The sequence below is a fragment of the Cyanobacterium sp. genome, assembly GCF_054166785.1.
In genome coordinates this window covers 1-57,671 of sequence record NZ_JBSZCP010000043.1, presented here as the reverse complement: position 1 = coordinate 57,671, position 57,671 = coordinate 1, and the positions used below count along the sequence as shown (strand labels likewise).

Below are 57,671 nucleotides of genomic sequence, written 5' to 3'. Positions count from 1 at the left end.
GTGGGTTTTTTACGTCCTAAAGTTCGTTAATTTTTAACCTTTTTTTATGAATATTGAAGTATTACAACAGCCTGACAGTGCGATCGCCAAGGTAACCATGGATGCCCAAGAAGAATTACTTGCTGAAGCGGGAAGCATGATTGCCATGAGTGATTTTATCAACGTTAGCACCACCCTAAGACAGGGCAAAGGGGGCGGAATCCTCGGTGGTTTAAAAAGGATGATGGCAGGGGAATCTCTATTTTTGAGCGTTTTTCGTTGCTACCAACCCCATGGGGAAATTTATCTGGCCCCCCATCTGATGGGAGATATATTGGTTTATGAAATGACAGGAAATGAATTAGTGGTGCAGTCTGGCTCTTATTTAGCCTGTGCCTCTGGGGTTGACCTTGATTTGGGGTTTCAGGGTTTTAAATCACTGTTTTCAGGGGAGTCTTTATTTTGGCTAAGAATTAGCGGTTATGGGCCAGTTATCCTCACCTCTTTTGGGGGAATTTATGAAATTGATGTGGATGGAGAATATGTTGTGGATACGGGGCATATCGTTGCCTTTGAGAAAACTTTAGATTTTAAAATCACCAAAGCTAGTTCTAGTTTACTCGGTTCATTTTTAGGGGGAGAGGGGTTAGTTTGTCGTTTCTATGGCAAGGGAAAGCTATATTGTCAAACCCATAGCCCTCTTACTTTAGGAAAAACCATTGGCACTCAATTACCCCCAAGATAGGTAATTATTTATTAGGTTGCAGTACAGCAAAAACATTCACCAAAAATAAGAAAAATATGTTGAATAAATCGGAAATAAATTATCGCATTGAACATAATCCTGCCTATGCTTTTTTAATTCTCACCCTACAGGCAAATCAGATGGTAATGGTAGAAGCAGGGGCGATGGCGGCGATGGATTCTTGCATAAAAATGCAGTCAAAAATGAGGGGGGGATTAGGTAAAAGTTTTAGTCGCATGTTGGGGGGTGAGTCTTTATTTTTAAGTGAATTTACCGCCCAAAATAAACAAGGGGAATTATATTTGTCTCCGGGAGTGCCGGGGGATATTGGGCATTATTTATTGACAGGAAATAATGCTTTAATGATACAGTCATCGGATTTTGTGGCTTGTGCTTCTACGGTGGAAATTGATTCTCAGTTTCAGGGTTTTAAGGGTTTTTTTAGTGGAGAATCTTTATTTTTGTTACGGGCGACAGGACAGGGGGATGTGTGGTTTAGTTCCTATGGTGCTATTTTGGAGATAGATGTGAGGGGAAGTTATGTGGTGGATACGGGCTACATTGTGGCTTTTGAAGATACCCTTAATTATAGTGTGGAGATGATAGGAGGTTTATCTTTTAAGGGTTTACGGACGGGAATATTAGGGGGTGAGGGATTGGTATGTCGTTTTAGTGGCAGTGGTAAGTTATGGATACAGTCTCGTAATCTTTATCCTTTGATGAATTTTCTTAATCCTTTCCGCCCTGTAAAGAGTGATTAATTAATATACTTTGTTATGCCTTATTATTCTCCCATAAGCGATCGCACCGTAGAACCAAAAAAAAGACAATTACTTATTTTATTAATAGTTTTTGGGAGTATTATTACTCTAGTTCTATATAGTTTATTTGCCATAACTAATAATTTAGTTAATTTTATTCCTATTTCTGTAGAAGAAAGAATAGGCTCATTAATAGTTCCTAATTTTGAGAAAAAAAGCTCATCAAATAATACCCAAAAACAGCTAAATTTGTTGTTAGATAATATAGAAAAAAAACTACCTAAAGATAGCCCCGAAAACAGAGATTATCAAATTCTTTACATTGCAGAGGATGTGGTAAATGCGATCGCCCTTCCGGGCAATACCATCGTTATTTATCAAGGACTATTAGAACAAGTCGAATCAGAAAATGAATTAGTAATGATTCTTAGCCACGAAATCGGACATTTTGCTAATCGAGATCATCTCAGAAGTATTGGTAATATTATCTTAATAAAACTAACTATAAATTATTTTCTAGGAGGATTTGAAATTGTGCAATCAGGGGCAGATTTAACTAACTTAGTAGTCAATGCTCAATATAGTCAAACCCAAGAAAAAAAAGCTGACATATTTGGCATTAATTTACTATATCAATATTATGGTCACGTAAATGGAGCAACAGACTTTTTTAAACGTTTAAGCAAAGAAGAAAACGCTCCTAAATTTACACAATTTTTATCTAGTCATCCTTTACCAAAAAAAAGAATTAAAAATTTAGAACAATTAATAAAAAAAAATAATTATCCCCTCAAAGAGAAAAAAGTCCTCGCTATTGATGTTGACTAAAATATAATACAAAAAATAAATTAAGGCAAGGGGTTTAAATTCTTTATTCAATAAAAGTTAAAATAGAATCCGCTAATAATTACTACTATTACGCACCTATTAAAATGAATAAAATAAAAAAATCCTTTCAGTGGTTAGCCATCGGACTTGTCACCATTACCCTAACAATTATTAGTCGTAATGTAGTCATGGCACAACCCGTCAGTCATTATGCAGACTTAGAATATCCCCCCCTAGCCGAAGTTGAACTACCAAAATACGATCGCCTAGAATTAGATAATGGCATGGTAGTATATTTAATGGAAGATCATCGCCTTCCCCTCATTACAGGTAGTGCTATTCTAAGGACAGGGGATAGATTCGAGCCTAAAGATAAAGTAGGATTAGCTACCCTCACAGGGGATTTACTGCGCACAGGAGGCACCGGCAACCATAGCAAAAATGAAATTGATAGTATCCTCGAGCAAAAAGCTGCCTCCATCGAGACATCCATCAGCACCAACTCAGGCAGTGCAAGTTTCAACACCCTTAGTTATGATTTGGAGGAAGTTTTTCCTCTATTTGCAGAGATACTAAGAAATCCCGCCTTTGAGCAAAACTTTTTAGACTTCGAGAAAAACAATTTTAGAGGTGCTATCTCTCGCCGTAATGATAACCCGGGGAATATAGTACAAAGGGAGTTTCGGAAACTGATTTATGGGGATGATAGTCCTTTTGCCCGTACCATAGAGTATAGTACCTTGGAAAACATCTCTAGGGAGGACGTAGTTAATTTTTATCAACAGCATATTCGCCCAGAGAGTATTATTCTCGGTATTGTAGGGGATTTTGAACCAGAAAAGATAAAAAGCCTCATCAGCCAAAACTTCGGAGACTGGCAAGTTAATACCCCTAAACCAAATCATGATATTGCTACGCCCACCCAGTTAACCTCTTCTGGATTATATTTAATTGATCAACCTCAGTTAACCCAGAGTAATATTTTGTTAGGACATATTGGCGGTAGATTAGATGACCCCAATTACCCCACTCTAACGGTCATTAACGGTGTTTTAAATGGGTTTGGGGGTAGATTACATAATGAGGTGCGATCGCGCCAAGGACTAGCTTATTCAGTGTATGGGTTATGGAGAGCAAATTATGACCATCCAGGACTGTTTTTAGCAGGGGGACAAACTAACACCGAAAGCAGTGGACAATTTATCGAAGCTGTCAAAGGGGAGATAGAAAAACTACGCACTCAACCCATTAGCCAAGAAGACTTGGACTATGCCAAAAATTCTATCCTTAACTCCTTCGTCTTTCAATTTCAAACCCCCAATCAAATTCTTTCCCGTATTATGACCTATGAATATTACGGCTATCCCCAAGATTTTATTTTTAACTATCAAAAAGCCGTTACCAACACCACCGCCCAACAAGTATTTGAATCAGCCCAAAACTATCTACAACCAGATAAGTTTGTCACCCTAGTGGTAGGAAATGGTCGTCAAGTTACACAAAGTTTAACTCCATTAAGTCAAGAAATTCAAACCGTTGATATAACTATTCCTCAACCTAGTAGTTAATGTTTGAGCGCCTACGCAATGCCTAATTCTTGTTTTAATAGTTGAATAGACTTTTCCCCAATATAGTTGTCACTACAAATTAATTTGGGAGGGCGTATTAAGTCTTCCCGTAGTGCGACAATCATCTTTTTCACCGCAACATAACTATGATTATCGGAGATAATGGTGTGGGCGCGACTAACTAAATTTTTGAGGCGACGACTATCATGGGCTAGGGCGATAATGGTTTGAACTTCATTGCCCCGTAAACTTTGTACCATCATTTCTGCAACCCTTAAAATACCCGTGCTAAGGCTAACAATGCCTAAACAACTATCTGGGGGTAGCTGTTTGATGATTTTTAATTCCTTGGCATAGTCACATATGTCGATGGGAATCACTCGGATGGATTTTTGAGAGATAATTTCTAATACTTGAGAAACAAAATATCGGCTGGTAACGACGGTGGCGGAGGTTTGTTGATGGATGACTTTGCTTAATTCTTCTAGGGGTATGAGTTGAATGGGCATCAGGAGGGCTTGTTGTAACTCTAGGGCGATGAGTTTTCCTGCTCCCATATCCGCAGAGGGTACGGTGACTAATACAAGGGCATTACAACTAAGTCGCCAATCAATTTCCCCTAAAAATAGTTCTTTTATTTGATTGAGGTTTAGCCCAGAAAGAATTAGTTGATCTATATTGTGGCTAATGGTTTTTTGAATTTCTGAGTATTTGGTGGGAAGGGTATTATTTTTTTCGATGATGCCTTCGTTTCCTTGGGCTTTGACGTAAATTCCTGAACCCGCAAGGGATTCTACTAGACCTACTTTTTCTAGTTTTTGATAAACTTTGCTGATGGTGTTGCGGTGTAATCCTGTTATTTGTCCTAGTTGACGGGTGCTAGGGAGTCGGTGGCCGGGGGGATATTGCCTAGATGCGATCGCAAATTGGATTTGATCAAATAATTGTTGGGAGGGGGAAACATCACTATCGGAGTGAATTTGAAAGTAAACCATAACATTGGCTCTGATGTTAAGGGGTAAAAAGTTGCCAGAAAAAACGGGTTAGGCAAAAAAATAATCGATTAATATTCAATCATTATAGTCGCGCTAACCCAATCTGGAGATCTATTTGCCACCCAAGATTTGTTTTTTCAAACCATTAAATTCAGCAAATAATTCCTCACGGGTGGAGGCTTTGAGTAAATAGCGAGTGGTAAACCATGCGGTGTAACCTAATCCCACTAACTCAAGAATAGATGCAAGTAAAGGAATATTTCCAATGGCATCTAATACCGAAAGAGTGATATAAACGGTGATTGCTGCGGTAACAATTAAACCTAAAGTGGTTAAAGGTTGTTTGTACTCTCCGAAGAAGTTGCCCAATTGCTCTGGTACTCCCGATAAAAAGTCCACGGCAACGTCAACCCATTCTTGCCAAGGTTGCTCTGCCTCGGAAACTGGCTTACTTGCACTGATGATACCACCCATTTCGTTATCTACTTTATCCATCGTTTCCGCTGTTTTTGACTCTGTATCTTTAAATTGAGATTCCATAATAATAATTCTCCCTGATTTTTATTTAAATGAAAAATGTTACAGTCAGAATAACCCAATTATTAAATTTACTGACTTTTGCTCATATTATCAAACACTTTTACCAATTTTTGCTGAATTTCTTCTGAATGATTTATGATTTTACCTTGTAAATGGGTCAAAACTCACAATCAAGAAGGGATAATTAGTTTGTTGGGGGTCGAGTGTTTGTTTTTTTGTCAAAACTCTATTAATAATAAACTATTAGTTCATTTTTTATTTATTAGGTCAATTATTTATTCCCAATCTTTAATACTTTACTAGGTTTGGCGGATTATTTTTATTTTTTTAGTTTCTTTGAAGTTAATCTTAATAACTGTTTACAAATCACATTTTTATGACTAAATCATCCCCTGAAACAGCTTCTATCAAAAAACAACAAATTAAGGAAAACTCTCTCATTATTTTGGTAGGTTTAATCATGGCGATCGCCATTAGAATATTTATCGCAGAACCCCGTTACATTCCTTCTGAATCCATGATACCTACTTTGGACACGGGCGATCGCATCGTAGTAGAAAAAGTATCCTACAAATTTACCAGCCCAAAACCCCAAGACATCGTTGTATTCACCCCCCCACCCCAACTACAAATCCTCGGATACGAACCCAGCCAAGCCTTCATTAAACGCATCATCGCCACCGCAGGAGACACCCTCGAAGTCCGAGATGGACAAATATATATTAACAACATTCCCCAACAAGAAAACTACATCTTAGAAGCCCCTAACTATAGCCTAGAACCAATCGTCATCCCCGAAGGAAGTTTATTTGTCATGGGAGACAACCGCAACAACAGCAACGATTCTCACCTCTGGGGATTTTTACCCCAAGACTACGTTATCGGTAGGGCAGTTTTTCGCTTTTATCCCTTGGACAATATTGGCAAAATTTGAGAACCAAAAATTTTCACAATCTCCCCATTAAAGCAACCCCACAGAGGCAAAAGCCTCTCTTTTTTTATGCTCAACAAGCAATTATGAAAAGATTATGATAAGCTATGAAAATATAATTATGAAAAGATTATGATAAATTATGCTCAAAAGAATAGCTAAAGTTAAATTAATTGTATTAACCCTTTTTACCATCACCGCCTGTGGCACCAATGAAGTAATCAATAATCAAAACTCAGCAGATGAAAGGCTAAATGTAGTCAGTACCACCACTATTATTGCCAACCTTACCGAAGAAATAGGGGGAGACAAGATCAACCATAGGGGAATTTTACCACGGGGGGCAGATCCCCACGTATATGAGCCTGTACCCCAAGATAATATAACCCTTGAAAATGCAGATTTGATATTTTATAATGGCTACGATTTAGAACCTAACTTAATTCGACTCATCAACTCATCAGGAACAAATGCTCAAAAATTGGCCGTGGGGGAATTAGTACCAGCCCTAGATTTTGAAGAAGAAGGTCAAATGGTTCCAGATCCCCATGTATGGGGTAATGTGGAAAATGTAATGATGATGGTGGAAGGTATCAGAGAAAAATTAGTGGAGTTGAAGCCAGAAGGGGAAGAAGTTTTTAATCAAAATGCGCAAAACTTAACCCAAGAATTAGAAGAGTTACACATCTGGATACAAGAACAAATTGAGACAATTCCCCCCTCCCAAAGACTTTTGATTACTACCCATGATGCTTTCCAATACTATGGAGTAGCTTATGGTTTAGAAATACCCGGTACCCTCATCGGTGTTAGTACAGAAGAGCAACCCAGCGCCCAAACGGTGCGAAATTTGGTAGAAACCATTAGGACTACTGGGGTAAGAGCTATCTTTGCCGAAACAACCATTAATCCCACTCTCATTGAAACCGTTGCCCAAGAGGCAGGCATTGAGGTGGCACCTACCGAGCTTTATTCCGATTCCCTCGGCGCAGAAAATACCCCCGCTGGTACTTATATTGGTATGATGAGGGTTAATACCCAAACCATTGTTAATGCTCTGACTAATTAAGAGGAGCTGTATTTCTTCATTTTTGAGCCAAGGCTTTGTATTTTACTTACTTCCCCTTTCTTTTTTTTGTCTTTAATATTCAAATAAGCTGGATTAGTCTTTGAGGGCGATCGCTCTTAAAGACTAGAATAAAACGTGAAAAACATATTGAAATAAAATTTAAATAAACTATCAAAAAAGCTAAATATTGAGTAATATTTATTTTTGTCAAGAATAGTAAAAAATAGTCCTAAAAAGTAGATCTAAAAATAAGTAAAACTTACCATAGTAGAATAAAGAATAAAATTGGAGTTCAAGCCAATGAAAAAAATATTATTGGTATCTGGTCTTGCTCTTGTTACTGCCTTTAGTATCTCAACTCCTCGAGTTGTTGCCCAAGGAGATGATGGCGTTGTTATGGAATCAGAAATGGTTTCTGTTATAACTGGGGATGGTAACGTTACAACTCAAAGAGTCAATCTTACTAACCGTAGAGTAAGATATTTCGATACAGAGGGAAGCGACGGTACAGTAATGCGTAGCTATGTTGAATGTGACGTAATGGGTAACAACAACGTATGTGCTCAATATAAAGTAATGGAGAACAGAAATATAAGAATAGGAAGACCTGTTAGACCATCCAGACGTTAAACAGTTTTAAAAAATATTTTCTTCCCACCATAGTCCTAACTTATTATCTCCAAAAGCTAATACTAACCACTCAACAAAAAAATTAATGAAACTTAGCTTTTTATTTTTCTAATAGGTTTAGGACTAATATTTGTACAGTCCCATAACACTAATCTATCTACTGTTTTTACAGTTAATGAGGACAACCTATTATGGAAATTAATAATCTCAAAATCTGGGGCATTCCCTTTCTCATAACGGGAATAGCAGCCTTTTTTATACCACCAGCCATTGCCGAGCCTCTTTCACCGGGAAACATCATCATTGCTCCTACAGTCTGCGTTAACACGACAGGGGGAACTTGCCAAAGTGGCTCTATCATTGTCGATGACGGAACATGCAAAAGAAATGTTGTCGTTCAACCCACATCCATGAGCATCACGGGAAACAGAAGAACAGATGCAAGAGCGGCTCAAATAGTCCAAATTGGTGGTTGTATTCCTGACGGTACAAGGTCAACTGCCACCGTTATTGCAAATCCTCAAGTTATGGTATCACCAACCCAACCCCGACAGCCAAGACCCCCTAGAAGCCCTGATACGGTTAATCCCTATGACATGATGCCTAACAATATGCCTCGTTAAGGAGGAAAAAAAGATCATGAACACACAAAACATCTCTATACTAGCAACCATTAGCTTTGGGTTTATGTGCTTAAGTGCTAACGCTCAAGTAAATCTTCATTCCGGCACTAGCCAAGTGAAAATCTCTGGAAATGGAGCCATGAAAATTGTCACCCCCAACACAGTGATTAACTTTGGAGAAGATAGCTTATCCAGTACCCAGACACAATCTAATAATGATGATGGTGATAGGTATATAAGAAGAAGTCGTTTTTCTGATTCTTATTACACCAGTACGGAATCTAACATCATTAGGATTAGGGGTTCTAATCAAAGGGTTGAACAAAGAATTTTTTCTGGTTCTCAATAACAAAAAACTTGAAAAAAGGATCAGAATATTATGATTACCACAAAATTCGACAGAACAATAAAACTACTAACCATAAAAATTCTTGTGGGGGGATGTTTTGTATGTACGGCACTAACCGCTAAGGCAGAAATGGTAGTGAGTAGAAAAGATGGTTTCCTTGTAACTCAGAATACAGTAGTTCAACAAATACAAGAAGACTATATAAATATAAGATTAAGAGACTTAAATGCAACAAATAGTCTCATCATTTCAAAAGTAAGTAACCTAAATCAAGGAAACTTAACGGGTGAAATTCACATAAATGGCACGAAAATTCAAAACTTAACAGGTAATAGAACAAATATAAATCTATCTCCCCATTTACGCAGGGGAGTCAACAGAATTGAAGTCAGAGGACAATATCATCCTCAGAATTCTAGTATAAAAATTGAATTATCTAGTGCTTCCACATCCATTAGCCAAACCACTGGGGGAGGCGGCAATATTAATTACAACTTAACCATTGATGTAAGGTAAAGCGTTTATATCATTCGGCAAAATAACTGTTTTTATATTTTAAAGTAATTTTTTTTGAAAATAAATTAATATATTTATGGCTTTATCTCCCCAAGGAATTCCTCAATTAATTATTCAAGAAGTTGATATTCGTGATGGTATTAATAATATTATTGACCAAGTTATCAACCAAAATATTATTATTTATGTTCTAAAAATTCCCAGCCTTGAGAATATTAGAGGACTACAAGGTTTTATTAAAACTGATGTAGGAGAAAATAATCAGGTAAACCAGAATACCAGTCAAATAATGGGAAATATTCCCTTATTTCCAGGGGTTTATAGCTCGGCTACTTTGCTTGATAGCGATGTTGAGAATATTTCATTAGATTTTCAGAAGTTTATCAATCAAGATGATATCTTACAAACTGTTCAATGGGAAAATCAACGAGCATTGGTAACGGGGGAAAATAATACTGTTAATTTATCCTCAGAACAAATTATCTATGATCTTTCTTGGTATGAAAACTTAAGGATAAATAATAATTATTTTGATGGTCAAAGTTTTACTTTTAATGATGATTTTTTAAAGAATTTAGGAGGTAATTTTTTATATGATAGTATTCAAGTTGCTATCCAAGATTTAGTAATTGATGGAAATGAAAATAACATTTTTCAAAATATAAATCAAACCGTATCGACTTTCCTTTTTGTGGAAGAAGATTTTATTTTTGAAGAAAAAGACTTTAAGGATTTAGCTCCCATTCAGTTTTCTTTTCAAGAAAGTTTCATTGATTCTAAAAATAATTCTATTAATCAAAATATAGATCAAATAATTAAATTTAACTTTAGTTTTGCTGATTTTAGTTTACCTATTTTTAGTCAGTCGCAAGGGTTAGAAATTACAAACCCTAATTTTGACCTTGATAACTTTATTTTGCCTATCATTGACAATATCGTTCCAGATTCTGATTTCTTTCAAAATCATGAAGTATTTGCTAACAATAGAAGTTTAGTTTTAAGCGATATATTCGGTAATGAAAATATTGATACACAATCTAGCAGTCAAATTCTTTTACTTACTGCTAATGGCATCGCGCCCATAGAAGAAGATGAGAGTAATATCTTTATTCCCTTGAGTCCTTTTTTTAGTGAGCTTCAAAATTTAGTGTTAGGAGAGAATCAAGAAGAAATTAATAGAGATAGTATTAGTAATTTATTTAATCAAGTTTTTAACAGTTTTTTTGAGCGTAATAATCCTAATATTTTTATTGATGATAACGGTGTATTTTTTGTTTCTAATGTTCCTGATGGTTTATTACAGTTTCGATTGTTTAATAAACCGATGAAAGTAAGAGAATTTGGATTCATTGCGGTGGATGATGCTATGGGTGTCATTGATGGAATCAATCCTAATGAGGAAAGTTATCGGGAAAAAGCACTGGAAAGAAAAATTACAGTTTTTGATGGACAAGATTCCGCGGATGTGGGCGCATTAACTACTCAATTGGCAAGGGATAGTTTTTCTGTGGCCAATGTTTTGGAAGCAGGAGACATGAGCTTTTTTGGGGCATTGAATAGCGTTTCTTTGGATAATGGTTATTACACTATCTATGTTGCACAAGAGGATGATATTAGTTTTGGGGTTGATGTACCTCCTACGGTGGTGAGTGAGGGAAAAAATTATCATCAAATTTCTTGGGATGATTTGGTGGTAGAGTTTTCTGCTAATACCCTTGTTACTCCCGGTATTTTTAATCAACCGACAAGGGTTAATATCACTCGCGGAGGAGATTTTAAAAACACGGTAGCTTTATTTAGGGTAGATAGTTTTGATGGTGGTATTGATGTAAATGGCGATTCATTAATTAATGTTCGTCCTGGGGATGTTGATTATGCCAGAATCGCTCTAGAAAGGGCTAAGGATGATTTAACTGGTATTGTGTTAAATACTCCTGATGCTATTTTTAGCACTATCTCTCAGGAAATTGAATTAGAGGAGAATACTACCTATGGATTTGTTATTATTCCGAATGCCACCATTGATGATGTATTGACTCTTAACCCTAGTAATGATTTTTCTGATGTGGTGGGTTTATTTTCTTTTGCTTCGTCTAATCCGGGAGGAGTTAGTCATATGGCAAAATTAGGTAGTAATTTATTTGCTTTTGAGGATATGGTGGGGGGTGGAGATTTAGACTATAATGATGTGATCTTGGAGTTTATTTTTGCTTAATCAAGCATCAGCATTTTTGATTTAATAAATCTCTTGTATGGTAAAAATAGTTAAAAGGCGATCGCACGGTATCCAAAAAGTATATGATATAGGAGTAAGAAAAGACCATAATTTTATATTAAAAAATGGCTTAGTAGCTTCTAACTGTTTTAATAAATCTCACTCTACTGCTTACGCTTATGTAACTTATCAAACAGCATATTTAAAGGCTAACTATCCCGTAGAATATATGTCTGCCCTGATGAGTGCTAGTAGTGATAGTCAGGAAAAAGTAGAAAAATATAGGGAAAATTGCCTAAAAATGGGCATTGAAGTATTATCTCCTAATATTAATTACTCTCAAAAAGACTTTACCCCCCAAGGAGAAAAAATAATTTTCGGACTATCTGCCATTAAAAATTTGGGAGAAAATGCCATTGAAAATATCCTTGAAGCAAGGGAAGAAGCAGGAGGTAAATTTGAAGATATGGGAGATTTTATCGGTAGAATTAACCTCAAAACAGTTAATAAAAGGGCATTGGAAACCCTAGTATATGCAGGGGCATTTGATACTATTCATAGTAATAGAAAACAACTGTTAGAAGGGTTGGAATTACTAATTAGTTGGTCACAAAAAAGACAACAAGAAAAAGAAAGTGGTCAGTTAAATATGCTCGATTTACTTCCTACCGAATCAGAAACAAATTCTAATCATGTAGTCTATGCTAATGCTCCTCAGTTACCTAAAGTAGAAGACTTTTCCGCCCAAGAAAAACTTAAATCAGAGAAAGAATATCTCGGTTTTTACGTTTCAGAACATCCTCTCAAACCATTAATCGATAAAGCTCAAATTCTCGCACCTGTCAACATTGCCGATTTACCTCAACAAAAAGCTAGGAAAAAAATTTGTGTGGTGGTAATGCTTACTATGATTAAGCCTCACATCGACAAAAATGGTAATACCATGGCATTTTTAACCGCCGAAGATATTTCTGGACAGGTAGATGCGATCGTTTTTGCTAGTACCTATGATGAGGTGAAAAATCAACTGAGGGAAGATACTCCCGTGATTATTTGGGGTAAAGCAGACAAAAATAAAAAAGATGATAAACCGCAAATTATTGTAGATTTTATAGAAGTTATTGAACAGGTAAAAATGGTTTTAATTAACCTCACTTTTAACCAAGCCGATGACCCTAAATTACAAGGTAAGCTAAAGAGTATTTTACAAGAACAATCTGGAGAAAAAAATAAAGCTAAAATCCCTGTTTTTGCCCTAATTCACGACTTACAAGAAAGAATTTTTATTCGCCTAGGACATAACTATTGGGTACAAAATGCTGAAAATACCGTTAATGCCTTGAAAAATGCTGGATTTGATGCCTCCACCCAGTCTTTAAGCCATAATTCCACTCTACAAAAAAACGTAGTTCCCCAGACCCATTCTAGTTAAATGGTGTTAGCCCTGAGAAGCCTAATGGTTGCAGTGTCAGTGATAGGGCAGTACAGTTCGGAAACCCGTACTATAAAACCCATTGCTATGGTACACTGATTTCGGTTAAATTAGCACTCGTGAGGTGAGAGTGCTAACGGCATTTTTACCAAGCAGATTAAAAATACTAACTATATTAAAGTAAGGAGTAAACCATCAATGGCTGCAATTACCATTAATGTATCAACTGTCAAGCCCTTGGGCGATCGCGTTTTCGTCAAAGTAAGTGAAGCTGAAGAAAAAACTGCTGGGGGAATCTATCTACCTGATAACGCCAAGGAAAAACCCCAAATTGGTGAAGTTGTCACCGTGGGTGATGGTAAAGTAAATGATAAGGGCGATCGCACCGCCGTGGAAGTAAAAGTAGGTGATAAAGTGCTTTATTCCAAATATGCAGGTACCGACATCAAACTTGGTAGTGATGACTATGTCCTACTCTCCGAAAAAGACATTCTCGCTGTAGTTTCCTAATTTTATATTGAAACCCTAAAGGTAGCTCGATACTATCGAGCAGATTCAAACCTTTCCAACCATTAAATTATTTCAACTTTTAGAGTAAATAAGAAAAAATAACTATGTCCAAATCTATCGTTTATAACGAAGAAGCCCGTCGCGCCCTAGAACGTGGTATTGATTTATTAGCCGAAGCCGTTGCCGTTACCTTAGGCCCTAAAGGTCGTAACGTAGTATTAGAAAAAAAATTCGGTGCTCCTCAAATCGTCAATGACGGTGTAACCATCGCCAAAGAAATCGAATTAGAAGATCACATCGAAAATACTGGGGTTGCTTTGATTCGTCAAGCTGCTTCTAAAACCAATGATGTAGCAGGGGATGGTACCACCACCGCCACCGTACTTGCCCACGCCATCGTCAAAGAAGGTTTACGTAACGTAGCCGCCGGGGCAAACCCCATCGCCCTCAAACGTGGTATCGACAAAGCTACTGAGCATTTAGTAGAAAAAATCGCTGCCCATGCTAGAAAAATCGAAGATAGCAAAGCCATCGCCCAAGTAGGTGCTATCTCTGCGGGTAACGATACCGAAGTAGGTGAAATGATTGCCCAAGCCATGGACAAAGTGGGTAAAGAAGGAGTTATCTCCCTCGAAGAAGGTAAATCCATGGAAACCGAACTAGAAATCACCGAAGGTATGCGTTTTGAGAAAGGTTATATTTCTCCTTACTTCGTAACCGATGCCGAGCGCATGGAAGCTGTATTTGAAGAGCCTTTCATCCTCATCACCGATAAAAAAATTACCCTAGTTCAGGACTTAGTACCTGTTTTAGAACAAGTTGCCCGTCAAGGTAAACCCTTAATCATCATTGCTGAGGACATCGAAAAAGAAGCCCTCGCCACCCTAGTGGTTAACCGCATCCGTGGGGTATTAAATGTAGCTGCCGTTAAAGCTCCCGGTTTTGGCGATCGCCGTAAACAAATGCTTGAAGACATTGCCATCTTAACTGGTGGACAAATGATTAGCGAAGATGCAGGACTAAAATTAGATACTACCACCGTAGATCAACTTGGTACTGCCCGTCGTATGACCATCACCAAAGACACCACCACCATCGTAGCCGAAGGTAACGAAAAAGAAGTTAAGAGCCGTTGCGAACAAATCCGTCGTCAAATCGAGGAGTCTGACTCCTCCTACGACAAAGAAAAATTACAAGAGCGCCTCGCCAAATTAAGCGGTGGTGTAGCGGTAATCAAAGTAGGTGCGGCCACCGAAACCGAAATGAAAGATCGTAAGCTCCGCTTAGAAGATGCCATCAACGCCACTAAAGCGGCCGTAGAAGAAGGTATCGTTCCCGGTGGTGGAACTACCCTAGCTCACCTAGCTCCAGGATTAGAAGAGTGGGCAAAAGCCAATTTAAATGCTGAACAGCTTACTGGTGCTTTAATCGTAGCCCGTGCTTTAACTGCTCCTTTAAAACGTATTGCAGAAAATGCAGGTCAAAATGGCGCAGTGGTAGCGGAAAGAGTTAAGGAAAAAGACTTTAACACTGGTTATGATGCGGCTAACAATGTATATGTAGATATGTTTGACGCTGGTATCGTTGACCCTGCCAAAGTAACTCGCTCTGGTATTCAAAATGCCGCTTCCATCGCTGGAATGGTGTTAACCACTGAGTGTATCATCGTTGATAAACCTGAAAAAGACAAAGGTGCTGCCCCTGCGGGTGGTGGAGACTTCGACTACTAAGGTCAAGGTTAATTAAATGATTTTGGGGGTGGGCTATGGGTCCACCCTTTTTTGTGTGGTCAATAAAATTTAATAATTCACAGGTTGAAAATATTGTAGAGTAAAGGGTTGAGACTATTTTAAAGATAATATTATCAATGTCACAACCTACTATAGAATCCATCCTTAAGGAAAAAAGAACTTTTAAACCCTCTGCGGAGTTTGCTAGTAAGGCAACCATCGATAGTTGGGAGAAATATCAGGAACTATATCAAAAAGCCTCGGAAAACCCTACGGAATTTTGGGGAGAATTGGCGGAGTCGGAGTTAGAATGGTTTGAAAAGTGGGATCAGGTACTAGATTGGAGTAACCCCCCTTTTGCCAAATGGTTTGTTAACGGTAAAATTAATATTTCCCACAATTGTTTAGATCGTCATCTCACCACTTGGAGACGTAATAAGGCCGCTATTATTTGGGAAGGCGAGCCAGGGGATAGTCGCACCCTTACCTATGCTCAGTTACACCGTGAGGTGTGCCAAATGGCTAATGTGATTAAGCAGTTAGGGGTTAAAAAAGGTGATCGGGTAGCCATTTATATGCCGATGATTCCCGAAAGTGCGATCGCCATGTTAGCCTGTGCCAGAATTGGGGCCGTCCATAGCGTCGTATTTGGGGGATTTAGTGCCGAAGCCCTGCGGGATAGACTCAACGCCGCCGAAGCCAAATTAGTTATTACCGCCGATGGAGGTTTCCGTAAAGATAAAACCATCGCCCTCAAACAACAGGTTGACCTCGCCCTCGAAGATAACAAAGCTCCTAGTGTGGATAACGTTTTGGTAGTAGAGCGCACCAAGGAAAAAGTCCATATGGAAGCAGGAAGAGACCATTGGTGGCACGACTTACAAGCAGGGGTTAGCTCCCATTGCCCCGCCGAACCCATGGACAGTGAAGATATGTTATTTGTCCTCTACACTAGCGGTAGTACGGGCAAACCCAAGGGAGTCGTCCACACCACGGGGGGTTATAACCTCTATGCTCACATTACTAGTAAATGGATTTTTGACCTCAAGGATAATGATGTTTATTGGTGTACCGCTGATGTGGGTTGGATTACAGGTCATAGTTACATAGTTTATGGCCCCCTTTCCAATGGGGCGACTACGGTAATGTATGAGGGAGTACCACGCCCTTCTAATCTTGGTTGTTTTTGGGATGTGGTGGAAAAATATGGGGTGAATATTTTCTATACTGCCCCCACGGCTATCCGTGCTTTTATCAAAATGGGGGAACACCACCCCAACGCCCGGGACTTATCCTCCCTCCGTCTTCTCGGTACTGTGGGCGAACCCATTAACCCTGAAGCATGGATGTGGTACCACAAGGTAATCGGTAAGGAAAAATGTCCTATCGTCGATACTTGGTGGCAAACGGAAACAGGGGGCGTGATGATTACGGCGTTACCCGGGGCAACTCCCACTAAACCTGGTTCAGCTACCCATCCTTTCCCCGGCATTATGGCGGATATTGTGGATTTAGATGGTAATCCTGTGGCTGACAATGAGGGGGGTTATTTGGTGGTGAAACATCCTTGGCCCGGTATGATGAGGACGGTATATGGTGATCCTGATCGCTTCCGCAATACCTACTGGGAGCATATTGCCCCTAAAGATGGTAATTACCTCTATTTTGCTGGGGATGGAGCGAGAAGGGATGAAGATGGCTATTTTTGGGTAATGGGTCGTGTGGATGATGTGATCAATGTTTCTGGTCACCGTCTCGGCACTATGGAAGTAGAGTCTGCCCTTGTCTCCCATGCTGCGGTGGCTGAGGCTGCGGTGGTTGGGAAGCCCGATGAGGTGAAGGGTGAGGATATATGCGCTTTTGTCACCCTGGAGGGAGGTTTTGAGCCTAGCGATGATTTGGCAAATCAGCTTAAAGCCCATGTAGTACAGGAAATAGGTGCGATCGCCCGTCCTGCGGAAATCAGATTTACTGATGGGATGCCCAAAACCAGATCTGGTAAAATTATGCGTCGTTTGCTACGTAGTCTAGCCTCTGGACAAGAAATCGCTGGGGATACTTCCACTTTAGAAGATCGTAGCGTTTTAGATAAACTCCGAGAAGGCGCATAGAAAAGGTATTAGGTTTTAAGTGTTAGGTTTTAGGAATATTAAGTGTATTAATAAAACGAACAATGGGCTTAAGCCCATTGCCAATAAAAAATAAATAAGAGTACGATTTCTAAATCGGATTTACTATCAAATATAAAAGCTCAACACACAGTAAAGTAAACTTTATTAAATATACATTGGAAAAATTTAAATTCATCGATTTATTTGCAGGAATAGGAGGATTTCATTTAGCCTTTCACTCTCTGGGGGGGCAATGCGTTTTTGCCTCAGAAATTGATACCCATGCCAGAAAAACCTATCAATATAACTTCTACTCCATGAATCCAGAATTATTTGATCAAGGGATGTTTAATGACGATATTCGCAAAATATCTCCCCATGAAATTCCTGATTTTGATGTACTATGCGCTGGATTTCCCTGCCAACCATTTAGCCAAGCAGGACATAAAAGAGGTTTCAATGATAATCATAAATCTGAGCGAGGAAATCTTTTTTTCAATATAGTTGATATTTTAGAAATTAAAAGACCAAAAGCATTTTTTTTAGAAAATGTTAGGGGTTTAATTAGTCATGATAAAGGTAAAACATTTCAAATTATCCGTAGTATCTTAGAAGAAGAATTAAGCTATAGTTTTTATTACCAAATTGTCAAAGCCTCTGATTATGGATTACCACAATTAAGACCTCGAACTTTCATTATCGGTTTCAGAGATGAAGGATTTTTGAAAGGATTTAATTTTCCCCCTCCTAAACCTTTGAAGTTTGATATGTCAGATGTTTGGGGCGGTAAGTGTTCACGGGAAATTGGCTTTACCCTTAGGGTTGGAGGAAGAGGTTCTAATATTAATGATAGAAGAAATTGGGACTCTTATTTGGTTGATGGTGAAATAAAACAATTAATGCCTGAACAGGGAAAAAAAATGCAAGGATTTCCTGATAGTTTTGAGTTTCCTGTGTCAAAAAAAGAGGCTATGAAACAACTAGGAAATAGTGTAGCAGTTGACGCTGTTAGGGAATGTGGTAAAAGTTTATTAGACCACTTAAAGGTTATTGAATTACAAAATTTGGATATGAAGAAAACAAAAAATAAGGGAGAATGGACTGAAATATATTCTTTTTTAAAAATTATTAATGATAAACAAATTACTTTATCAGATAAAGATTTAAATGATACGCAAAACTACTTTTCTGTGTCTAAAGTATCTACCCTAAATCTGGATCAAGATGTAATATTGACTGATACTGATTTAGTTTTTATAGAAAATAAAACAACTAAGGAAAAAAGACAAGTTAATATAAAAGAGCTTATTAATAAAGATATTTTACAAAATTTAAGTCATCAAATTAAGCAAAATAAAGGAACGTTTGAAATTGATGATATGGTAGCGATACAAAATGAATTAGGTATTTCAATTATAAAAGGAGGTAAAAGTAATCAAAAAGCCGATATTGTTTTAGACATCAAAAAACAACATTTTCATAAAATTAATGAAGGATTTGGAATAAAATCTTATTTGGGGAATAAACCGACTCTTTTAAATGCTTCGGGTAATACTAATTTTATTTTTCAAGTTAATAATTTATCCACTGAACATATAGATATGATTAATGATGTGAACAGTCTCAAATCCCGTATGGGTAAGATAATTGATATGGGGGGAAACTTTTCTTTTCATCGAGTGGAAAAGGAAACTATGGCTTACAATCTTAGAATTATTGATTCAATGATGCCTGAGATTTTAGCTCAAATGTTATTAGAGTTTTTTGTAGAAAGAAACAATCGTTTATGGGAAAATTTAACTTCAGTTTATAATCAAAAAAAATTAGTCAATATAACTGATGAATTACCTGTTTTAATTATTAAAGTTAAAAGATTTTTAGTAAGTGTTTTATTAGGCTTTTTTGCTGGAACTAAATGGGATGGAAAATATTCTTCTAATGGTACAATAATTGTTAAAGATGATGGAAAACAACTCGCTTTTCATATCATTGATCTTTCTTCTTTAGAAGATTATTTATTTGAAAATATATGTTTTGATACCCCTTCAACAACTCGCCATCGTTATGGTAAATTGATTTTAGAAAATGATGGTAATTTATATTTTAAACTAAATTTACAGCTTAGGTTTCGTTAGTTTATAAATTAATATTGAAAAGCAGAAATGCTATGATTATCTATATCAAATACCATTAGTTATTATTAAATACTCAATTGTGATGAATCGTAAAACATTTTTTGGTTTAGGGATAGGTGCAATTCTAAAAGCAAGTATTGCCCCCACTTTCTTGATGGCATGGATAAAACCTGAACAAAAATTAGACACTGATGGAGAAGAAAAAATACTCCTTTCTGATGCTCAATGGCAAGAAAAATTAACCCCTGCCCAATATCATATTTTAAGGGAAGAAGGCACGGAAAGACCCTTTTCTAGTGTTTTAAATGATGAAAAACGCAAAGGGACTTTTGTCTGTGCGGGGTGTGAATTACCCTTGTTTAAATCCAGTATGAAATATGATAGTGGTACTGGTTGGCCTAGTTTTTATGATACGATCGCCCTTAACGTAGAAACAAAAACCGACTTTAAACTAATCATACCCCGTACCGAGTATCATTGCCGAAGATGTGGTGGTCATCAAGGTCATGTATTTAATGATGGCCCTGCCCCCACTGGTAAACGTTACTGTAACAACGGTTTAGCCCTTAATTTTGTACCTGAAACCTAATTTTTTGATGAAAAAGCTATTATTAATTATTCTCCTATGCTGGTTTACCCTAGCCCCCATAGCCCACGCCGAAAATATTACCAAAGCCACCTTTGCCGGAGGATGTTTTTGGTGTATGGAAGAGCCTTTTGACGAGTTAGATGGAGTTATTTCCACCACCTCTGGTTATACTGGAGGGCGGGTTGTTAATCCCACTTATAAGCAAGTTAGTGCGGGGAATACTGGTCACGCTGAATCGGTAGAAGTAGAGTATGATGCTGATAAGGTGAGTTACGATCAGCTATTAGATGTATTTTGGCATAATATTGACCCCACGGTTAAAAATAGGCAATTTTGCGACGTAGGAAATCAATATCGCACCGCCGTTTTTTACCATGACGAACAACAAAAAGCCCTCGCTGAGACTTCTAAGGAAAAAGTTGCTCAGGAATTAGATACCGATATTTACACCGAGATTACCTCCGCCACGGAGTTTTATTCTGCGGAAGACTATCATCAAAACTATTACCAAACTAACACCCTACTTTACAAATTTTACCGTAGTCGGTGTGGGCGCGATCGCCGCCTAGCGGAAGTTTGGGGAGATTAAGTCTTGACGACAACAGGGATGGTTTAACCATCCCTCAACCCTTAATTTATATTACAAATTTCTAAGAAAGCATCTAGTTAAAGTACCGTTTCAATGTAGGATGAGGGAATACCGAACCTGAATATTAAGAAATGTAAAGTATAATTAAGGGAGGAAGTCAATCATTGTTTAACAATATGAATATTTGTTTTGAGGCGACGGAAAAAGTCAGATTAAAAGTAGAACAAAAATCTACACCCATTCAGCACTATCTAAGACAACCGCAACGACTTGTTAAAGCCATTGCTGATGAAAAACTTATGACTCCGTTACCCGATGATTGCTATAAATTAAGAATGCACCCCCTAAACTTTTTAGACATTTATCATTTTCAGCCTATTGTGGTTTTGAAAGTATGGGCTGGGGCTTCTGGGTGCGTTTATCTCAATTCGGAATCCTGTGAAATAAAAGGTATTGAGTATATCAACCGTCGTTTTTCTTTATATCTAAAAGGAAAGTTAACCCCTGAAGAAGTAGAAGGAAAAGTGTATTTGACGGGGAAGGTGGATTTACAAGTAAAAGTAGATTTACCCCCTGTGTTGTGGTTAACCCCTCAACCTTTACTACAAAGTACCGGCAATGGGTTATTAAAAGGTGTCTTGATGCGCATTAAGCAAAGATTAATGTCTCAATTGGTGCAAGATTATTATAACTTTGTGGCAGAAAACTCTGGAAAAACAGAAAAAGATGGCTATGGCTTAACTGACGTTTTACCTCAAATGTAGTGTAATTTTGGACATTGCTTAATTGCGGGATGAAATATACCTGAATTATTTAAATAACTTAGTGTTCAAAATATATTATTACCATTGCCCATCTCCATGAGAAATCATACCTAACATCAGCAACTCCTAATTTTGATTAGACATTGTAGGATATGGGGAATTAATCAACTTCGTCTAAATGTTCTGCCACAGCACGATATAATTCAAAAACGTGATGGTCTAAAAGACGATAATAAACTCTTCTACCTCTTTTTTGATAAGCCACTAGACGGATTGATTTTAATGTTCTCAGTTGATGAGAAACCGCTGACTCACTCATTTGTAACATATTTGCCAAGTCACAAACACATAATTCCTCTTGAGCTAATACAGACAAAATTCTCAGACGATTAGCGTCTCCTAATAGTCCAAAAAAGTCCGCCATTCTTTGGGATTTTTCATGACTTAAAATTTTTCCTTCAAAAACTTCCCATAGCTGATTATCCACTTCATGGGATGAGCAAGGGATTAATTCATTTTTGGAGTGAGTAACACTAGGAGAAGAATTTTTCATGGTGAATTGTAAAACGCTTTTTGTTGCTATGGCTACTTACTATCTTAACCCACTTCTTGACCTCACACTGCCCCTGAAAATGTAAGGATTTTAACCTCTACTGAAAAGTTTTAAATTGATTTCTACCTTCTTTCTTGGCTAAATATAGAGCCTGATCTGCTCTTTCTATTAGTTCTTCTGGGGTATTATCATAGTGGGGAATGGTGGTGGCAATACCGATGCTAAGGGTAATATATGTTGAGATTTCCGAAAGTTCGTGGGGAATTTCTAAAAGTGCGATCGCACTCTGGATTTTTTGAGCAACGATAACACCTTGTTCCATATTAGCATAGGGTAAGATAACCACAAACTCTTCACCTCCGTATCGAGCAACCGTATCAGAAGCATCTCGCACCACAGAATTTAAACATTGAGCAATCCTTGTTAAACATTCATCACCTTGGGGATGCCCGTAAAAATCATTATATAGTTTAAAAAAATCCACATCTATTAACAACAAAGATAAGGGTTTATTCTGCTTCATTAAAGAATCCCATTGTTGTTCTAAAATATGATCAAAATAACCTCGATTACCTACTTGGGTAAGACTATCAATATAGGCTATTTTTTCAAGAAATTGATTCGTTTGTTGTAAACTAACCTGTATAGCTTCTAACTCCCTCGTGCGCTCTAAAACTCTATCCTCTAAAACATCTAGGGTTTCATATAATTTATTTTGGCTGATTTTTTTCTCTGCTAATACGGCATATAGAATTAAGGTAACTATAGAAATTATCGCTGTGAATGATTGCAATAAAATCAAAGATAAATTAACCGAATCTTCCACAAAAGTTCCATATCCAAAGCTAGTACAAACAATAGCAATTAACGCAATAATACTCACTAATAAACTAACTTGAAAACGTTTTAGCCTAAAAACAGCCCAGATTATGGGAGGAAAAAGTAAATATTGCACAGGATAAGCTAACCAAAAAGCCAGAATACAGATAAATAAAACCGTTAAAGCAATGGTAGAAGTTTCCCAAAAACCAGCCCCCCCGGAAACTAAGTTTTTCTTTTTCCATTGCATAATAGTGGGGGAAAAAATGACATGGGCTAAGGCACTACCCAACCACCAAGTGATTAAAGTATGAAAATATTCTTGTCTGCCAATAACATTAATAATCAGTAGGGCTGAAACTCCCATCAGGGCAGAAATAATCGGAGAAAATATAATTGCCCCAATGAAAATACAAACTGATTGAATACTAATAAAAACATCTTTACTTCTAACAAACTTTTGGATGATACATCGGGCAACCATGGGTTGAAAACAGTTTGCTAAAGCACAGCTGATTTGAATAAAAGCAAAACTTAAAAAGGATAGATTGGGGCTAATTCTCTCTAGGGAGGGGGTAAGCCCGATAATAGAAGCGATGGCTATACCCGGAAAAACTTGAATACCGTATGTCAATACCAAAGGCAAAGTCATGGCAGAAGGAAACCAAACGGAGGCAACCTCGGAATGAAGGGTACTAAATTTGTGACTAGCATTGATTCCCACAATATAAAGTAGGATGGTCATCAAGTTGATACCAATTAAAAAAAAGTTAGATTTTTCCCCTTCTCTGAGCAGTTTTAAAAGCACTACTTATAAATACTATTTTATATTTTAGTTTACCATCATTTTATAAATACTATCAAAGCAAAAAAATATCTTTAGCTACAAAAGCTATGATACTGGATTCCTAGATAAAAATATGCTAATCAAACGAATAATAGGCTTAAGCCCATTGCCCATAAACCATAAATAAAAGTAATGTTTATACATCGGATTTAGTATGAAATACCATTCGTCATTTATGATCATAAATTATTAACCTCACACTACAAGAAAATACATTTAGTGATACATTTTTATAGGTTAGAAAACGGTTATCAATACTGACTTATTATCTTTTGCGGATATTTTTAGGGAGTGAATAGAGTTAAACTTCTTTTGTTATGTAATGGGTGGAAAGATGATAGTTAATAAAAGTATAACAAAGTTCAACTTAGGATTAATGGAAAAGAGTTATTTATATCATTTTAAGCAGATACTTAATTAGGGTTACATTTGTCCTATAGCTATTCGACAAAACCAGAAAATAGCAAGGAAAAACAGGGCTACAACGTCATTGGTTTTTATTCTTGATTCGTGCCATTGTACTTTGTGAGTTTTTGGGGTAGTAAATCCTCTGGACTCCATGGCGATCGCAATTTGTTCGGCTCTTAGTAATATGTTTTCAAGTAATTTTTCCATCACAATTACCCATATCTGAATGCTTTTTTTTATACCTAATTTACGCCATTTTATTGCTCTAGTTCTAATGGATCTAATTAAATTTTGGATTTCTTCTAATACTAAAGGGATAAAACGTAGGGCGAGGGTGAGGGTTAAAATCATCTCCGTTACGGGAAACTTAAACCTATTTAATGGGGATAATAAATCTTCTAATCCTGCGGTAATTTCTTCGGGAGCGGTGGTTAATAAAAAGAGATTACTACTATAAATTAAGGTGAAAAATAACGTACTTACTCTAATAGCTAAATCAAGGGATCTTCGGGTAATATTAAAGTTACCAAAGCTATATAATATATATTGATAATCCGTAGGTTGGGTGATGGTAATTTCACTTTCTGGCAGACGTGGTTGATATGTTATACTTAACCCATCGGGGGCGATCGCCGTTAAACAAAAACTAAGTATTCCTATTAATAATAACCATGTAATTTGTTTCTTTTGTACTCTCCAAGGAATAAATGATAACCAAGTAATTAATAAGAGAAAAACTACCAAAAAAATTCGCCATGGTTCATTGGCCAATAGGGGAGATAAAATCAGACTCATTAACCATCCTAATTTTACCCTCGAATCTAATCGATGAAGCCAAGAAAAGGGTTTTTCTACATATAACCCGATAGGGAGCGATCGCAATAAATCCATAAATGTACAAAATAGTTAATAATTATAACATTGAGATCCAAGTATTTCCATTAGTAAAATAAAAAGAGTGAAATAGTTGCGACTTTCAAAATGAAAAGTATAGAATTTAACAGAAAGTTATTACTTTTTAGTAGCAACTTAAACATCAGCAATTATATTATTATGAATAGCCAAACTTTTCCTAATGTATCCTCCTATGGATATACCTTCGAGTTTATAAGGGATGAGATTCGAGCCTTAGTTGAAAAAGGTGTGCTAAGTCGTCATCAACCTATCTATAGCCTAGCTCAATTTATCCCCCCTAGGGAATGGATGGGAGTGGAAAAAAACCTCGAACAGCAAGATATTTTATTGCGCGATCGCATTTGTGATCTTTTAGGGGCAGAAAAATGGGAAAATGATTAGGTGTTCTAAAATTGACAATTAAACTTTCAGAGGGTTGGAAATATTTCAACCCCTACTTTTATGGATATTAAAGAATTAAGAGCAGATTTTAAAGGCTTAGAAGATAAACAATATTTTAATTTTGGCGGTCAAGGAATCCTTGCTCAATCTACCTTAGAGAGTATTATTGATACCTATAGATACGTAGAAAAAATAGGTCCTTTTGGTTTAAAAATTAATAGTTGGATTAACGAAAATATAAAAAATGTTAAAGGTGCGATCGCCCTTGAAACTAACAGTAAAATAGAAACTATCACCCTCACAGAAAATGTCACCGATAGTTGTAATATCGCCCTATGGGGCATCGAGTGGAAGCCAGAGGATGAAATATTACTCAGTGATGCCGAACACCCCGGGGTAATTGCTAGTATCAATGAAATAAAAAGAAGATTTGGTGTCAAAGTTACCACCTTTCCCCTCGTTGATACCCTCAACCAAGGAAACCCCGTGGAAGTAATCAAAAATCACCTCACCCCCCAAACTCGCCTCCTCGTCATCAGTCACGTATTATGGAATACTGGGCAAGTGCTACCCCTCAAAGAAATTAGCCAAGTATGTCATCAATACCCCAGTGATAAACCCATGCAAATTCTCGTTGATGGCGCTCAATCCGCTGGGCTAATTCCCCTCAACCTACCTGAAACAGAAGTTGACTTTTATGGTTGTACAGGGCATAAATGGTTATGTGGCCCTACGGGGGTAGGTTTTTTATACGTTAAAGAGAATTTGGCAACCCCCCTTCATCCTACCTTCATCGGTTGGCGTGGACTAGATTTTAGTAAATCTGACTTACCCTTTGCCCAAGATGGTAGTAGATACGAAGTAGCCACCTCAGCATATCCATTATATACAGGATTAGCCAGGGCGATCGCCCTTCACCGCTCATGGGGCAACCCAGAAAAACGTTATCAACGTATTTGCCAACTAAGTGCCTATCTCTGGGAAGAATTAAACAAAATAGAAGGTATTAAATGCCTAAAAGATACCCCTCCCCAATCTGGATTAGTTTCTTTTTATACCAAAAATCCTAGTCCATTAGTCTCTAGCCTAGAATCAAAAGGATATTATCTACGCACCCTTGCCTACCCATCCTGTGTAAGGGCTTGTGTCCATTACTTCACCCTCGAATCAGAAATTGAAAGTTTGGTTAAACAAATTCGCTCAATACTTTAAAACTAGGGGGGCATTACCCACCCCCATGATTGTCAACAGTCCATGGTTAATTGTCAATTTTAGCAATCTCATCATCCCGAAAATGAGCCTTAAACTTCTTGCTAAACTTAACCAAATAAGGGAAATTAGCACTTACAGGTCTTCCCTGCCATTCTGTTACAATTTCTATTAACTCTCCTTCCATGCCCTTAATATCGAAAGCAGCCTTTTTATGCTCAGGGTGATGATATACAATTACCGATTCAGTTACCTTAATGCGATCGCCTACGTTCATAATTTAGATATAATGATTTGAATAAATTAACTCTTTTACCGTGTTTTAACTAACAAGCCTCGGATAAGCGCAAAAAAAACCTCATTTACAGGATCACAATTTAAGAAAATCTTATCCATCAAGAGGCAACCATATTATTTTTGCACACTCCGTGAGATCTGCAAACCATCTTTATGGGTTTTTGATAAAAATTAACCATTACTTCTTCCAATCAACATTTTATCCATTTCCTAAGAAACTTAATCGTTTTCTCTCAAAATTAAACCTTTTATTTAATAGTAAAAATAACTTAATATTTTTTTAACAATTATTAATATGTCGCAAAAATAAAAAAAATAATCAAATTGGTAATTATCTTTACAGCTAGTTGGGATCAAGGAATGTTAACTTAGAAAGTGTAAAGACAAATATAAATAACAAATATCATAATTATTATGGCTCAGATATTAGATGCAATTCCCAACGATGATAGTGATAAAATGATGTGTTGCTATGTTAACGCAACCAGTCAAATTCAAGTAGCCAGAATTACAAATATAGCAAATTGGTATTTTGAAAGAGTAGTATTTCCCGGGCAAAGACTTATATTTGAAGCCCTGCCAGAAGCCTTATTAGAAATTCATTCAGGAATGATGGCAAGTTCAATTTTATCTGATACCATACCCTGTGGCACCTTATCTATTCAACAAGAAACAGAGGGGAATGAAAACCAAGCAAATGATTCCCAAGAAGAAAATCTCGAATTACTTTCTGCTTAATATCTACACAGAAAAAGGCTGGGAAACCAGCCTTAATAATTAATAATTAGTTTTTAGAGAATGGGCAATATTAGGAAAAAGAAAAGTTACTAATAGTAATCCATATAACAATATATTTTTATCCCCTGTTTATTTCACCGTAGCCCCAAACTGATTGATTAACAAATCCTTCAAAATAGGTTTAAGATCATCACAAGGAATACTTTTTTGTGCTAACTCCCCTAACTTAGCATCCTTGCCAACCTTACCCCCAAGGAAAAGATTAACCCCCTCTACTACCGAGCCATCTTTTTTCGCCTTAGTACCCATTAAGCCAATATCTCCCGCTTGGGCTTGTCCGCAAGAGTTGGGGCAACCTGTCCAGTGAATACGCACCCTTTCAGGAATATTTAACTCCTCATCCAACTCCTGAGCTAATTTTAAACCCCTTGCTTTAGTTTCCACCAAGGCAAAATTACAATATCTTGCCCCAGTACAGGATATGAGCGATCGCACTAAAGTGGTAGGATTAACAGGATAACGTTGTAAGATAGGCTCACTCAAAAATGCGTCCACCTTATCATCCGCCACATGGGGAATAATAAAATTTTGCTCTACCGTCGCTCGAATTTCTCCATTGCCATACACATCCGCTAAACGGGCAATCTCAAACATCCCCTCCGCATCTAAACGCCCCACGGGGATATGAATACCAATGTAATTATAACCCTCCTGCTTCTGAGGATGTACCCCCAAATGATCCCGTTTTTCCATGGTAATCTCATCGGTAGGGGCAGCAAACTCAAGGGATTTACCCAACTCTTTTTCCACCTCGATGCGGAAACGATTCATCGTCCATCTATCCACCAACCACATTAAACGAGACTTACCACGATTTTCCCTCAACCTTTCCTCCAAGCCATTCACCGTATATACCGTCAAAATAGCCCGACAAAGTTCCACAATTTCATCATCATCAGCCCTTACCCATACATCCATGGGAATCGCCTCAGCGCACCTTTGGGCAGATAAATAACCCCCAATCAACACATTAAAACCCAACTCCCCATCCTTATAAGCAGGGATAAAAGCCACATCATTGATTTCTGCATGGATAGAATTATCTCTACCCCCCTCCACCGCAATATTAAACTTACGGGGTAGATTACTCAACTCATAATTACCCTCCCCATTGTTGGTAATCATCGCCTGTAACTTATAATTTACCTCCCTAGTATCATACAACTCATGGGGGTCAATTCCCGCCACAGGAGAGCCTGTGAGGTTACGCACATTATCCATCCCCGATTGAATGGAAGTTAAGCCCACCGCTTCTAGTTGACTAAAAATAGTGGGTATATCCTCTAATAATACTCCCCTGAGTTGAATATTTTGACGGGTGGTAATGTCTGCACTACCATCATCGCCGTATCGTTGGATAATTTGGGCAAGGGTAGTTAACTGTTGAGAGTTGGAGATTCCATTGGGCATTCTCAAACGCAACATAAATTTGCCGGGGGTTACAGGGCGGAAAAAGATTCCTAACCACTTTAAACGGACAATTAAATCATCCTCGTTGAGGGCTTCCCAGCCAATATTTGCAAAATGTTCTATTTCCTGTTTGACATCTAGGCCATGTTTTGCGGCTTTTACTTTTTCTATTTTATTTAGTTTAATTTTTTTTTCCTCTGTCACCGTCATGGTTACCCCATTTATATATTTTTTTATTTAGTCGTGACCATAGAGTATCAATCACATCATTTTTATTTTGTCAGTTTTACTACTAAAGTTAAAAGCATAATGTAATAAACAAAATATTTATATGTAATTTTTGCATACACGATTTACCATGGAGGGTGTTGCTTATTTTTTGGATGCAACATCATTAAACTACAGCAAATATTACCCATTGCCCATTCTCGATGATCACTTCTTCCTTTATACATTTATTACAAAAAAGTTAATGTTGATAACCTTTCTAGGGTTTAGGGTTAAGCTAATAAGTGTAGTAAAAATATTTTTTATTACTTTGAAAAATCAGTTTTTTATGATCAAGGAATCGGAGTAAATGTTGCTATTTGACATCAATAATCTTACTTATTGGATATTTCTAGGTATCGGTGTATTTTTGTTTTTGCTGGTAATTATTTCCGGGGGTGGTGAAGACCAAGATATTGATACTGATGCGGATTTTGATGTGGATGCTGACGGTTATTTTGATACGGATGTGGATGCTGATGTGGATGCTGATGCGGATAATAGTCTCGATGCAGATATGGAGGCAGATGAGAGTTTTGAGGGCAATTTTCTCTTATTTTTGTCCTGGTTTGGGGTTGGCAAAAGCCCTTTATTAATTCTCCTTGCCATCGATTTTTGTAGTTGGGGGGTGATTGGTTGGTTTCTGAATGTCACTATGGGCGGTTTGATTGGGGAAATTCCCCAAGGGGCGATCGCACTTTTGATCTTTTTGGTATCCCTTGGTTTTAGCCTTTGGATTGGGCGGATATTATCGAACCCCATCGGTAAAATTTTTGCTAATTTTGGGGAAGAAATAGATGGAGAGCGTTTAATTGGTTGTACGGGCAATGTAACCTCTATTAAATTACCCTATCTCGTGGATGGCAAAGTAGCCCAAGCCGATGTATTAGACAATGCCAGAAACCTTGTCACCGTGGAAGTAGCCCTACCAGACTGGGCAAAAGTTATTCCCCATCGAGGACAGGAAGTTTTAATTATTGACCGTCAACAACATTGCTATATTGCGATCGCCAAAGATACCTCCGACGAAGATAAATGGCTTAATTCAATTAATAATTAGGAGGTGAGGTAACAGGCAAAAGGCAATAGATAAAACATCAACAACAACCAAAAAATTTATCCTAACTAACAAAATTTTATTTAATAACAAAAGAGGAAAAAAAGATGAACAACTTCTGGCTTACTTTTATCCAACAATTACCTACCATTAATGTAGATCAATTAGGATTAGAAAATAATACTCAATCCTTACCTATTCAACATAGAAATTTAAACGAAACCACCGCCACAATTCCCATTAATACTAACCCTGTTATGGGACAATTAAACATCGGAAATATGACCTTTTTTGGTGGCTTAATTGCAGCCTTAGTCGTCCTTGGTTTGATTGCCATTTGGGGTTACACCAGGGTTTATACCATCACCCCTAACAACGAAGCCTTTGTACGCACGGGGGGCATTTTCACCAAAGATAAAAAAGTTATTCTCAATGGTGGTTGTATGGTTATCCCCGGTTTCCATGAATTAACCAGAGTGCCATTACGGGAGATTTCCATTGATGTGGTAAGACAGGGCAATTTGGCGGTGCGCACCAAGGACTATTTACGGGCGAATATGCGGGTTACTTTCTATGTTTGCATTAGTGCCGATAAAGATTCCGTGTTGACGGCGGCTCAACGATTATCAAAACAGGGTAAAATCTCGGAAGTAGATATAAAAGATGCCCTCGAAAAACGGGCAGATGATGCCATTCGGGCGGCGGCGAAAAAGAAAACCATTGCGGACATTGACTCGGATAAATTAGGTTTTGCGGAGGAGGTTTTAAACCTAATTCAGCAGGATTTACGCAAGGTGGGTTTAACCCTTAACAACATTGCCATCTCGGAAATTGAGGAAAGTGATACCTATGATGAAAATAATTATTTTGATGCCCAAGGGGTAAGGTTGCGCACGGAAACCATCCAAAAATCCATTAAGCAAAAATTGGATGTGGAATTGGAGATGACGAGGGAAAAAAGGGAAATTGAATTGAGTACCCAAGTCGCCATTGAGCAACAGGAATTAGCGGCCGAGAAGCAGTCTTTGTTGATTGGTAAGGATAAGGAAGAGGCTAAGTTAACCAAGATGAAAGACATTGAATTTCTTAAAGCCCAACGGGAAAGGGAGGTTCAAGAATCAAAAGATCAAGAACAGGCTAAAATTGAACGTAATAAAATTCTACAACAACAGGCCATTGAAGAGGAACGAATTAAACAACAATTGGCGGTACAACAAAGTCAAATTGAAGCTAATATTAGCCTAGAGGAGCAAAATAAAAAGTTCCGTGTCGCTCAAACTTTACAGGAGCAAGAGGCGGAAGTGGCTCAGATTGACCGTCAGCGCACCGTAGAAGCCACTCGTTTACGCGCTCAGATAGCCATAGCTGAAGCTGATCAAGAGTCCCAAATTGCCCAACAGGAAGCCTCCATTGCGATCGCCAATAAAGAGAAAGAAAGGTTTGTCGCCGAAGCCCAACGGGCAGAAGCAGAGGAAGGGGTTAAAACTGCCCGAGAGGTAGAAAATGCGGAAAGACAAAAACAACTATCCCTAATTGTGGCGGAAAGGGAAGCGGCAGAAAAACGTATTACTGATCAAAACGTGGTGGAAATTGATGTTTTCCGTCGTCGTCGTCAAGCCGAAATTGCCCGTCAGGCAGCAGAATTAGAAGCCGAATCTATCCGTACCCTAGCGGATGCTCAGAAGTATAAATTGATAGCTGAAGCTGAAGGTAAAAAAGCTCTCATTAATGCCGATAATAGCCTCAGTGACGCAAATCGGACAGCGGAGATCATAAAATTCATTTTCCCCGAAATAGCCCCCCAATTGCCTGAATTACTAAGGGCGATCGCCCCTCAACCCGGTATTTTAGGAGATGCCAGAATTTACTCATTTCCTGGGGCAAACGGCAACAACAACGGGCAAAGCAACGGTAACGACATCAATAAATTGTTATTTTCTACCAGCGGTTTATCTTTGATAAATACCCTCATGGATGAAGGAAAATTAGGCAGTTTATTAGGACAAATAAAAGGTTTATTAAATACGAATAACGGTACTCAGAATGATTATACTCAAACTGATTTTAACCCCGAAAATAAACCCACAGAAGCCCTGCAAGACTCTTCAGAATTACCTCAAAATAATGATATTCAGCAATCCTCTATGACAGAAGAAGATGAGGACATCGATTTTTCCCCTTGGGTAGAAGATGAAGATACTGCCATCTAAGAATAAATAAAGGTGGGCAATGCCCACCCCAGAATCTTATTTGCGACAAACAAAATTAATCAAAGAAGTATCCAACGGTTTAGATGGACTACTCCACCCCGGATTAAGACTGACAAAAGATACACGGGTAGCCGATTGAAAATCACCTTGTCTAATGGCACGATAGCGATTAGTGCGACAGTTAGCCTGAAGTCTGGTATAACTTGCATCAGCATTCACCACATCATAGGTGATAATGTTCGCATTTCTAGTCAAACCGTTGAGATTAACATAAACCTCCAATCCAGCGGAATTAGGTACTAATTGCCATGATGGATTTCTGATTTCCGCTACCTCTGCTTTTGCAGGGAGATTGATAGTTAGAAAAGGAATTATGGATAACAACAGAATTTTAAAGGGCTTCATTTTATACTAAGTATGATTTATAAAATATACTTTTATTTATTATTTTTGGCAGTGGGTTTAAGCCTATCGTTCGTTTTATTAGTATACTGTTCTTTACGAATTCAGTATTACCTACCCATGGTAAGCAGGGCAATTAAATATTATTTACCAAAAAACCTGCATTATCAATTATCAATTCTCCATTATCAATTATTCCCCTACATCATTTGTGTAAAAAAATCAATGGTTTCTTGGAGTGCTTTAACAAAGACATCTATTTCCTCAAAAGTATTGTAAAAATAAAGACTAGCCCTCGCACTACCAGAAATTTCTAAATATCGGTGTAAAGGTTGGGTGCAATGATGCCCAGAACGAATGGCAACCCCTTCATTATCAAGGAGTGTAGCCAAATCACTAGCATGGATACCCTGAACATTAAAAGCAGCTAAACAAGCCCTTCCTTTACCCTCTGGGGTGGGTTGATTGCCGTAAATTTTTAAGTTAGGAATTTTGTTTAACCTCTCAAATAAATAAGCCGTTAATTCCTCCTCATAGGCGTGAATTTTATCCATGCCAATATTCGTTAAATAATCCACCGCCGCACCGAGGGCAATGGCTTCACCGATGGCAGGGGTACCTGCTTCAAATTTGTGGGGTAATTCACCGCAGGTAAAATGGTCAAGATATACCTCCCCAATCATTTCTCCTCCCCCAAGGAAAGGGGGCATTTCTAATAATAATTCTTCCTTACCGTATAAAAATCCTATCCCTGTGGTAGCACACATTTTATGTCCTGAGCCTACTAACCAATCACAATCCATGGCTTGGACATCGATGGGGAGATGGGGAAGACTCTGACAGGCATCAATTAATACTTTTGCCCCCTGCTTATGGGCTAAATCAATGATTTCTTCTACGGGGTTGATGCAACCGAGGGTATTAGAAACATGGACGATGGATACTAATTTGGTTTTTTCGTTGAGGAAGGTTTTATATTGTTGAAGGTTAAATTCTTCGGTGTCGGTAAGTTCGACAAAACGGATTTTTGCCCCTGTTTTTTGGGCGATAATTTGCCAAGGAACTATGTTACTATGGTGTTCCATGACGCTCAAGATAATTTCGTCACCTTCTTTGAGGTTGGTTAAACCCCAGGTATAGGCAACCACATTAATGGCTTCACTGGCGTTACGGGTATAGACGATTTCGTTGCGACTACGGGCGTTAATGAATTTTGCTACTTTATCCCTTGCCCCTTCGTAATCATCGGTTGCCCTTCCGCTAAGACTATGGGCGCCTCTATGGACGTTGGCATTGTTTAACTCATAGTAGTTTCTGAGGGCGTTGATAACGGCGGTGGGTTTTTGAGATGTGGCGGCGTTATCGAAGTAAATTAGGGGATGGCCGTTGATTTCTTGGTCAAGGATGGGAAAATCTTTTTTTATGTTGGGATCGATCGCACTTACTTGAGTTACTGTCATAACAGGGTTATTTTTTATAGGATTAGTAATCACCATGGACGGTCAAGAATAATGCCTATTCTAACATAGGGAGCAGTTAACAGTTGACAATGAACAATGGACAATTAACAATTATGTTGTGCTAAAACCTTTGCATTTATATATTCGTGTTTTGCTGTGAAATTGAGGTGTTATGGCAGATAATTTTTATTTAGGTTTTGATTTTGGTACTTCGGGGGTAAGGGCGATCGCCTCTGATCAAAATTATCAATGTACCGATATTATTAAGATACAATGCCATAATTATGATCATTTTTCCCAATGGAGGGAGACAATCTGGGAGGTTTTTTCCCAATTACCTCTCAATGTAAAACAAAATTTAAGGGCGATCGCCCTTTCGGGTACATCTAGCACGGTTTTATTGTGCGACAAAGAAGGAAAACCCCTCACCAATGCCCTTTGGTATAACGATAGTCGAGGAAAAAACGTACTCCCTCAACTGCGAGAATTTGTCCCCGAAAATCATCTTACCCTCAGTGCTACTTCTAGCCTTGCCAAACTTTATTGGTGGTATCAACAACCTATTTTTAACCAAGCCCATTATTTTCTCCATCAAGCAGATTATCTCGGTTTTTTGTTACATGGAAAACTAGGTATTAGCGATTATCATAATGCCCTCAAATTAGGTTATGACGTGGAAAATTTAACCTATCCTTCATGGCTAAAAAATAAACCTTTTTCCCATCTTTTACCTACCATTAAACACCCAGGGGAAACCGTTGCCCCTATCATGGCAAATATTAGTAAAAAATTTAATATCAATCCCCAATGTGTCATAAAAACAGGCACTACCGATAGTATCGCCGCTTTTTTAGCTAGTGGAGTCAAAACTACGGGGGAGGGGGTAACTTCCTTGGGTTCAACCCTTGTTTTAAAACTTCTTAGTGACAAGAAAATCGATAATAGTCGTTATGGTATCTATAGCCATCGCTTAGGAAATTTGTGGTTAACTGGGGGGGCTTCTAATACGGGCGGTGCGGTTTTAAAACATTTTTTTTCTCCTCAACAGTTACAGGAGTTGACTAATAATATTAATCCTAATAATCTTCTTAATTACCATTATTATCCATTAATAAATAAGGGCGATCGTTTTCCTATTAATAATCCCGAATTAAACCCAAAATTAGAACCAAAACCCGATAATCCTCTACTTTTTTTCCAAGGTATTTTAGAAGGCATCGCCGATATTGAGAAGAAAGGCTATGAATTATTACAACAACTAGGGGCAAACCCCTTCACTAAAGTATATACCGCTGGGGGAGGTGCGGTAAATGAGCCATGGCGACAGATAAGGGAATTAAAGTTAAATGTGCCTGTGCTTAAATCTCCTCACACGGAAGCCTGTTATGGGGTTGCCCTTTTAGCCATGGGGGAAAATAAATAACCCTATCAATCAATCTTAGGGATGGCAACATATTTTTCCAACTGGGTAAGTTTGACTAACATTTGTGCTAAATTAGATGTAAATTCGATGCTAAATGGGGGGTTATGATTAATTTAAGTCGAGATATTCAATCTCTTTCTACTTTTAAACGTAATACTAATAATTTAATCAGTCAAATAAAGGAAACGGGTAGTCCAATGATTTTAACGGTAAATGGTAAGGCCGAAATAATCGTACAGGATGCGATGTCTTACCAACAATTATTAGAAAAAATTGATCGCCTTGAAGCAATGTTAGGGATTCAAAAAGGTTTAATAGACGTAAAACAAGGTAATACTCAATCTTTGGAGAATTTTGTTAGCGAGATGGAAACCAAGCATGACATATCAGGTTAAGTTGACGACTTATGCTAAGGGCGAAATTGAGTCAGTTTATTTGTGGCATAAAAGATATGATGGTGGTTATGCAGATTCTTGGTTTCGTGGCTTGATGAATACTATTGCTACTTTGCAAGAAAAACCTTTGCGCTGTGCTTTAGCAAGAGAAGATAATCATTTTTCGAGAAGATTTTCTACTATGATATGGGCTAATTCAGGGGTAGCTCCTAAAGGGTCTATAATTGCTAAGTTAACATTATTATATTGAGTTTTTATTTCTTCTGCCCTAAGGGCGATCGCCTTTGTAATCTTACCGGGAAATAAAAAGTAAGGAAGCAGAGCGATATTTTTAACTCCTGATTCAAGTAAATCTATGATAACTTGATCGTAAAAAGGATTCATTGACCAAAAAGCCAAGGTTGCTGAAGTTTTTTCCGTTAATAGTTGGGCTTCTTTTTTTCCTTGCTCTAGTCTTGTACCGTGGCTTATTAAGAGTCGAGTATGATTAGGGTATTTTTGATATTTTTGTTCTAATAACTCTATTAACGAGCCTTTAGAGCCTAAATGGGGCAATATTTTTATATCTATACCAATTTTAGAAGTATTTTTAAGGGCGATCGCACCTTCTTCGGGTATATCTTCCATTACATGGGTGCCAGAAAAGAGAAATAGGGGTAAAATTTTGATTTGTTTATAACCCTTCCCATGACAAAAATGAGCAAAATCGGTGATTTTTTCCGCCAAGGATTGTGAAGAAAGTTCCAGATATGCCGTATCAACATGGCTATTTCTTCCTTGGGTTTCTAACTCCTCACGGGTTAGATGGGCAAGTTTATCCAGATAAACCTGATATTGAGAATTTCTACTGCCATGTACTACCAAAAGATAGCCTGTGTCGTTATCCATAGATATATATATATTTCAAAATTTGATTAAAAGACAAAAATGGGGGTATCAAATTAAGCGTTGATTAATTTAAACGTGAAATAATACCTTTAATGAGCAAAAAGTATTTTACTAATGCCCATTCCCCCCATAACCCTAAATAGGGCAATTCAAATCCCCTGCTTTTTCAGAAAAACGAAGATTCTCCGCATAGTCCACAGGGCAATCAATGACAGCGGGAACATTTTGGGCGAGGGCTTCTTTAAGGATGGGAATTAAATCCTCGGTGGCAGTCACTCGATAACCTTTTAAACCCATACTCTCGGCAAATTTAACAAAGTCAGGGTTAGTAAAATCCACAAAACTAGATGAGCCAAATTGATTATTTTGTTTCCAGCCGATTAAGCCGTAAGCATTGTCATTAAAAATAAGGGTAACAAAAGGAGTTTTGACTCTCATGGCGGTTTCTAACTCTTGGCAATTCATCATAAATCCTCCATCCCCCGTTACTGCCACTACTTTTTTATCGGGGTGGACTAATTTGGCCGCCAATGCCCCCGGAATAGCGATACCCATGGCAGCGAAACCGTTGGAAATAATACAGGTGTTAGGGGCTTCTGCGTGGTAATGCCTAGCCATCCACATTTTATGGGCGCCTACATCACTAATAACTATATCCTCCGAACCCATCACTTGTCGCAAATCGTAGATTATTTTCTGGGGTTTAATGGGGAAGCCTTCATCATGGGCGTATTGTTCATAGTTTTCCCGAATATCCTTCTTGAGGGTAGCAGAAAAAGGGATAGGTTTGCCAGTGCGATCGCACCTTTTGGCAATTTCATCAAGGGCATCAGCAATATCCCCCACCACTTCCACTTCAGGGATATAACTACTGTCAACCTCCGCTGAATGGGTAGCAATATGGATAATAGGAGTAGTACCATCAGGATTCCATTTTTTCGGGGAATACTCAATCAAATCATAACCCACCGCAATAATTAAATCCGCCTGTTCAAATCCACAGGTGATAAAATCCCGTTGCTGTAAGCCCACCGTCCACAAAGAAAGGGGATGAAGATAAGGAATCGCCCCCTTACCCATAAAAGTATTCGCCACAGGAATATTTAAACGGGTAGCAAACTCCGTCAACGATTCCGTTGCCCTTGCCCGAATAGCACCATTTCCTGCCAAGATTAAAGGATTTTTTGCCCGGGCGATCGCCAAAGCCGCCCCATTAATGCTACGATTAGAAGCATAGATCTTTTCCCGTTGATCAATTCTCAAAGGCTTTCCATCCGCCACCATCGCCGCAATATTTTCAGGTAAATCGATGTGTACAGCCCCCGGTTTCTCCTTCTGGGCAACCTTAAACGCCTTACGCACCACCTCTGGGGTAATACCCGGGCGCACAATCTGCTTATTCCACTTCGTCACAGGGGCAAACATCGCCACCAAATCCAAATACTGATGAGACTCAATGTGCATCCTATCAGTGCCTACCTGCCCCGTAATCGCCACCAACGGCGCCCCATCAAGGTTAGCATCCGCCACCCCCGTCATTAAATTAGTAGCCCCAGGGCCAAGGGTTGATAAACATACCCCCGCCTTTCCCGTCAAACGTCCATAGACATCCGCCATAAAAGCCGCCCCCTGCTCATGACGAACCGTGATAAACTGGATAGTAGAATTTTTGAGAGCCTCGAGAATGTCCAAATTTTCTTCCCCTGGCAAACCAAAAATGTACTCTACCCCTTCATTTTCTAAACATTTAACTAATAATTTCGCTGTGTTTAGTTGAGACATATGCACTCCTCACATTATTTATGGTTAATTTGTTCCCCGTGCCTCAGAAAAAGCTATCCTAAAGGTATATAAATATATAATTTTTTTATTAATCCTTAATCATCTTATTATCAGAGTGAATTTGAGTAATCCCTCCTTACCTAATCCTAATCAATTTTTGCCCGATTTAGATGGCTTTTCTTATAATCCGATTCCCATTCCTAGCCATCCTAAACAATATCGGGCCATAGGAATCATTCAAGGGAAATACACCCCCCTAGAAGGTAAACTAACCAAAGGAGTGATGGAAACAAGGGATGGAGAAAAATTTGATAGCGTCATTTTATCAAAGGCTATTAGTTCGATAAAAAATCATGTGGATGTTAATAAAGCTCAAAATTGGATTGTTTATCCCCATAAAATTCGCAATAGCGAACAACTTTACTTACAGATAATTGGCATTTCTCCTCCCGATAAGTCAAATCATTTAATATCAGAAAAATCCTTACCGCAAGATTATTTTTCTATTCGAGGAGAGGTATTATATTTTAATAAAAAGACAGAGACAGTTATTGTAAAAATACGTTTTAATAGAAGAATAAGAGGGAAAAAATCAAAATTTTTTAAACTAGAACTAAAAGGAGTTATTGAAAGTAATTCTGTTCATCATTTTTATAGCTTCGATGTCATTTTAGCAGATAATAAATTGATAGTAAAAAAATACATAGATTTAGGTTTAATTGCCGTTAATGTTTAGAATAAAAATTCATGTTAAATCAAAAATGGTTAATTCAGATTGCCCAAACTACATGGAAAACCATGTGGCAATTAATGATGTCCAACCTAGCCCCTAGCGACAATGGCAACTATCAACGCCCTTCAAGCACATATCGCCATGGTATCCATCAAAATAGTATTTATACCCCAGAAAAAAATCGTTATACTCTCTACGCTGGTTTAAGTTGTCCTTGGGCCCATCGTACCCTAATTGTTAGAACATTAAAAGGTTTAGAAGAAGTAATTGACCTAGAAATTGTTGTACCTTCTCCAGCAGATGGAGGATGGATAATTCCCCAAGGCTCAGAAAATTTTTATACCTTAAAGCAATTATATTTTCTGTCTGATAGTAGTTATCAAGGGCGTTGCACCGTACCAGTTTTATGGGATAAAAAAACTAAAACCATTGTTAATAATGAAAGTTCAGAAATCATTGTTTTACTTAATAGCTGTTTCAATGAATATGCTTCTTTTCCTGAATTAAATTTATATCCAGATAGTTTAAAAGAAAATATAGATAGTTGGAATCAAAAAATATATCATCACATCAATAATGGGGTTTATCGTTGTGGATTCGCCCAAACTCAAAAGGCTTATGAAGATGCTTGTTATGGATTGTTTAATTTGCTGGATGATATTGATATAGTCTTAGGAAATAATCGCTACCTATGCGGTGATGAATTAACCCTTGCTGATATTCGTTTCTTTACTACTTTAATCCGTTTTGATTTGGTTTATTTTGGTTTGTTTAAATGTAATATTAAAAGAATTGCTGATTATCCAAATATTTCTCGTTATGTACAGGAAATTTATAAATTAGAAGGAATAAAAGAAACCTGTGATTTTGAGACCATAAAAAAAGACTATTATGGTAATCTTTTCCCCCTTAACCCGGGGGGAATAATCCCGTTAGGTTTACCTAATTATCAAGATTAAGGTATTAATTATCATCAAATAAATTTTTAACAATTAATTGAGTTTTCTTTTCTATCCCATCCCAATTTAATTCTCCTGCATCATTTACTAACATAGAATCAATTTCTACGGGTTGATTTTGTTCTATGGTAAACTCTTTAAAACACACTTGGAAACAGATAAACCAAACATTAGTTTCTTTTACTATATCTCCTTTTTTTTGGGTCAAAATATGACTAGGAAAGGGCTCATTAATTTCTTCATAGGTTATATCCCAGTTATTTATCTCTGCTTGTTTTCTAATGTTATCCACTACTCTGATGTAAACGGGTTGCATTAATAAGTTTGCTTTCTCGTAGTCAAGATTTGTTTTAAATTGTGGTGACTTCATGGTTAGGGATAATTGAAATATTTGCTTTGCGGGTAACGGTGTAAATTATTCTCGCAATTATAATAATTTTTTGGATTTTTTGATAGTTATACTTCCACTGTTGGTATTTTATTTTTGTTTTTTTTACTTCTAAGCCTACGGTCAAAATTGATAGGGGTATTTGTTTTAAAATAAGATTTAACTCTAGTTCTATTCCTTCTAATAATTGATTGATTTCTTTTAGTTTGCTATTGATTTTTATTAGGTTTATTAAAATTATAATAAGGGCGATCGCCATTAAAACATTAATAGAACAAACTATGATAACAAAAATCATTAAATTACTTAAATTTCAGTTTAAAAAACAGAATACTCCCTGCCAAAATTAAAGTTACTAAATTAGTTAATAACACAGGAATATCCATAATAAAAAAACCATAGATAATCCAAAGAATTACCCCTACACAAAAACAAAGAAACATCGTTAAAGAAATATCTTTCGCTGATTTTGAACGCCAAGTTTTGAGGGCTTGGGGAAGAAAAGAAATAGTGGTTAAAGTACCAGCCATCAAACCAACCATTGTAATAATATCCATAAATAAGGTATAGAAGGAGTATTTAGTTAAGTTATCATATCATTGCTTAAAATCTTTAATAATTAAGAAAATCAAATAGTTAAAATTTTCCCTGTAATCAACCCTTGAACATTAAAGAATATTATCAATTATCCACTATCAATTATTAATTATTAGCCCCTCCGCCCCCCGGGGTTTCAATGACAAAAATATCATTAACACCCATTTCCACCTCAGCGGTTGCCCCAAGGGTTTCCACCTCTCCATTTTCTCTTATCACATAATTTTTACCCACTGCACCACTTCCTCCACCATTTAAACCCGATGGAGGTATGAAACGATGACTAGATAAAATAGCCGCCGTCATGGATTCCAAAAAACGAACTTTACGGATTACCCCATCACCGCCCCGAAAATCCCCCTTACCACCACTACCCCGACGGATAGAAAAAGATTCTAAACGTACAGGAAAACGCCACTCCAACACTTCAGGATCTGTTAATCTGGAGTTAGTCATATGGGTTTGGATTGCATCGGTACCATGGTAATTATACCCTGCCCCTGAACCACCGCAGATGGTTTCATAGTATTGATACTTTTCATTACCAAAAGTAAAATTATTCATCGTGCCTTGAGAGTTTGCCATGATGCCCAAAGCGCCATAGAGGCAATTGGTTATTTGTTGGGAGGTTTCCACGTTTCCTGCTACCACGGCATGGGGATATTGTGGGTTCAAAAAACAGTTAGGAGGCATAATTATTTCTAAGGGTTTCAAACATCCTGCATTGAGGGGAATGTCTTTATCAACGAGGGTGCGAAATACGTATAAAACCACGGCCTTACATACGGATATGGGAGCATTAAAATTATTGTCTAGGGGTGCTGATGTGCCTGTAAAATCGATGGTAGCTTGATCTTTATGGTCATTAATAGTTACTTTGATACTAATGGTTGCCCCATTATCTAGGTGACTGGTAAATTGACCATTTTTTAGTAATTTAATGGCATCTTTTACGCACTCTTCGGCATTTTCTTGGGCAAAATCCATATATTGTTTAACGGTTTCTAAGCCGTAATACTCGGCTAGTTTTGTTAACTCTTGTAATCCCTTTTCATTGGCAGCAATTTGTGCTTGTAAGTCGGCTAAGTTTTGCTGATAATTTCGCACAGGATAGGGATGGTTTGTTAGTAATTCTAATAGTTTTTCTTCCCTTAATTTTCCTGCTTCTACTAAACAAAAATTGTCGATTAAAATACCTTCTTCTTCAATACTTTTACTCATGGGAGGCATGGAACCCGGAGTGATGCCCCCGATGTCGCTATGGTGTCCCCTAGAAGCCACAAAAAAGTCTGGTTTTTCTGAGTGAATAAATACGGGAGTAATGGCGGTAATATCTGGTAAATGGGTTCCTCCATTGTAGGGGTTATTAGTAATATAAACATCTCCTTTTTTGAGTTGATTTGCCTTACTTTTTATAAGGGCTTTTACTGTTTCACCCATGGAACCAAGATGCACAGGAATATGGGGAGCATTGGCTACTAATTGCCCTTTTTGATCAAAAATTGCACAGGAAAAATCTAGTCTTTCTTTGATGTTTACTGAGTAGCTTGTTTTTTGTAAAGTTATGCCCATTTCTTCGGCAATGAAGCGGAAAAGATTATTAAAAATTTCTAATAAAATAAGGTCTTTTTTAATGATGTTGTGGGAGTTGGATGGAGAGGTTTGATTTTTTTGTTTTAAGGATGTAAGAATTAGGTTATTATCTTTACTAATCTCCCCTTGCCAATCGGCTTCGATAACGTTTGTGCCTGTGGATTCGATGATTAATGCTGGCCCTATTATGGGTTGATTGGGGGGAATTTCTTGCCGTTGAAAAACAGGGGTATTATGCCATTTATTTTTGCTATAAAGTTGTACATGGGTGATGGGGGTTAGTTGGTTTACTGTTTTTTGTTGTATTTCTGGTAATGAATCTTCATAGGTAGGGTTAATTAGTTCGAGGGAAATTTGTTCTACTATCAAGGGTTTATTTTCGAGGATAAAACCATATAATTTTTTGTGGGCTTGGTTAAATTTTTGGGTAATTTCTGAGTAGTTATGATAGTCTATTTCAAGGGATGAATCTGTGCCTTGATATTTAAGATATATCTTTTGTTTATAGGTGATTTTTTCTTGGTCAATTTTGTTTACTTGGTGGGATAATTCGGTTAGGATTTCTTGTTTTAGTTGCTCAAAGTCTTGGTTTAATTCTGTTATGAGGGAGGGGGTAAAGATTTTTTCTTGGCTTTTTTCTTTGATAATACGAATATCTGCCAAACCAATGCCATAGGCGGATAAAACCCCAGCGAGGGGATGGATAACAATATTCCTGATACCTAAAGATTCGGCGATTAAACAGGCGTGTTGTCCTCCTGCACCCCCAAAACAACATAGGGTATATTCACTAATGTTATAGCCTTTTTGGAGAGAGACTTTTTTAAGGGCGATTGCCATTATTTCTACGGCTATTTTTAAGAAGCCTGAAGCAATTTTTTCGGTAGAAATGGGGTTTTCTAATTGATTTTGAAGGGCAATAAATTTTTTATTTACTACGTCTATATCTAAGGGTGATTTACCATCTTTGCCAAAAATGTGAGGAAAAAAGTCAGGTTGTATCTTACCTAAAAATAAATTACAATCAGTTATGGTTAAATCTCCTCCTTTGCCATAACAAGCAGGTCCTGGGTTTGCCCCCGCCGATTCTGGCCCCACTCGATAGTTTAAACCATCAAAGGTACATATAGAGCCTCCCCCCGCCGCTACGGTATCGATGGCCATCATGGGGGTGCGTAGTCTTACCCCTGCGATTTCGGTGTCTAGGGTGCGCTCGTATTCCCCGTTAAAGTGGGCTACATCGGTGGAAGTGCCGCCCATATCGAAGGTGACAATTTTGTTAATTCCTGCTTTCTGACAGGTTTTCACCGCGCCCACAATGCCCCCCGCAGGGCCAGATAAGATGCTATCTTTACCTTGAAATTGGGATGAGTTGACTAGCCCCCCGTTAGACTGCATAAACATCAGTTTGGGTAATATATCTTTTTGCCCTCGGTTGCCCATTTCTTGTTGCACCTGATCCACATAACGACGTAAAATGGGGGATAAATAGGCATCTACCACGGTGGTGTCTCCCCTACTTACTAATTTCATGAGGGGGCTAACTTCGTGGGAAACGGAAATTTGGCTAAATCCGAGGTTACGGGCGATCGCCCCTATACGTTTTTCATGATCACTGTAGCGATAACCATGGAGTAAAATAATGGCACAGCACCTAATTCCTTGGTCATACACCCGCTGTAAGTCTTCAATGACTTTTTTCTCATTAACAGGGCTTAACTCCTCCCCATGGGGAGAATAACGGGCAGAAACTTCGATTATTTCCTCATATACCATGGAGGGTAAAATGATTTCACGGGCAAAAATATTAGGGCGATGTTGATAACCAATGCGCAAGGCATCTCCAAAACCCTCATTAGTGACTAATACCACCCTTTCCCCCTTTCTCTCTAAGAGGGCATTTGTGGCTACCGTTGTTCCCATTTTCACCACTTCTATATCTTTGAGAGGTAGAGGTTGCCCAGGGGGAATGGCCATTAAAACCCTGATACCTTCCACCGCCGCATCAGTATATTGCTCGGGATTTTCTGACAATAACTTATGGGTAATTACTTGTTTTTCTGGAGTTAGGGCAATTACATCAGTGAAAGTACCGCCCCTATCAATCCAAAATTGCCATTTACTTTCATTTCTTGCCATGGTCTTTCCTATGGTAGATATGGCTTAATATTATGACAAAAAAATTAACCATCGTGCCGTTTTACTTCAGTTTATGACCTGGATTACCAGGGGGATGCCGATGTTTCTGTATTCGTTTCCGAGTACATGCTCGGTTTACTGCAACGAGAACTCAATCAATATCCAAATTTTTCAAGTTATAGATCAAAAAACTTGATAAGCAGTCACCAACACGATAGCTAATTCTTTTACTATGATAGTCAATTATCTTTGGAATCTCAACCCCCATCCACAAAGCTAAAAAAATACTTTACCCATGAAAAAATGAACATCAGGGTTTCTGTGTAGGGTAAATATTCAGATTAACTCCAATTTGTCTAATATCTACCGCATAGCCTGCCACCACCAAAAAAACCTCATCGGCAAGTTGTCCAATTTGACGGGTTAAACTACCGAGACGATTACGGAATAAACGCCCCATGTCATAGGCAGGAATTACCCCCCATCCCGTTTCTTCTGCCACCAAAATAATTTTACTATTACTACGATGTAAACTATCTAATAATTGCTCTATTTGTTTTTGCCAAAAAGTATCATCTTTTTCGATAAAATTTGCAACCCATGTACCAAGAGAATCGATTAATATCAATTGATTACCATGGAATTCATTAATAGTATTTGGTAAGTCAAATGGTACTTCTAAAGATTGCCATGATTGAGGTCTCCTTTGCTGATGAATTTTAATTTTTTCCATCCATTCAGCATCGGATGCTATTTTTTGAGCAGTGGCAATATAAATAACTTGTTGGGATTGATTTTTGGCAAGGGATTCTGCCCATTCGCTTTTTCCACTACTAGCAGCACCTGTTACTAAAGTAATTTCAGCCATAGGGATGGGTTAATTTTAATGTGTTAATGATGGGTAAATATTAACAGATAATATTTGCTTCTTTTTTGTTTAAACTTTCTTCTAACAGTGAGTTAATTAAGCTATTTACACTCACACTATTTTTTTGTGCTATATTTTCCAAGCGTTGGTATAAATTTTCTGATATTTGTGAAGCAATATTATTTTTACTTGTATTTGCACTGAAAGGCTCAGGAATGGAAAAACCCTGATAATTTAAAGCGTCAATGGTTTCTTGTAAAGCATCAAAACCATTCTGCATCGCTTCTTCAGGAGTTTCTCCATCAGAAATACACTCATTAAAATCAGGAAAAGAAATTAAATAACCACCACCTTCTTCTTCGTTTAAAGGTCTAATTTCAAAGGGGTATGAAAACAAATTATTCATCATACTAATTCTCTAAAAAATTGATAAACTTTTTAATATATATGGGTTTAATCGGGCGATGAGCTGGAATTGGTAATGTTTTGCCATTATTTCTAATGAAAACGACATGGGAGGTTCCTTTTTGTCTCCATTCTATACTATAAGTCTGTGCGACAGTTTTTAGACTTTCAATACGCCAATCATGGGGATTAAGTTTCATTTTTGCAAGAATTTTATCTGCTTTACTCATTATCTGTCTTTGTTAAAATATGTAAAGAGAAGATTTTTTATTTATTAACATGGTTGCACATTATCCGTTGCCTAAAATGAAGGATTTGCCCTCGGATGCGGGGGTTTATTTTATGCGCGATCGCACTGGGGAGATATTATATATAGGTAAGGCGAAAAATTTACGCAAAAGGGTATCATCCTATTTTGCCCCTTCCCAACGCCATAGTAACCGTATTGCTTTGATGGTATCCCAGATACGGGATATAGATTTTATTGTCACCGATACCGAAGCCGAGGCATTGGCACTGGAGGCGAATTTAATTAAGCAACACCAACCCCATTTTAATGTGTTACTCAAGGATGATAAGAAGTATCCTTATGTGTGCATTACATGGTCAGAAAAATATCCTCGTATTTTTATCACCCGTAAAAGAAGGGTAAAAAATAAGGGCGATCGCTACTATGGGCCCTATACTGATACAAGGGGATTACGCCACACCCTCGATTTAATTAAAGGTAACTTTCCCCTGCGACAACGCCCCAAGCCATTACATAAAGATAGACCCTGTTTAAACTATGATTTGGGAAAATGCCCGGGAGTATGTCAAAATCTTATTTCTCCCCAAGACTATCACCAAATTATCGAAAAAATTGCCCTTATTTTTCAAGGTAGAACAAACGAACTAATTAGTCAATTAAAACAACAGATGGAAAGGGCAGCAGAAAATCTTGATTTTGAAAAAGCAGCTAAATATCGAGATCAAATCAACAGTTTGGAGCAATTATTTGCCACTCAAAAGGTAGCCCTGCCCGATGATACCATATCCCAAGATGCGATCGCCCTTGCCCAAGATCAAGACCATACCTGTATCCAACTATTCCAGATTAGGGCGGGGCGTTTGGTAGGTAGATTAGGCTTTTATACCGACAACGGCATGGAAACCGAAGCAGGGGAGATATTACAAAGGGTATTAGAGCAACATTATCAACAAATTGAACCCTTAGAGATTCCTAACGAAATTTTGGTACAACATCCCCTAAAGGATGGAGAAATGTTGATGGAATGGTTAGGGGAAAAGACAGGGAAAAAAATCACCATTACCAATCCCCAAAGGCAAATTAAAGCCGAATTGATCAACATGGTGGAAAAAAATGCTTACATTGAACTAGAAAAAACTCAAAAATCAGCCCTAGCTAATCTGGAAGCCATGGAGGATTTAAGCCATATTTTGCATCTACACCACCTTCCCAAACACATCGAAGGGTATGATATATCCCATCTCCAAGGCTCTAATGCGGTGGCATCTAGGGTGGTATTCATCGATGGGCAACCTGCCAAACAATATTATCGTCATTACAAAATTAAAAACCCCACCATCACCATCGGACATTCCGATGATTTTTTATCGTTGCAGGAGGTGATTAGACGACGTTTTTCGGGTAACGACCCCCATCCTGACTTAGTTATGATAGATGGGGGAAAAGGGCAACTCTCGGCGGTGTGTGAGGTATTGGAGGAGTTGCAACTGATGGAAAAGGTGAAGGTAATTAGTTTAGCTAAAAAAAGGGAAGAAATATTTTTGCCCCGACAATCCCAGCCTTTGCCCACCGATGCGGAACAAGCAGGGGTACAATTATTAAGAAGGTTAAGGGATGAAGCCCACCGTTTCGCTGTCACTTTCCACCGACAACAACGATTAAAGGCCTCTAGGCGATCGCAACTTGACCAAATATTAGGATTAGGATTTGAGCGCCAAAAACGTCTGTTAGCTCACTTTCACTCCGTAGATTACATCAGGGAAGCCAGTGTCAAGCAAATACAAGCAGTGGATGGCATTGGCCCTAGTTTAGCTCAAAATATTTATGACTACTTCCACCCTAGTTAAAGAATTCAATAATGGTTGAAAACCATGGAATTATTCCTTAATTTTTAAAATCGGCAGATAATTAAAAAAAAATCCCCCATTTCCTTGACACTACAAAATAGATTCGTTATATTAATATATGTGCGTTAAACGAGGGAAACAAAAGCCTGAGTTCATCGTAAGACCTAGCCCCCATCGTCTAGAGGCCTAGGACACCTCCCTTTCACGGAGGCGACAGGGATTCGAATTCCCTTGGGGGTATATATAAATAAAGGAGTTAACTCGTTGGGTTGACTCTTTTTTTTTGTATAGTGAAAGAATTGAGGGAGATAGGATAATGGGCGATCAGGCGTAGCCTGCCACTTTGTGATCGCACCTTAGATAGATGATATTTTAGAATCGTATTTGAAGAAAGATTTATAATTTAGTTATTTAGTAAAAAAAGCAGAACTGAGTATGGTAGTTGCTTTAGAAAAAAAAATTTCCCTAGCAGAGTTTTTAAATTTACCAGAAACCAAACCAGCACAAGAATATATCGACGGTAATATTTACCCCAAAATTATGCCCCAAGGGAAACATAGTCGTTTACAAACTCGTTTGTCCACCGCAATTAACCAAGCGGGAGAATCTGACAATTTGGTTTTGGCATTAACTGAGTTAAGATGTACCTTTGCTAATCGTTCAATCGTTCCTGATATTAGCGTTTTTTTGTGGGAAAATATCCCTTTGGATGAGCAAGGAGAAATAATTGATCGTTTTCAAATTCCTCCTGATTGGATTATTGAAATCTTGTCTCCCGAACAATCTCCCAATAGTGTGATTAATAAAATTATTTTTTGTTTAAACCATGGCACAAAATTGGGTTGGTTTATTGACACCAAAGATAAATCAGTGATGATTTTTCAAGCAAATAAATTGCCAGAAATTAAGTACCATGATGATCAATTAAGTACATTAGATATTTTACAAAATTGGCAAATTTCTGTTGATGAGCTTTTTAATTGGTTGAAGCTAGGTAATTGATAAAGGCGATCGCACTTAGGAACCGAATAATAAATATGAGTGAAGGGTGAACTTAAAAGGATCTATTTTGCAGCACAAAAAACTGTCAGACTACGTCTGATTGATCGTATGGCTGAAGTTAGTTTAGAGTGAAACCAACCTAGTAATATTAAGAGTCTGACTGCCTTTGAGATAGAATATAATGATAGGGCTAATGAATCAGAAAGAATGTCATGTCATATAAAGATATTATTACTATAGAATCGGGAAAAAGAAGCGGAAAACCTTGTATCAGAGGAATGAGAATTACTGTGTATGACGTTCTATCCTATCTTGCTTCAGGAATGACTTATGAAGAAATATTAGAAGATTTTCCCTATTTAACAAAAGAGGATATTTTAGCTTGTTTGAGTTATGCAGCAGATCGTGAACATCAAATGGTTTTTGTTAGCTAATGAAATTACTTTTTGATCATAATTTATCACCACATTTAGTTGATGTTTTAGTGGATATTTATCCTAATTCTAATCATCTTTATTTAATGGGGTTAGATCAGCAATCCGATACTATTGTCTGGGAAACCGCCAACAAACAAAACTACATAATTGTTCCTAAGGATTCTGATTTTAATGAATTACTCATTTTGAAGGGTTTTCCACCTAAAGTTATTTGGATTCGTTCAGGAAACTGCTCAACTAACACCATCAAATTACTGTTAAGAAATAACTATGAGTCTATTGTTGCTTTTTATCAGGATCAGGAAATTGGTATTATCTCTTTATTTTGATTGCGATCGCACCCTAACACATCAAAATTAGAATATATCCGCAGGGTCAGCATCTTTTAATTTTCTAACGGCGATCGCCCCTGAAATAAAACACATAATAATAGTTAAAAGTAAGATTAATAAAACTTGGGTTAACTTCATCGCAATAGGTAAAGCAGTGGCAACCCGAGTTAAAGTGTATAAACCAGAAGATATAATAAAACCGGGTATAAAACCTAAAATAGCTAAAATAATAGCTTCTTGGAAAATCAAAACAAAGAAATAACCATCTCCATAACCCATAGCCTTGAGGGTAGCATATTCTGGTAAATGGTTTGAAACATCTGAATATAGGATTTGATAAACAATGACCACTCCAACAATCAAACCCATCATTGTTCCTAAACTAAAAATAAAGCCAATAGCTGTACTTGTAACCCAGAAATTTCTTTCAAATTCAATAAATTGTTGGAGGGTTAACACATTAACATCATCCCCTAAACTATTTTGTATTTGCCTCAAAATCTTTTGTTGATCATGACCCGGTTTAATTTTTATTAATCCAATATTTATTAGACTTAATTCACTGTCTGGAAAAATCCTTACAAAATTAATATCACTGGTAAATAAATTTCCATCAACAGCAAAAGAGGTTCCTAGAAAAAATAAACCACCAACCTTTATTTGACGACGATTTAATTCAGTGTGAACTCTTCCATCCTTTTCAAATAGATATTGGATGGGTCCAAATTCTGAACGAGAAGCCGCATCAAATAATACAGTATCAGGTATTGAAATTTGATCTAAATTATTATTAATTTCTGGTAAATCAATTACTGGTTGTGATGGATTAAAGCCAAAAACAAATATCATACGACTAACCTGAGTTTCTGGATTTTTCCATTCAGCCCCATTAATATACATCGGTGCTACAGAAGCAACTCCCTCCAAAGAAGCTACTTGGTATAAGCGCCTACGTGAAAACAATTTCATTCTATGAAGTGCTTCAGATTGAGGACTAATAAGAACTAAATCTGCTTTCATGTTTGCGTGTACCTGAGTAGCACTATTATAAAGTGCCTCTCTAAAACCTAATTGCATAAACATTAAAATATCCGCAAAAGTTACACCTGCCAAGGCTATTACAAAACGAGCTTTCTCACGAGTTAATTGAAACCAAGCTAAAGGAATAGTCACATTATTTACGATAAAATTAAATTTGTATAATAATAAATCTTTTCTAAATCTACACAATTTTCAAATTTTTCTTTTAAGTAGAAAATATCATCCAGTTTTTTAATTCTATATTCATCAGAATCATTTTTATCAAACTTTATCAAAATTAAAGGTAGTATTTCACACTTCTCAATATAGGTTTTATTCGTATTATTAATTGTGCCTTTCACTAATTTTAATTTTACTAATAAACTCAAACATTCATGAGTAGAATAAACAGGAGTAGTTAAATTTCCCAGTGAATAACAAATAGGAACAAAACGAGAAGGATCTCTTTTTGTTTGATATTTTTCGATGGGTTGAATTACGTGAGGATGATGACCTAATATTAGGTCAACTCCCATCTCTGCCAAATCATGTGCAACTTTTACTTGATGTTTGGTTGGAAAAAACTCAAACTCTAGTCCCCAATGTAAAGATAAAATGATGAAATCACATCCACTTTCTTTGGCATCAAGAATAGCTTTCTTCATTGAAGATAAATCTATCTCAGAATAAGGTCTATTAAGGTTAACCACATTCAGAGAATTTTTATAGTCATCAGTTGGTTTATTTCCATTTAGTCCAAAAGAAAAAGCAATTAAACCCACATTTATTCCATTAATATCAACTGTTTGAAAACGATTATCAGACATCTTTTTTGGAACGTATGTCCCTAAATGAATCACTCCATGATGTTTTACTGATTCAACTGTTTCAAGAACGCCATCTATGCCGAAATCCATCGTATGATTATTGATGGTTGAAAAGGCTGAAAAAGTTCTCCCTCGAAATTTTATCAAGTAATCTAATTGCAACAAACTAAAATATAGTAATGGAGGTTGTTTGTTCTTCTTTTTAACGCTTAGATTTCTATCAGATACATTAACAGGAGCTTCCAAATTAGCAAAAGAAAAATCAACATTCAATAGATCTTCAAAGACATCTTCATAAATATGACGTGATTGTTTTTCTATATTCTCCATTGGAATTATATCCCCTACGGCGGAGATATTTGCTGTAAATGAAGGGCAAAAATTAACTGGAATTTCAAAAATATTATCTCCTTTGCTAAGTTTATTACTCACTTCATCACTAATTTTTCTTTTATGAACTAAGGGATTATCTTTTTTGTATAACCAAAAAACTTTATCTAATAATGACATATTGGGATAATCTCCATCATATTCTGGCAATAAATGGTACAAGCCAAGATGAAAAAACTTGAAACATGTACTGACGAATATATTTTCAATCCAAGACAAATGTAATTCTTGATTTGCAATTTTAGAATTAGACTTTTTCATACAATTAACTATGTTGGCTTTATAAATAGAGGAAAGGAGGGATGGCTCAATTCATCAACACACAAAACAAGTCTTTCTTTTTAATGGTTTACTCTTTGATTTTATTGCAAAAAAACATGAGTACCAAATTTAATATTTTCTAATTATTCTTAATAGCAGCGTTAAATCTTTATATATCAAACTTTACGACGATTTTTACGACTCTTTATCAAAACTTTATAATTCTTGACTAAAAAAATGTGCTTTTTTTATTTCTTTGGTATATTATGTACTTAAGAGTTTTCACTATAAGTACTAATAAGAATATGAATAACAGTTTACTCAAGCACTTAATTATCGCAACATCAATCTCCACCGTCGGAACGACAGTCATGGTGGGTGTATCAGAAGCGGCAACGTTGGCAGGAAATGGAGGAACATTTGATGTTAGCGGATATAGTGTAACCATATCCGCTGCAGCTCCTAACCCTTTAATCCCTACTACTGGAGGAACATTTTTTGATTTTGCAGAATTGACACTAGCTGGTGGTTCGATACCTATCGGTTCCTTAAGTGGTGGCACAAAAGATTTTTTTCCGTTTAATGGAAGTCGACTTTCATTAAAGGACATAACAATTAAGCCAGGTGGTATCTTGGTTGGAAATCCCAGTGGTTTAGACGGAGATTCAGTTGAAGAATTTATTACTGTCTCTGAGACTTTTCCTGATCTTACTCCAACAGCGTTTTCTTTTACTCTTGATTCAATATCAGGAGATCCGACGGTGCTTGGAGCGACAACTACTAGTGTAACTTTAGCAGTAACGGGTTTTGGACGCTTCTTTAATTCAGATGGTACTTTTGCATATAATGGCGAGGCAACTTTTACATCACAGATTGGTGGTGGTGGTCTTAGTATAAGTGACCCTAGTGATGATGATGAAGCATTACAAGCTCTACTTATTGCATTAACGAATGGTGCAACTTTCTCTAGTACTGTTTCTGGGAGATTGTCAAGTCTTGATCCCGCCCCTGTGCCTGAACCCACTATGACTTTTAGTTTATTCTCTCTTGCTGGTATTGCTGCTTTGGGAGGATTGAAAAGTAAAAAGAAAACTAAAAGCGAAGAAATTTCTTACTAGATCTAAAGTCCGATAATAATTAATTATTATCGGATTTTTTAGTTGAAAGTATAATATTTCATAAAACATGACACTATATTAGTTGTCTTATTTGTTAGTGAAAGTGAAATAACGGTGACCTAAAAAACTAACGGGTACATTAATAAGTATTCCGATTATTTTTGCTAGTAAATCACTAATGTTTATAATCTCCACACAAAATTCAATGACGATAACTGTGGTTAACCAGCATACACAAGCTACGATTATATATCTCAACATTTGCTGAAAGGTTGACCTTTTGAAGCTTTTAAAATTTAAAAATTTATTAAGAAAAAAATGTATTGTTATGGCTGTTAGATAAGAAATACTTGTAGCAAATGGTCTATAAATATTTTGTGTTAACAATATATGAAATATACTCAAGTCAATAAGCATTACGAAAGCACCTATGCCAATGTATAACAAAAAAGAAGCTAATTCCTTGTTATTTTTTTTTGGTATTCCCGATTTCTTAGATCGCTTTTTCATTATTTCACTTCAATAAGATTGGCTTGTATTGCTTTAAATAAATTATAAAGATAAATATCTTTGTTGATATTATTAATTGCATGAGAAGTTTTCATCAAAAAAAGTCCTCTTGTTCCTTTAAATTCAATAAATTTTCCACAAGAAAAAGAATGCAAACCACAAAGTTTTAACTGACGAGATAACCTTGGTTCCATAAAACTAATAGCATATGGCAAACCCAAATCAGAAACAATACTTGTCACTGCCAAATAAAGGATGAGAGGAATAATAGACAAATGACGTTTGTTAAATAATTTACTTTCATAACCATTAAAATCTCCATAACAAATTTTTTGATTCCAATGACGAAATTCTCGAAGCACGGCTAGACGAGAAACTTCCCCAAAATAAGATCGAGGGATATGATTAAAATCAAGAAAATGATCATTACATATATTTTCAAAGGGAAACTGTGGCTTAAGACTATTTGAAGAAAGTACTAAACGTACACAACCGATGTATATATTTTTAGGCTTGTACTTAAGTAGTAAATGAACAGAACAAGAATCATAAGCATCTCGTTCTAATTTATCAGGGAATCTACTTAGACACTCATAGCCCAGTTCTTGGCAATAAACTTGATAGCGAATTTTAAAAACTTCTTCTCTCAACTTTGATGTATTTGCAACACAAACTTCAAATTGTTGAGAATTGCACAAAAACCTATTATTTAGTAATAGAGGATCATTTGGTTCTAATTTGCTGGTATTGAAGCCCATATCAAATTTATATAGTTTATGTTTAGGCCGAACAAAATTTATAAGAAATATTGTCTTTAATACTAGCTTGTATTTTTTTAAATAAACGATAAACTTCCATGTTTTTACTGAAGCCACTCAAAACTTCTTGTTTTTCCATAATGTATGGACCTCTCTTGCCATGAAAATCAACCACCGTGCCAATAGGACGAGCAATCAATCCGCTCATGCGTAAATGTCTTGCTAATCTTGGTTCCATTAGAGTCACAGCATGACTAAGCCCTAAATCCATGCCAAGACTTGTGGCAGTTAAATAAAGCCCTAAAGCAATCACGGAAGAACGTCTTTTTTGATTCTTTATTTCTTCTGGAGTTTGATTTTCAAAGACGATTAAACCAGTGGGGGTATTTTTTTCTCCTGCTCTTTTTCTAAATTGAGCAATTACAGCAAGTCGTGATATTTCAGTAATATTTGTTCTTGGTATTTCTTTAAAATTGAGAGCGTGATTATGACAAACACTTTCAAAGGGAAAACGATGGTTTATATCGCTGGTATTTGATAATACTAAACGGACACAACCTGCATAAATACCCGTTGATTTATGTTGTAAAATGCAATGGATAGAACGATTATCGTAAGCATCTTTTTCCATTTGATCGGGGAAATTTTCTGGGGGTTCGTAACCTAGTTCTTGACAATATACTTGATACCTAATTCTGAACACTTGCTCTTTTAGCTCTTGGGTATTAGCTACAAATATATTGAAATATTCAAAAAAGTGTTCTGCTAGACTGGTATTGTCCATGATTTATTTTTTCTGTGTTTATCCTTTCGATTATATCTTTTTTTAAGTATATAAGTAAGTAAGTATATCTTTTGCCTTCAGCAATAAATATTAATTTTAAGTAAAATAAGTGATCGTATTTAGCCATATACTTACGGGAGGTTTAAAGAATAACTTTCAGCTAAACATATACTGCTCCGTCTATTATTGTTTTGCTATGGACGATCGCCCATTAGGTGATAGATTGTAAATAAAAGCAATCCCACACTAGCCGAGGTTGTACATAACTTTTGAGAGCCCTTTTAACCTTTTCTAAACCTTCCACCATGGCTTGATTCTTTTCCCTATCCCAATACAAAGACTGTAAATAGTCTGCTAACCATAATTGGGTTTCTAACTCCAAATTGTCGCTAATTTCCTTGGCAAGGTTAAACCCATCGATCGCCCCTTGGGGTAGATTTGATAACCTAGAAAGTAAATCTGACGGTATTTCTAACAGCTTAGTGCGATCGCCCATAGCCTTACCCGGAGAGCCTTGAGCCAACTTAATCACTTGAGGATATTCCAACACATCCCCCGCATTTTGCCGTTGCAATACATAAGCCAAATCATCCTCACCCAGACGAGAAAAAGGAATAATCTGACAACGGGATACAAGGGTAGAAAGAATGGCATCCACACTGGGGGCAATTAAAATAATAGTAGCCCTCCCCGGCTCCTCAAGGGTTTTTAATAAAGCATTTCCCGCCGATTCTGCCATCAACTCCCCATCATCAATTATCACCACCGAACGGGGGGCTTTGAGGGGGGGACGACCTAAAAATTCACTGATTGCTCTTATTTGTTCAATTCTGATTTGAGGAGCATTTTTTCGCTTTAAACCCTGTTCCTGAGCTTGGGAAACAGTAATCAGCTCACCTTTTTCGGTGTATGTAGGCTCAACCCAAAGGAAATCGGGGTGGTTTCCTGCCTGTATTTTTTGCACCATGGCACCATAATCATCTTCAGGGCGAATCATCAACATTTCCGCAAAACACCTCGCCCCGTAGGACTTACCGATGCCCTTTGCCCCCACAAACAAGTAAGCAGGAGCAATACGGTTAATGGCGATCGCCCTTTCTAACAATTCTACAGCTAGCGGTTGTCCAATTAATTTTGCAAGGGGCTTCATAAAAAATTGATAATTGACAATTGATAATTAATTTAACGTAAATGGCAAAAGAAGTCCTCATTCTCAGCGTAGCGGAATGATGGATGAATTTTGCCCAACAAAAAAATCCGACAGGATGCTACACAAAACCAAAATCAGTAGTTATAATATTTTTACAAGCAACCTTAGTTTGT

58 protein-coding genes, 1 tRNA gene and 1 other RNA gene (1 of these 60 running past the window's edge) are annotated in these 57,671 nt (G+C 37.2%); 35 read left to right on the top strand and 25 right to left on the bottom strand.

The window, feature by feature from the left end; genetic code table 11:
- The 5 genes from ACXITR_RS08925 to ACXITR_RS08905 all read left to right on the top strand — a co-directional run.
- Positions 1-30 carry the final stretch of a TIGR00266 family protein gene (locus tag ACXITR_RS08925; RefSeq protein ID WP_457996904.1) on the top strand. It extends 633 nt beyond the left edge of the window, so 30 of the gene's 663 nt are visible here — the last part of the coding sequence; its start codon lies beyond the left edge, outside the window; it ends in the stop codon at positions 28-30.
- Between the two features lie 16 nt (positions 31-46).
- Positions 47-724, top strand: a complete 678-nt coding sequence (locus ACXITR_RS08920) for a TIGR00266 family protein (protein WP_457996879.1) — start codon at positions 47-49, stop codon at positions 722-724.
- 56 nt (positions 725-780) lie between these two features.
- Complete coding sequence (locus tag ACXITR_RS08915) at positions 781-1,485, top strand: TIGR00266 family protein (protein ID WP_457996878.1); 705 nt, start codon at positions 781-783, stop codon at positions 1,483-1,485.
- Positions 1,486-1,500: 15 nt separating this feature from the next.
- Complete coding sequence (locus tag ACXITR_RS08910; RefSeq protein ID WP_457996877.1) at positions 1,501-2,313, top strand: M48 family metallopeptidase; 813 nt, start codon at positions 1,501-1,503, stop codon at positions 2,311-2,313.
- A 104-nt stretch (positions 2,314-2,417) separates the two neighbouring features.
- A complete protein-coding gene (locus ACXITR_RS08905) occupies positions 2,418-3,881 on the top strand; it encodes a M16 family metallopeptidase (RefSeq protein WP_457996876.1) in 1,464 nt (487 codons plus the stop codon).
- An 11-nt stretch (positions 3,882-3,892) separates the two neighbouring features.
- Here ACXITR_RS08905 and ACXITR_RS08900 read toward each other — a convergent pair whose 3' ends face one another.
- Together ACXITR_RS08900 and ACXITR_RS08895 are read right to left on the bottom strand one after the other, a co-directional pair.
- Positions 3,893-4,876 (bottom strand): GntR family transcriptional regulator, encoded by a 984-nt coding sequence (locus ACXITR_RS08900; protein WP_457996875.1) that lies wholly within the window; start codon positions 4,874-4,876, stop codon positions 3,893-3,895.
- Between the two features lie 111 nt (positions 4,877-4,987).
- On the bottom strand, positions 4,988-5,416 hold the full coding sequence (locus ACXITR_RS08895) for a CAAD domain-containing protein (protein WP_457996874.1): 429 nt from the start codon (positions 5,414-5,416) through the stop codon (positions 4,988-4,990).
- 376 nt (positions 5,417-5,792) lie between these two features.
- On the opposite strand from ACXITR_RS08895, the gene lepB reads away from it, so the two are divergent.
- The 15 genes from lepB to ACXITR_RS08820 all read left to right on the top strand — a co-directional run bounded on the left by lepB (position 5,793) and on the right by ACXITR_RS08820 (position 21,609).
- Positions 5,793-6,350 (top strand): signal peptidase I, encoded by a 558-nt coding sequence (gene lepB, locus ACXITR_RS08890; RefSeq protein WP_457996873.1) that lies wholly within the window; start codon positions 5,793-5,795, stop codon positions 6,348-6,350.
- Positions 6,351-6,489: 139 nt separating this feature from the next.
- Positions 6,490-7,416, top strand: a complete 927-nt coding sequence (locus ACXITR_RS08885) for a metal ABC transporter solute-binding protein, Zn/Mn family (RefSeq protein ID WP_457996872.1) — start codon at positions 6,490-6,492, stop codon at positions 7,414-7,416.
- A 300-nt stretch (positions 7,417-7,716) separates the two neighbouring features.
- Positions 7,717-8,046 (top strand): hypothetical protein, encoded by a 330-nt coding sequence (locus ACXITR_RS08880; protein ID WP_457996871.1) that lies wholly within the window; start codon positions 7,717-7,719, stop codon positions 8,044-8,046.
- Positions 8,047-8,237: 191 nt separating this feature from the next.
- Positions 8,238-8,669, top strand: a complete 432-nt coding sequence (locus tag ACXITR_RS08875; RefSeq protein ID WP_457996870.1) for a hypothetical protein — start codon at positions 8,238-8,240, stop codon at positions 8,667-8,669.
- Positions 8,670-8,685: 16 nt separating this feature from the next.
- A complete protein-coding gene (locus ACXITR_RS08870; protein WP_457996869.1) occupies positions 8,686-9,018 on the top strand; it encodes a hypothetical protein in 333 nt (110 codons plus the stop codon).
- Positions 9,019-9,048: 30 nt separating this feature from the next.
- Positions 9,049-9,534 (top strand): hypothetical protein, encoded by a 486-nt coding sequence (locus tag ACXITR_RS08865; RefSeq protein WP_457996868.1) that lies wholly within the window; start codon positions 9,049-9,051, stop codon positions 9,532-9,534.
- 76 nt (positions 9,535-9,610) lie between these two features.
- The gene (locus ACXITR_RS08860) at positions 9,611-11,749 is read left to right on the top strand and encodes a DUF4114 domain-containing protein (protein ID WP_457996867.1); all 2,139 of its coding nucleotides are present in this window, start codon (positions 9,611-9,613) and stop codon (positions 11,747-11,749) included.
- 37 nt (positions 11,750-11,786) lie between these two features.
- Complete coding sequence (locus tag ACXITR_RS08855) at positions 11,787-13,181, top strand: helix-hairpin-helix domain-containing protein (protein WP_457996866.1); 1,395 nt, start codon at positions 11,787-11,789, stop codon at positions 13,179-13,181.
- Between the two features lie 198 nt (positions 13,182-13,379).
- Positions 13,380-13,691: a co-chaperone GroES gene (groES, locus tag ACXITR_RS08850; RefSeq protein WP_457996865.1), complete on the top strand. Its 312-nt coding sequence runs from the start codon at positions 13,380-13,382 to the stop codon at positions 13,689-13,691.
- A gap of 104 nt (positions 13,692-13,795) precedes the next feature.
- Entirely contained in the window at positions 13,796-15,421 is a 1,626-nt protein-coding gene (gene groL, locus ACXITR_RS08845) for a chaperonin GroEL (protein ID WP_457996864.1), read from the top strand.
- A gap of 137 nt (positions 15,422-15,558) precedes the next feature.
- Positions 15,559-17,532, top strand: coding sequence for an acetate--CoA ligase (gene acs / locus ACXITR_RS08840; RefSeq protein ID WP_457996863.1), 1,974 nt, complete (start codon positions 15,559-15,561; stop codon positions 17,530-17,532).
- Positions 17,533-17,708: 176 nt separating this feature from the next.
- Positions 17,709-19,667, top strand: coding sequence for an HpaII family restriction endonuclease (locus tag ACXITR_RS08835; RefSeq protein ID WP_457996862.1), 1,959 nt, complete (start codon positions 17,709-17,711; stop codon positions 19,665-19,667).
- 82 nt (positions 19,668-19,749) lie between these two features.
- Positions 19,750-20,256 (top strand): peptide-methionine (R)-S-oxide reductase MsrB, encoded by a 507-nt coding sequence (gene msrB, locus ACXITR_RS08830; protein WP_457996861.1) that lies wholly within the window; start codon positions 19,750-19,752, stop codon positions 20,254-20,256.
- A gap of 7 nt (positions 20,257-20,263) precedes the next feature.
- On the top strand, positions 20,264-20,845 hold the full coding sequence (gene msrA, locus ACXITR_RS08825; protein WP_457996860.1) for a peptide-methionine (S)-S-oxide reductase MsrA: 582 nt from the start codon (positions 20,264-20,266) through the stop codon (positions 20,843-20,845).
- A 176-nt stretch (positions 20,846-21,021) separates the two neighbouring features.
- Entirely contained in the window at positions 21,022-21,609 is a 588-nt protein-coding gene (locus ACXITR_RS08820) for a DUF1997 domain-containing protein (protein WP_457996859.1), read from the top strand.
- Positions 21,610-21,769: 160 nt separating this feature from the next.
- Here the strand turns inward: ACXITR_RS08820 and ACXITR_RS08815 are convergent, their stop codons facing one another.
- From ACXITR_RS08815 to ACXITR_RS08805, 3 genes are all read right to left on the bottom strand, one after another.
- Positions 21,770-22,162, bottom strand: coding sequence for an ArsR/SmtB family transcription factor (locus ACXITR_RS08815; protein ID WP_457996858.1), 393 nt, complete (start codon positions 22,160-22,162; stop codon positions 21,770-21,772).
- A gap of 97 nt (positions 22,163-22,259) precedes the next feature.
- Complete coding sequence (locus ACXITR_RS08810; protein ID WP_457996857.1) at positions 22,260-23,789, bottom strand: sensor domain-containing diguanylate cyclase; 1,530 nt, start codon at positions 23,787-23,789, stop codon at positions 22,260-22,262.
- Positions 23,790-24,251: 462 nt separating this feature from the next.
- Entirely contained in the window at positions 24,252-25,127 is an 876-nt protein-coding gene (locus ACXITR_RS08805) for an energy-coupling factor transporter transmembrane component T family protein (protein ID WP_457996856.1), read from the bottom strand.
- A 162-nt stretch (positions 25,128-25,289) separates the two neighbouring features.
- Between ACXITR_RS08805 and ACXITR_RS08800 the strand changes: the two genes are divergently transcribed.
- Both ACXITR_RS08800 and ACXITR_RS08795 read left to right on the top strand, forming a co-directional pair.
- The gene (locus tag ACXITR_RS08800) at positions 25,290-25,532 is read left to right on the top strand and encodes a DUF4327 family protein (RefSeq protein ID WP_457996855.1); all 243 of its coding nucleotides are present in this window, start codon (positions 25,290-25,292) and stop codon (positions 25,530-25,532) included.
- A gap of 60 nt (positions 25,533-25,592) precedes the next feature.
- Positions 25,593-26,744, top strand: a complete 1,152-nt coding sequence (locus ACXITR_RS08795; RefSeq protein ID WP_457996854.1) for an aminotransferase class V-fold PLP-dependent enzyme — start codon at positions 25,593-25,595, stop codon at positions 26,742-26,744.
- Positions 26,745-26,790: 46 nt separating this feature from the next.
- Here ACXITR_RS08795 and ACXITR_RS08790 read toward each other — a convergent pair whose 3' ends face one another.
- On the bottom strand, positions 26,791-27,018 hold the full coding sequence (locus tag ACXITR_RS08790; RefSeq protein ID WP_457996853.1) for a ferredoxin-thioredoxin reductase variable chain: 228 nt from the start codon (positions 27,016-27,018) through the stop codon (positions 26,791-26,793).
- Positions 27,019-27,452: 434 nt separating this feature from the next.
- Between ACXITR_RS08790 and ACXITR_RS08785 the strand changes: the two genes are divergently transcribed.
- The gene (locus ACXITR_RS08785; protein WP_457996852.1) at positions 27,453-27,776 is read left to right on the top strand and encodes a DUF1830 domain-containing protein; all 324 of its coding nucleotides are present in this window, start codon (positions 27,453-27,455) and stop codon (positions 27,774-27,776) included.
- A gap of 129 nt (positions 27,777-27,905) precedes the next feature.
- Here the strand turns inward: ACXITR_RS08785 and ACXITR_RS08780 are convergent, their stop codons facing one another.
- Positions 27,906-29,456 (bottom strand): ferredoxin--nitrite reductase, encoded by a 1,551-nt coding sequence (locus ACXITR_RS08780; RefSeq protein ID WP_457996851.1) that lies wholly within the window; start codon positions 29,454-29,456, stop codon positions 27,906-27,908.
- Positions 29,457-29,826: 370 nt separating this feature from the next.
- Here ACXITR_RS08780 and ACXITR_RS08775 point away from each other — a divergent pair, with 370 nt between their 5' ends.
- Positions 29,827-30,573, top strand: coding sequence for a DUF1449 domain-containing protein (locus tag ACXITR_RS08775; protein WP_457996903.1), 747 nt, complete (start codon positions 29,827-29,829; stop codon positions 30,571-30,573).
- Between the two features lie 104 nt (positions 30,574-30,677).
- On the top strand, positions 30,678-32,780 hold the full coding sequence (locus tag ACXITR_RS08770) for a flotillin family protein (RefSeq protein WP_457996850.1): 2,103 nt from the start codon (positions 30,678-30,680) through the stop codon (positions 32,778-32,780).
- Between the two features lie 36 nt (positions 32,781-32,816).
- On the opposite strand, the gene ACXITR_RS08765 is transcribed toward ACXITR_RS08770, so the two are convergent.
- A complete protein-coding gene (locus ACXITR_RS08765; protein ID WP_457996849.1) occupies positions 32,817-33,185 on the bottom strand; it encodes a hypothetical protein in 369 nt (122 codons plus the stop codon).
- 197 nt (positions 33,186-33,382) lie between these two features.
- A complete protein-coding gene (locus ACXITR_RS08760) occupies positions 33,383-34,642 on the bottom strand; it encodes a SufS family cysteine desulfurase (protein WP_457996848.1) in 1,260 nt (419 codons plus the stop codon).
- A gap of 172 nt (positions 34,643-34,814) precedes the next feature.
- Between ACXITR_RS08760 and ACXITR_RS08755 the strand changes: the two genes are divergently transcribed.
- Both ACXITR_RS08755 and ACXITR_RS08750 read left to right on the top strand, forming a co-directional pair.
- Positions 34,815-36,065, top strand: coding sequence for an FGGY-family carbohydrate kinase (locus tag ACXITR_RS08755; protein WP_457996847.1), 1,251 nt, complete (start codon positions 34,815-34,817; stop codon positions 36,063-36,065).
- A 104-nt stretch (positions 36,066-36,169) separates the two neighbouring features.
- Positions 36,170-36,460, top strand: coding sequence for a type II toxin-antitoxin system Phd/YefM family antitoxin (locus tag ACXITR_RS08750; protein WP_457996846.1), 291 nt, complete (start codon positions 36,170-36,172; stop codon positions 36,458-36,460).
- 156 nt (positions 36,461-36,616) lie between these two features.
- Here the strand turns inward: ACXITR_RS08750 and ACXITR_RS08745 are convergent, their stop codons facing one another.
- Both ACXITR_RS08745 and ACXITR_RS08740 read right to left on the bottom strand, forming a co-directional pair.
- Positions 36,617-37,348: a sirohydrochlorin chelatase gene (locus ACXITR_RS08745; protein WP_457996845.1), complete on the bottom strand. Its 732-nt coding sequence runs from the start codon at positions 37,346-37,348 to the stop codon at positions 36,617-36,619.
- A gap of 135 nt (positions 37,349-37,483) precedes the next feature.
- Positions 37,484-39,130, bottom strand: coding sequence for an acetolactate synthase large subunit (locus tag ACXITR_RS08740; RefSeq protein ID WP_457996844.1), 1,647 nt, complete (start codon positions 39,128-39,130; stop codon positions 37,484-37,486).
- A 121-nt stretch (positions 39,131-39,251) separates the two neighbouring features.
- On the opposite strand from ACXITR_RS08740, the gene ACXITR_RS08735 reads away from it, so the two are divergent.
- Together ACXITR_RS08735 and ACXITR_RS08730 are read left to right on the top strand one after the other, a co-directional pair.
- On the top strand, positions 39,252-39,866 hold the full coding sequence (locus ACXITR_RS08735; RefSeq protein ID WP_457996843.1) for a 2-dehydropantoate 2-reductase: 615 nt from the start codon (positions 39,252-39,254) through the stop codon (positions 39,864-39,866).
- An 11-nt stretch (positions 39,867-39,877) separates the two neighbouring features.
- The gene (locus ACXITR_RS08730) at positions 39,878-40,822 is read left to right on the top strand and encodes a glutathione S-transferase family protein (protein WP_457996842.1); all 945 of its coding nucleotides are present in this window, start codon (positions 39,878-39,880) and stop codon (positions 40,820-40,822) included.
- A 4-nt stretch (positions 40,823-40,826) separates the two neighbouring features.
- On the opposite strand, the gene ACXITR_RS08725 is transcribed toward ACXITR_RS08730, so the two are convergent.
- From ACXITR_RS08725 to ACXITR_RS08690, 8 genes are all read right to left on the bottom strand, one after another.
- The gene (locus ACXITR_RS08725; RefSeq protein WP_457996841.1) at positions 40,827-41,192 is read right to left on the bottom strand and encodes a hypothetical protein; all 366 of its coding nucleotides are present in this window, start codon (positions 41,190-41,192) and stop codon (positions 40,827-40,829) included.
- On the bottom strand, positions 41,173-41,508 hold the full coding sequence (locus ACXITR_RS08720) for a hypothetical protein (RefSeq protein ID WP_457996840.1): 336 nt from the start codon (positions 41,506-41,508) through the stop codon (positions 41,173-41,175). Before ACXITR_RS08720 ends, ACXITR_RS08725 begins: the two co-directional genes overlap by 20 nt.
- A 4-nt stretch (positions 41,509-41,512) precedes the next feature.
- A complete protein-coding gene (locus tag ACXITR_RS08715; RefSeq protein WP_457996839.1) occupies positions 41,513-41,767 on the bottom strand; it encodes a SemiSWEET transporter in 255 nt (84 codons plus the stop codon).
- A 145-nt stretch (positions 41,768-41,912) separates the two neighbouring features.
- Entirely contained in the window at positions 41,913-45,539 is a 3,627-nt protein-coding gene (locus ACXITR_RS08710; RefSeq protein WP_457996838.1) for a hydantoinase B/oxoprolinase family protein, read from the bottom strand.
- 41 nt (positions 45,540-45,580) lie between these two features.
- Positions 45,581-45,763, bottom strand: a non-coding RNA gene (gene ssrS / locus ACXITR_RS08705) — 6S RNA.
- 86 nt (positions 45,764-45,849) lie between these two features.
- Entirely contained in the window at positions 45,850-46,407 is a 558-nt protein-coding gene (cobU, locus tag ACXITR_RS08700) for a bifunctional adenosylcobinamide kinase/adenosylcobinamide-phosphate guanylyltransferase (RefSeq protein WP_457996837.1), read from the bottom strand.
- Between the two features lie 40 nt (positions 46,408-46,447).
- Positions 46,448-46,816, bottom strand: coding sequence for a type II toxin-antitoxin system HicB family antitoxin (locus ACXITR_RS08695; RefSeq protein ID WP_457996836.1), 369 nt, complete (start codon positions 46,814-46,816; stop codon positions 46,448-46,450).
- 1 nt (position 46,817) lies between these two features.
- Complete coding sequence (locus tag ACXITR_RS08690) at positions 46,818-47,042, bottom strand: hypothetical protein (RefSeq protein WP_457996835.1); 225 nt, start codon at positions 47,040-47,042, stop codon at positions 46,818-46,820.
- 49 nt (positions 47,043-47,091) lie between these two features.
- On the opposite strand from ACXITR_RS08690, the gene uvrC reads away from it, so the two are divergent.
- From uvrC to ACXITR_RS08665, 5 genes are all read left to right on the top strand, one after another.
- Positions 47,092-48,909, top strand: coding sequence for an excinuclease ABC subunit UvrC (gene uvrC / locus ACXITR_RS08685; RefSeq protein ID WP_457996834.1), 1,818 nt, complete (start codon positions 47,092-47,094; stop codon positions 48,907-48,909).
- Between the two features lie 167 nt (positions 48,910-49,076).
- A tRNA-Glu gene (locus ACXITR_RS08680) sits at positions 49,077-49,149 on the top strand.
- A 195-nt stretch (positions 49,150-49,344) separates the two neighbouring features.
- Complete coding sequence (locus ACXITR_RS08675; RefSeq protein WP_457996833.1) at positions 49,345-49,911, top strand: Uma2 family endonuclease; 567 nt, start codon at positions 49,345-49,347, stop codon at positions 49,909-49,911.
- A gap of 212 nt (positions 49,912-50,123) precedes the next feature.
- The gene (locus ACXITR_RS08670; protein ID WP_457996832.1) at positions 50,124-50,345 is read left to right on the top strand and encodes a DUF433 domain-containing protein; all 222 of its coding nucleotides are present in this window, start codon (positions 50,124-50,126) and stop codon (positions 50,343-50,345) included.
- Positions 50,345-50,677: a DUF5615 family PIN-like protein gene (locus ACXITR_RS08665; RefSeq protein WP_457996831.1), complete on the top strand. Its 333-nt coding sequence runs from the start codon at positions 50,345-50,347 to the stop codon at positions 50,675-50,677. Before ACXITR_RS08670 ends, ACXITR_RS08665 begins: the two co-directional genes overlap by 1 nt.
- A 27-nt stretch (positions 50,678-50,704) precedes the next feature.
- Here the strand turns inward: ACXITR_RS08665 and devC are convergent, their stop codons facing one another.
- The gene (devC, locus tag ACXITR_RS08660) at positions 50,705-51,853 is read right to left on the bottom strand and encodes an ABC transporter permease DevC (protein ID WP_457996830.1); all 1,149 of its coding nucleotides are present in this window, start codon (positions 51,851-51,853) and stop codon (positions 50,705-50,707) included.
- Between the two features lie 5 nt (positions 51,854-51,858).
- Complete coding sequence (locus ACXITR_RS08655) at positions 51,859-53,178, bottom strand: CapA family protein (protein WP_457996829.1); 1,320 nt, start codon at positions 53,176-53,178, stop codon at positions 51,859-51,861.
- 305 nt (positions 53,179-53,483) lie between these two features.
- On the opposite strand from ACXITR_RS08655, the gene ACXITR_RS08650 reads away from it, so the two are divergent.
- Positions 53,484-54,296, top strand: coding sequence for a hypothetical protein (locus ACXITR_RS08650; RefSeq protein ID WP_457996828.1), 813 nt, complete (start codon positions 53,484-53,486; stop codon positions 54,294-54,296).
- A gap of 87 nt (positions 54,297-54,383) precedes the next feature.
- Here ACXITR_RS08650 and ACXITR_RS08645 read toward each other — a convergent pair whose 3' ends face one another.
- From ACXITR_RS08645 to ACXITR_RS08630, 4 genes are all read right to left on the bottom strand, one after another.
- Positions 54,384-54,806: a GtrA family protein gene (locus ACXITR_RS08645; protein ID WP_457996827.1), complete on the bottom strand. Its 423-nt coding sequence runs from the start codon at positions 54,804-54,806 to the stop codon at positions 54,384-54,386.
- Positions 54,806-55,564, bottom strand: coding sequence for a PEP-CTERM/exosortase system-associated acyltransferase (locus ACXITR_RS08640; RefSeq protein WP_457996826.1), 759 nt, complete (start codon positions 55,562-55,564; stop codon positions 54,806-54,808). Before ACXITR_RS08640 ends, ACXITR_RS08645 begins: the two co-directional genes overlap by 1 nt.
- A gap of 22 nt (positions 55,565-55,586) precedes the next feature.
- A complete protein-coding gene (locus ACXITR_RS08635) occupies positions 55,587-56,348 on the bottom strand; it encodes a PEP-CTERM/exosortase system-associated acyltransferase (RefSeq protein WP_457996825.1) in 762 nt (253 codons plus the stop codon).
- Positions 56,349-56,559: 211 nt separating this feature from the next.
- Positions 56,560-57,498 (bottom strand): DNA polymerase III subunit delta', encoded by a 939-nt coding sequence (locus ACXITR_RS08630; RefSeq protein ID WP_457996824.1) that lies wholly within the window; start codon positions 57,496-57,498, stop codon positions 56,560-56,562.
- Positions 57,499-57,671 lie beyond the last annotated feature (173 nt).

What these genes read in the sequence shown, in the direction of transcription:
- ACXITR_RS08920 (WP_457996879.1), top strand. Translation starts at nt 47, where the DNA reads ATGAATATTGAAGTATTACAACAGCCTGACAGTGCGATCGCCAAGGTA.
- ACXITR_RS08915 (WP_457996878.1), top strand. Translation starts at nt 781, where the DNA reads ATGTTGAATAAATCGGAAATAAATTATCGCATTGAACATAATCCTGCC.
- ACXITR_RS08910 (WP_457996877.1), top strand. Translation starts at nt 1,501, where the DNA reads ATGCCTTATTATTCTCCCATAAGCGATCGCACCGTAGAACCAAAAAAA.
- ACXITR_RS08905 (WP_457996876.1), top strand. Translation starts at nt 2,418, where the DNA reads ATGAATAAAATAAAAAAATCCTTTCAGTGGTTAGCCATCGGACTTGTC.
- ACXITR_RS08900 (WP_457996875.1), bottom strand. Translation starts at nt 4,876, where the DNA reads ATGGTTTACTTTCAAATTCACTCCGATAGTGATGTTTCCCCCTCCCAA.
- ACXITR_RS08895 (WP_457996874.1), bottom strand. Translation starts at nt 5,416, where the DNA reads ATGGAATCTCAATTTAAAGATACAGAGTCAAAAACAGCGGAAACGATG.
- lepB (WP_457996873.1), top strand. Translation starts at nt 5,793, where the DNA reads ATGACTAAATCATCCCCTGAAACAGCTTCTATCAAAAAACAACAAATT.
- ACXITR_RS08885 (WP_457996872.1), top strand. Translation starts at nt 6,490, where the DNA reads ATGCTCAAAAGAATAGCTAAAGTTAAATTAATTGTATTAACCCTTTTT.
- ACXITR_RS08880 (WP_457996871.1), top strand. Translation starts at nt 7,717, where the DNA reads ATGAAAAAAATATTATTGGTATCTGGTCTTGCTCTTGTTACTGCCTTT.
- ACXITR_RS08875 (WP_457996870.1), top strand. Translation starts at nt 8,238, where the DNA reads ATGGAAATTAATAATCTCAAAATCTGGGGCATTCCCTTTCTCATAACG.
- ACXITR_RS08870 (WP_457996869.1), top strand. Translation starts at nt 8,686, where the DNA reads ATGAACACACAAAACATCTCTATACTAGCAACCATTAGCTTTGGGTTT.
- ACXITR_RS08865 (WP_457996868.1), top strand. Translation starts at nt 9,049, where the DNA reads ATGATTACCACAAAATTCGACAGAACAATAAAACTACTAACCATAAAA.
- ACXITR_RS08860 (WP_457996867.1), top strand. Translation starts at nt 9,611, where the DNA reads ATGGCTTTATCTCCCCAAGGAATTCCTCAATTAATTATTCAAGAAGTT.
- ACXITR_RS08855 (WP_457996866.1), top strand. Translation starts at nt 11,787, where the DNA reads ATGGTAAAAATAGTTAAAAGGCGATCGCACGGTATCCAAAAAGTATAT.
- groES (WP_457996865.1), top strand. Translation starts at nt 13,380, where the DNA reads ATGGCTGCAATTACCATTAATGTATCAACTGTCAAGCCCTTGGGCGAT.
- groL (WP_457996864.1), top strand. Translation starts at nt 13,796, where the DNA reads ATGTCCAAATCTATCGTTTATAACGAAGAAGCCCGTCGCGCCCTAGAA.
- acs (WP_457996863.1), top strand. Translation starts at nt 15,559, where the DNA reads ATGTCACAACCTACTATAGAATCCATCCTTAAGGAAAAAAGAACTTTT.
- msrB (WP_457996861.1), top strand. Translation starts at nt 19,750, where the DNA reads ATGAATCGTAAAACATTTTTTGGTTTAGGGATAGGTGCAATTCTAAAA.
- msrA (WP_457996860.1), top strand. Translation starts at nt 20,264, where the DNA reads ATGAAAAAGCTATTATTAATTATTCTCCTATGCTGGTTTACCCTAGCC.
- ACXITR_RS08820 (WP_457996859.1), top strand. Translation starts at nt 21,022, where the DNA reads ATGAATATTTGTTTTGAGGCGACGGAAAAAGTCAGATTAAAAGTAGAA.
- ACXITR_RS08815 (WP_457996858.1), bottom strand. Translation starts at nt 22,162, where the DNA reads ATGAAAAATTCTTCTCCTAGTGTTACTCACTCCAAAAATGAATTAATC.
- ACXITR_RS08805 (WP_457996856.1), bottom strand. Translation starts at nt 25,127, where the DNA reads ATGGATTTATTGCGATCGCTCCCTATCGGGTTATATGTAGAAAAACCC.
- ACXITR_RS08800 (WP_457996855.1), top strand. Translation starts at nt 25,290, where the DNA reads ATGAATAGCCAAACTTTTCCTAATGTATCCTCCTATGGATATACCTTC.
- ACXITR_RS08795 (WP_457996854.1), top strand. Translation starts at nt 25,593, where the DNA reads ATGGATATTAAAGAATTAAGAGCAGATTTTAAAGGCTTAGAAGATAAA.
- ACXITR_RS08790 (WP_457996853.1), bottom strand. Translation starts at nt 27,018, where the DNA reads ATGAACGTAGGCGATCGCATTAAGGTAACTGAATCGGTAATTGTATAT.
- ACXITR_RS08785 (WP_457996852.1), top strand. Translation starts at nt 27,453, where the DNA reads ATGGCTCAGATATTAGATGCAATTCCCAACGATGATAGTGATAAAATG.
- ACXITR_RS08780 (WP_457996851.1), bottom strand. Translation starts at nt 29,456, where the DNA reads ATGACGGTGACAGAGGAAAAAAAAATTAAACTAAATAAAATAGAAAAA.
- ACXITR_RS08770 (WP_457996850.1), top strand. Translation starts at nt 30,678, where the DNA reads ATGAACAACTTCTGGCTTACTTTTATCCAACAATTACCTACCATTAAT.
- ACXITR_RS08765 (WP_457996849.1), bottom strand. Translation starts at nt 33,185, where the DNA reads ATGAAGCCCTTTAAAATTCTGTTGTTATCCATAATTCCTTTTCTAACT.
- ACXITR_RS08760 (WP_457996848.1), bottom strand. Translation starts at nt 34,642, where the DNA reads ATGACAGTAACTCAAGTAAGTGCGATCGATCCCAACATAAAAAAAGAT.
- ACXITR_RS08755 (WP_457996847.1), top strand. Translation starts at nt 34,815, where the DNA reads ATGGCAGATAATTTTTATTTAGGTTTTGATTTTGGTACTTCGGGGGTA.
- ACXITR_RS08750 (WP_457996846.1), top strand. Translation starts at nt 36,170, where the DNA reads ATGATTAATTTAAGTCGAGATATTCAATCTCTTTCTACTTTTAAACGT.
- ACXITR_RS08745 (WP_457996845.1), bottom strand. Translation starts at nt 37,348, where the DNA reads ATGGATAACGACACAGGCTATCTTTTGGTAGTACATGGCAGTAGAAAT.
- ACXITR_RS08740 (WP_457996844.1), bottom strand. Translation starts at nt 39,130, where the DNA reads ATGTCTCAACTAAACACAGCGAAATTATTAGTTAAATGTTTAGAAAAT.
- ACXITR_RS08730 (WP_457996842.1), top strand. Translation starts at nt 39,878, where the DNA reads ATGTTAAATCAAAAATGGTTAATTCAGATTGCCCAAACTACATGGAAA.
- ACXITR_RS08725 (WP_457996841.1), bottom strand. Translation starts at nt 41,192, where the DNA reads ATGAAGTCACCACAATTTAAAACAAATCTTGACTACGAGAAAGCAAAC.
- ACXITR_RS08720 (WP_457996840.1), bottom strand. Translation starts at nt 41,508, where the DNA reads ATGATTTTTGTTATCATAGTTTGTTCTATTAATGTTTTAATGGCGATC.
- ACXITR_RS08715 (WP_457996839.1), bottom strand. Translation starts at nt 41,767, where the DNA reads ATGGATATTATTACAATGGTTGGTTTGATGGCTGGTACTTTAACCACT.
- ACXITR_RS08710 (WP_457996838.1), bottom strand. Translation starts at nt 45,539, where the DNA reads ATGGCAAGAAATGAAAGTAAATGGCAATTTTGGATTGATAGGGGCGGT.
- cobU (WP_457996837.1), bottom strand. Translation starts at nt 46,407, where the DNA reads ATGGCTGAAATTACTTTAGTAACAGGTGCTGCTAGTAGTGGAAAAAGC.
- ACXITR_RS08695 (WP_457996836.1), bottom strand. Translation starts at nt 46,816, where the DNA reads ATGATGAATAATTTGTTTTCATACCCCTTTGAAATTAGACCTTTAAAC.
- ACXITR_RS08690 (WP_457996835.1), bottom strand. Translation starts at nt 47,042, where the DNA reads ATGAGTAAAGCAGATAAAATTCTTGCAAAAATGAAACTTAATCCCCAT.
- uvrC (WP_457996834.1), top strand. Translation starts at nt 47,092, where the DNA reads ATGGTTGCACATTATCCGTTGCCTAAAATGAAGGATTTGCCCTCGGAT.
- ACXITR_RS08675 (WP_457996833.1), top strand. Translation starts at nt 49,345, where the DNA reads ATGGTAGTTGCTTTAGAAAAAAAAATTTCCCTAGCAGAGTTTTTAAAT.
- ACXITR_RS08670 (WP_457996832.1), top strand. Translation starts at nt 50,124, where the DNA reads ATGTCATATAAAGATATTATTACTATAGAATCGGGAAAAAGAAGCGGA.
- ACXITR_RS08665 (WP_457996831.1), top strand. Translation starts at nt 50,345, where the DNA reads ATGAAATTACTTTTTGATCATAATTTATCACCACATTTAGTTGATGTT.
- ACXITR_RS08655 (WP_457996829.1), bottom strand. Translation starts at nt 53,178, where the DNA reads ATGAAAAAGTCTAATTCTAAAATTGCAAATCAAGAATTACATTTGTCT.
- ACXITR_RS08650 (WP_457996828.1), top strand. Translation starts at nt 53,484, where the DNA reads ATGAATAACAGTTTACTCAAGCACTTAATTATCGCAACATCAATCTCC.
- ACXITR_RS08645 (WP_457996827.1), bottom strand. Translation starts at nt 54,806, where the DNA reads ATGAAAAAGCGATCTAAGAAATCGGGAATACCAAAAAAAAATAACAAG.
- ACXITR_RS08640 (WP_457996826.1), bottom strand. Translation starts at nt 55,564, where the DNA reads ATGGGCTTCAATACCAGCAAATTAGAACCAAATGATCCTCTATTACTA.
- ACXITR_RS08635 (WP_457996825.1), bottom strand. Translation starts at nt 56,348, where the DNA reads ATGGACAATACCAGTCTAGCAGAACACTTTTTTGAATATTTCAATATA.
- ACXITR_RS08630 (WP_457996824.1), bottom strand. Translation starts at nt 57,498, where the DNA reads ATGAAGCCCCTTGCAAAATTAATTGGACAACCGCTAGCTGTAGAATTG.